Origin of the sequence: Arthrobacter nitrophenolicus (genome assembly GCF_000332815.1) — a bacterium.
GTDB lineage: Bacteria > Actinomycetota > Actinomycetes > Actinomycetales > Micrococcaceae > Arthrobacter > Arthrobacter nitrophenolicus.
On sequence record NZ_AOFD01000042.1, the window covers coordinates 1 to 40,405 of the forward strand.

32 protein-coding genes and 7 pseudogenes are annotated in these 40,405 nt (G+C 67.9%); 11 read left to right on the forward strand and 28 right to left on the reverse strand.

What is annotated here, in order from left to right:
- The first annotated feature begins 241 nt into the window (after window positions 1-241).
- On the forward strand, window positions 242-4,129 hold the full coding sequence (locus G205_RS14445) for a Pls/PosA family non-ribosomal peptide synthetase (RefSeq protein ID WP_035753206.1): 3,888 nt from the start codon (window positions 242-244) through the stop codon (window positions 4,127-4,129).
- A gap of 16 nt (window positions 4,130-4,145) precedes the next feature.
- Window positions 4,146-5,517, forward strand: a pseudogene (locus tag G205_RS21210) (M1 family metallopeptidase).
- Here G205_RS21210 and G205_RS14460 read toward each other — a convergent pair.
- The 3 genes and pseudogenes from G205_RS14460 to pheS all read right to left on the reverse strand — a co-directional run bounded on the left by G205_RS14460 (window position 5,514) and on the right by pheS (window position 9,837).
- Window positions 5,514-6,182 (reverse strand): 4'-phosphopantetheinyl transferase family protein, encoded by a 669-nt coding sequence (locus tag G205_RS14460; protein ID WP_009358626.1) that lies wholly within the window; start codon window positions 6,180-6,182, stop codon window positions 5,514-5,516. The pseudogene G205_RS21210 and the gene G205_RS14460 overlap by 4 nt on opposite strands.
- A 49-nt stretch (window positions 6,183-6,231) precedes the next feature.
- Window positions 6,232-8,773 (reverse strand): annotated as a pseudogene (pheT, locus tag G205_RS14465) (phenylalanine--tRNA ligase subunit beta).
- 2 nt (window positions 8,774-8,775) lie between these two features.
- A complete protein-coding gene (pheS, locus tag G205_RS14470) occupies window positions 8,776-9,837 on the reverse strand; it encodes a phenylalanine--tRNA ligase subunit alpha (protein ID WP_009358627.1) in 1,062 nt (353 codons plus the stop codon).
- Between the two features lie 198 nt (window positions 9,838-10,035).
- Between pheS and G205_RS14475 the strand changes: the two genes are divergently transcribed.
- The 3 genes and pseudogenes from G205_RS14475 (at window position 10,036) to G205_RS14485 (ending at window position 12,343) form a co-directional block, all read left to right on the forward strand.
- Window positions 10,036-10,506, forward strand: a complete 471-nt coding sequence (locus G205_RS14475; protein ID WP_200859169.1) for a hypothetical protein — start codon at window positions 10,036-10,038, stop codon at window positions 10,504-10,506.
- Window positions 10,507-10,568: 62 nt separating this feature from the next.
- Window positions 10,569-11,192 carry an SIMPL domain-containing protein gene (locus G205_RS14480; protein WP_235046927.1) on the forward strand — a complete coding sequence of 208 codons (624 nt, stop codon included), beginning with the start codon at window positions 10,569-10,571 and terminating at the stop codon, window positions 11,190-11,192.
- A 46-nt stretch (window positions 11,193-11,238) separates the two neighbouring features.
- Window positions 11,239-12,343 (forward strand): annotated as a pseudogene (locus tag G205_RS14485) (Rv2578c family radical SAM protein).
- On the opposite strand, the gene G205_RS14490 reads toward G205_RS14485, so the two are convergent.
- Window positions 12,340-12,789, reverse strand: coding sequence for a (deoxy)nucleoside triphosphate pyrophosphohydrolase (locus G205_RS14490; protein WP_009358631.1), 450 nt, complete (start codon window positions 12,787-12,789; stop codon window positions 12,340-12,342). The pseudogene G205_RS14485 and the gene G205_RS14490 overlap by 4 nt on opposite strands.
- A gap of 163 nt (window positions 12,790-12,952) precedes the next feature.
- Here G205_RS14490 and G205_RS14495 point away from each other — a divergent pair, with 163 nt between their 5' ends.
- Together G205_RS14495 and G205_RS14500 are read left to right on the forward strand one after the other, a co-directional pair.
- Window positions 12,953-14,161, forward strand: a complete 1,209-nt coding sequence (locus tag G205_RS14495) for an MFS transporter (protein ID WP_009358632.1) — start codon at window positions 12,953-12,955, stop codon at window positions 14,159-14,161.
- Between the two features lie 226 nt (window positions 14,162-14,387).
- Window positions 14,388-14,663, forward strand: coding sequence for a GlsB/YeaQ/YmgE family stress response membrane protein (locus tag G205_RS14500; protein ID WP_009358633.1), 276 nt, complete (start codon window positions 14,388-14,390; stop codon window positions 14,661-14,663).
- A gap of 80 nt (window positions 14,664-14,743) precedes the next feature.
- On the opposite strand, the pseudogene G205_RS14505 reads toward G205_RS14500, so the two are convergent.
- From G205_RS14505 to infC, 4 genes and pseudogenes are all read right to left on the reverse strand, one after another.
- A pseudogene (locus G205_RS14505) lies at window positions 14,744-15,651 on the reverse strand (TrmH family RNA methyltransferase).
- 61 nt (window positions 15,652-15,712) lie between these two features.
- Window positions 15,713-16,105: a 50S ribosomal protein L20 gene (rplT, locus tag G205_RS14510; protein WP_009358634.1), complete on the reverse strand. Its 393-nt coding sequence runs from the start codon at window positions 16,103-16,105 to the stop codon at window positions 15,713-15,715.
- Between the two features lie 115 nt (window positions 16,106-16,220).
- Entirely contained in the window at window positions 16,221-16,415 is a 195-nt protein-coding gene (gene rpmI, locus G205_RS14515; protein ID WP_009358635.1) for a 50S ribosomal protein L35, read from the reverse strand.
- Between the two features lie 120 nt (window positions 16,416-16,535).
- A complete protein-coding gene (infC, locus tag G205_RS14520) occupies window positions 16,536-17,474 on the reverse strand; it encodes a translation initiation factor IF-3 (RefSeq protein WP_009358636.1) in 939 nt (312 codons plus the stop codon).
- Between the two features lie 386 nt (window positions 17,475-17,860).
- On the opposite strand from infC, the gene G205_RS14530 reads away from it, so the two are divergent.
- On the forward strand, window positions 17,861-18,247 hold the full coding sequence (locus G205_RS14530; protein WP_009358637.1) for a DUF1844 domain-containing protein: 387 nt from the start codon (window positions 17,861-17,863) through the stop codon (window positions 18,245-18,247).
- A gap of 94 nt (window positions 18,248-18,341) precedes the next feature.
- On the opposite strand, the gene G205_RS14535 is transcribed toward G205_RS14530, so the two are convergent.
- The 8 genes and pseudogenes from G205_RS14535 to G205_RS14565 all read right to left on the reverse strand — a co-directional run bounded on the left by G205_RS14535 (window position 18,342) and on the right by G205_RS14565 (window position 24,647).
- On the reverse strand, window positions 18,342-19,643 hold the full coding sequence (locus G205_RS14535) for an MFS transporter (protein ID WP_009358638.1): 1,302 nt from the start codon (window positions 19,641-19,643) through the stop codon (window positions 18,342-18,344).
- 56 nt (window positions 19,644-19,699) lie between these two features.
- A complete protein-coding gene (locus tag G205_RS14540) occupies window positions 19,700-20,578 on the reverse strand; it encodes an SseB family protein (RefSeq protein ID WP_009358639.1) in 879 nt (292 codons plus the stop codon).
- A 26-nt stretch (window positions 20,579-20,604) separates the two neighbouring features.
- A complete protein-coding gene (gene priA, locus G205_RS14545; RefSeq protein WP_009358640.1) occupies window positions 20,605-21,351 on the reverse strand; it encodes a bifunctional 1-(5-phosphoribosyl)-5-((5-phosphoribosylamino)methylideneamino)imidazole-4-carboxamide isomerase/phosphoribosylanthranilate isomerase PriA in 747 nt (248 codons plus the stop codon).
- A 41-nt stretch (window positions 21,352-21,392) separates the two neighbouring features.
- Window positions 21,393-21,551 (reverse strand): hypothetical protein, encoded by a 159-nt coding sequence (locus G205_RS22120; RefSeq protein WP_009358641.1) that lies wholly within the window; start codon window positions 21,549-21,551, stop codon window positions 21,393-21,395.
- The gene (gene hisH, locus G205_RS14550) at window positions 21,552-22,316 is read right to left on the reverse strand and encodes an imidazole glycerol phosphate synthase subunit HisH (RefSeq protein ID WP_009358642.1); all 765 of its coding nucleotides are present in this window, start codon (window positions 22,314-22,316) and stop codon (window positions 21,552-21,554) included.
- Window positions 22,313-22,938 (reverse strand): annotated as a pseudogene (gene hisB / locus G205_RS14555) (imidazoleglycerol-phosphate dehydratase HisB). Before hisB ends, hisH begins: the two are co-directional and overlap by 4 nt.
- A 63-nt stretch (window positions 22,939-23,001) precedes the next feature.
- Window positions 23,002-24,120, reverse strand: coding sequence for a histidinol-phosphate transaminase (locus tag G205_RS14560; RefSeq protein WP_009358643.1), 1,119 nt, complete (start codon window positions 24,118-24,120; stop codon window positions 23,002-23,004).
- Window positions 24,121-24,233: 113 nt separating this feature from the next.
- Entirely contained in the window at window positions 24,234-24,647 is a 414-nt protein-coding gene (locus G205_RS14565) for a LysM peptidoglycan-binding domain-containing protein (protein WP_009358644.1), read from the reverse strand.
- Between the two features lie 400 nt (window positions 24,648-25,047).
- On the opposite strand from G205_RS14565, the gene lexA reads away from it, so the two are divergent.
- Window positions 25,048-25,782: a transcriptional repressor LexA gene (gene lexA, locus G205_RS14570; RefSeq protein WP_009358645.1), complete on the forward strand. Its 735-nt coding sequence runs from the start codon at window positions 25,048-25,050 to the stop codon at window positions 25,780-25,782.
- A gap of 72 nt (window positions 25,783-25,854) precedes the next feature.
- On the opposite strand, the gene G205_RS14575 is transcribed toward lexA, so the two are convergent.
- Window positions 25,855-27,912, reverse strand: a complete 2,058-nt coding sequence (locus tag G205_RS14575; protein WP_009358646.1) for an ATP-dependent DNA helicase — start codon at window positions 27,910-27,912, stop codon at window positions 25,855-25,857.
- Window positions 27,905-29,484: pseudogene (gene hflX, locus G205_RS14580) on the reverse strand (GTPase HflX). The gene G205_RS14575 and the pseudogene hflX overlap by 8 nt, the downstream one beginning before the upstream one ends.
- A gap of 449 nt (window positions 29,485-29,933) precedes the next feature.
- Here hflX and G205_RS14585 point away from each other — a divergent pair.
- Window positions 29,934-30,548 (forward strand): class I SAM-dependent methyltransferase, encoded by a 615-nt coding sequence (locus G205_RS14585; RefSeq protein WP_009358648.1) that lies wholly within the window; start codon window positions 29,934-29,936, stop codon window positions 30,546-30,548.
- Here G205_RS14585 and dapF read toward each other — a convergent pair.
- The 6 genes and pseudogenes from dapF to G205_RS14615 form a co-directional block, all read right to left on the reverse strand.
- The gene (gene dapF / locus G205_RS14590) at window positions 30,529-31,473 is read right to left on the reverse strand and encodes a diaminopimelate epimerase (protein ID WP_009358649.1); all 945 of its coding nucleotides are present in this window, start codon (window positions 31,471-31,473) and stop codon (window positions 30,529-30,531) included. The genes G205_RS14585 and dapF overlap by 20 nt on opposite strands.
- Before the next feature lie 74 nt (window positions 31,474-31,547).
- Window positions 31,548-32,444, reverse strand: a complete 897-nt coding sequence (gene miaA / locus G205_RS14595; RefSeq protein WP_009358650.1) for a tRNA (adenosine(37)-N6)-dimethylallyltransferase MiaA — start codon at window positions 32,442-32,444, stop codon at window positions 31,548-31,550.
- Between the two features lie 3 nt (window positions 32,445-32,447).
- On the reverse strand, window positions 32,448-34,007 hold the full coding sequence (gene miaB, locus G205_RS14600; RefSeq protein WP_235046928.1) for a tRNA (N6-isopentenyl adenosine(37)-C2)-methylthiotransferase MiaB: 1,560 nt from the start codon (window positions 34,005-34,007) through the stop codon (window positions 32,448-32,450).
- A gap of 41 nt (window positions 34,008-34,048) precedes the next feature.
- On the reverse strand, window positions 34,049-34,534 hold the full coding sequence (locus tag G205_RS14605) for a regulatory protein RecX (protein WP_009358652.1): 486 nt from the start codon (window positions 34,532-34,534) through the stop codon (window positions 34,049-34,051).
- Between the two features lie 144 nt (window positions 34,535-34,678).
- A pseudogene (gene recA / locus G205_RS14610) lies at window positions 34,679-35,733 on the reverse strand (recombinase RecA).
- A 211-nt stretch (window positions 35,734-35,944) separates the two neighbouring features.
- Window positions 35,945-36,169: a DUF3046 domain-containing protein gene (locus tag G205_RS14615; protein ID WP_009358653.1), complete on the reverse strand. Its 225-nt coding sequence runs from the start codon at window positions 36,167-36,169 to the stop codon at window positions 35,945-35,947.
- A 41-nt stretch (window positions 36,170-36,210) separates the two neighbouring features.
- Here G205_RS14615 and G205_RS14620 point away from each other — a divergent pair, with 41 nt between their 5' ends.
- Window positions 36,211-36,738: a MarR family winged helix-turn-helix transcriptional regulator gene (locus tag G205_RS14620; protein ID WP_009358654.1), complete on the forward strand. Its 528-nt coding sequence runs from the start codon at window positions 36,211-36,213 to the stop codon at window positions 36,736-36,738.
- Between the two features lie 96 nt (window positions 36,739-36,834).
- Here the strand turns inward: G205_RS14620 and G205_RS14625 are convergent, their stop codons facing one another.
- The 4 genes from G205_RS14625 to G205_RS14640 form a co-directional block, all read right to left on the reverse strand.
- Complete coding sequence (locus G205_RS14625) at window positions 36,835-37,287, reverse strand: helix-turn-helix domain-containing protein (protein WP_035753213.1); 453 nt, start codon at window positions 37,285-37,287, stop codon at window positions 36,835-36,837.
- A gap of 201 nt (window positions 37,288-37,488) precedes the next feature.
- Window positions 37,489-37,968: a CinA family protein gene (locus G205_RS14630; protein ID WP_009358657.1), complete on the reverse strand. Its 480-nt coding sequence runs from the start codon at window positions 37,966-37,968 to the stop codon at window positions 37,489-37,491.
- The gene (gene pgsA / locus G205_RS14635) at window positions 37,965-38,609 is read right to left on the reverse strand and encodes a CDP-diacylglycerol--glycerol-3-phosphate 3-phosphatidyltransferase (protein ID WP_009358658.1); all 645 of its coding nucleotides are present in this window, start codon (window positions 38,607-38,609) and stop codon (window positions 37,965-37,967) included. Before pgsA ends, G205_RS14630 begins: the two co-directional genes overlap by 4 nt.
- A gap of 22 nt (window positions 38,610-38,631) precedes the next feature.
- Window positions 38,632-40,405: DNA translocase FtsK (locus tag G205_RS14640; protein ID WP_009358659.1), on the reverse strand; the 1,774-nt coding region annotated here is incomplete at its 5' end.

Here is a 40,405-nt window from a genome sequence, read left to right on the forward strand (position 1 = left end):
AGCCGCGAACCCGCCATATCTGCCCAAAAACTCGAGCCGGGGGCGGGGGCGGCTCCGCAGCGGCCGGCGGCAGGCCGGAAATGAACAGCACCGGAAATGAACAGCAGGTGAACGGCCGGACCGCGGGAACCCGGCGTTTGGCCGGCCGGTACATCTTCTGTTCATCTGGCACGGGCAGAATGCCCCAGTGACTCAGCAGCAGGTCCCCCTCGAGGATGCCCCTTCCACCCATCAGCCCCAGATGCCGGGATCCCTGGCGGCTCCCCCGGCCCGGACGCTGATCGACATCCTGCAGGACACCGCGGCCCGCTTCCCGGAGGCATCCGCCCTGGATGACGGCCGCCGCCCGCTCAGTTACGCCCAGCTGATGGCCGAAGTCCGGGCGGCGGCACGGCGGCTGCACCAGGCCGGCCTTGGCGCCGGCGACAGGATAGGGGTGCGGATCCCGTCCGGCACCAACGAGCTGTACGTTGCCATCCTCGCTGTGCTCCTCGTGGGCGCGGCCTACGTCCCCGTGGATGCGGACGACCCGGAGGAGCGCGCCCGGCTGGTCTTCGGGGAAGCCAGGGTGGCCGGCGTCCTGGAAGCCGGTGGCGTGCTCCGCGGCGTGGACCTTGCCGCTTCCGGCCGGACGGCACCCTTCACCGGCGCCCGGCCGCCGGTCCCCGGCGACGACGCCTGGGTCATCTTCACCTCCGGATCCACGGGGACGCCGAAGGGCGTTGCCGTCAGCCACCGCTCGGCAGCAGCGTTCGTGGATGCCGAGGCAAGGATCTTCCTCCGGGACGAACCCCTGGGCCCCCAGGACCGGGTCCTGGCCGGACTCTCGGTGGCCTTCGACGCATCCTGCGAGGAGATGTGGCTTGCCTGGCGCCACGGGGCCTGCCTGGTCCCCGCTCCCCGTGCCCTGGTGCGCACCGGCATGGACCTCGGACCGTGGCTGATCAACCACGGGATCACCGCCGTCTCCACCGTGCCCACCCTTGCGGCGCTCTGGCCCGCCGAATCCCTTGAGAACGTCCGCCTGCTGATTTTCGGCGGGGAGGCCTGCCCGCCGGAGCTTGCCGGCCGCCTTGCCGTGGAGGGCCGGGAGGTCTGGAACACGTACGGCCCCACGGAAGCAACGGTGGTAGCCTGCGCGGCTCCGCTGGGCGGTCCGGGACCTGTCCGGATCGGCCTGCCGCTCGACGGCTGGGACCTGGCCGTCGTCGACGCGGATGCAGTACCGGTGGCCGAGGGTGAGGTGGGCGAACTGATCATTGGCGGCGTGGGGCTCGCCCGCTACCTGGACCCTGCCAAGGACGCGGAGAAATATGCGCCGATGCCGGCCCTGGGCTGGGAGCGGGCCTACCGTTCCGGGGACCTGGTCCGGTTTGAACAGGCCGGCCTGGTCTTCCAGGGGCGGGCCGACGAACAGGTGAAGCTGGGCGGCCGCCGGATTGAGCTGGGCGAGGTGGATGCGGCGCTGCAGGCCCTCCCGGACGTTGCCGGCGCCGCCGCCGCCGTCCAGACCACCGCAGCCGGCAACCAGATCCTGGTGGGCTACCTGGCCCCAACCTCCGGGCAGGACCTTGACCTGGCCGCTGCCCGGGAGCAGCTGGCCGCCAGCCTGCCCGCGGCACTGGTGCCGATGCTCACGGTGGTGGACTCGCTGCCCACCAAAACCAGCGGCAAAGTGGACCGCCATGCCCTGCCCTGGCCCCTGCCCGGTGCCGGTGCCGCCGAGGCTGACGCCGCGCCGCTGAACCTTCCCGAAGACGCGGCCTGGATCGTGGACCAGTGGAGCGCCGTCCTGGGCAGTGCAGTAACCTCCCTCGACGCCGACTTCTTCGCCTACGGCGGCGGCTCGCTCTCCGCGGCCCAGCTGGTATCCGCGCTGCGCGTGCGCTACCCCACCATCACTGTGGCGGACATTTACGCCACCCCCCGCGTCGGCGCCCTGGTGGAGGCCGCACGGCTCTCCCTTCCCGACGGCGCCACCGGCCCCGCACCCGACCGCCAGGTCCGGCCGACCACACGGAAGTCCCAGGTTTTCCAGACCCTGATGGGTGTGCCACTGCACGTCCTGGTGGGGATGCGCTGGCTGACGTACCTCATGGCCGGGAACAACATCCTTGCCGCGCTGGCCGGGTTCACCGCGGCACCCACCGTTTCCTGGTGGTGGGTGTCAGCATCCTGGCTGGTCTTCGTCAGCCCTCCCGGCCGGATGCTGATCTCGGTGGCGGCTGCCAGGTTCCTGCTCCGGGGTGTCACACCGGGAACCTATCCGCGCTCCGGTCGCGTCCACCTGCGCCTCTGGCTGGCAGAGCAGATCCAGGACCTGTCCGGTGCCATCAGCCTGGCCAGCGCACCCTGGGTCCCCTCCTACGCCCGGGCACTCGGAGCCCGGATCGGCAAGGACGTCCAGCTCCACTCGCTGCCGCCCGTCACGGGCCTGCTGTCCCTGGGCAGCGGCGCCAACGTGGAACCCGAGGTTGACCTGTCCGGCTGGTGGATCGACGGCGACACAGTGCACATCGGTGCCATCCGGATCGGTGCCGGCGCCACGGTGGGAGCCCGCAGCACCCTGATGCCCGGCGCATCCATTGGAGCGGGCGCCCAGGTGGAGGCCGGTTCCGCTGTGCTCGGCAAGGTGAAGGCGGGCCATCTGGTGGCCGGGTCCCCCGCGCAGCGGCGCGGCAAGGCCAAACGGTCCCTGCCTGACGCCCCTGCCCGGACACCGCTGCAGGCCAGGCTGTGGTTCGCCGGATTTGCCGGCGCCTCCGCCTGCCTGGCGGTCCTTCCGTATCTATCCGCGGCCGCCGCCGCGGGTGTGGCGTACCTGTTCATCCAGGGCAGCACGTCACTCTCGGCGGCGCTGCCCCAGCTGGCCCTGGCGCTGCCGCCGGCCGCCCTGGCCTGGTTCCTCACCAACGCCCTGCTCGTCCTGGCCACCACCCGGCTCCTGAGCATCGGGCTCACCGAGGGCTACCACCGGGTCCGCAGCCGGGTGGGCTGGCAGGTCTGGGCCACGGAACGGGTGCTGGACCTGGCACGGGACCTGCTGTTCCCCCTCTACGCCAGCCTCTTCACCCCTGTATGGCTGCGGCTGCTGGGCGCGAAGATCGGCAGGAACGTGGAAGCGTCCACGGTGCTGCTGATCCCCTCGATGACCACCGTGGGCGAGGGGGCTTTCCTGGCGGATGACACGATGGTGGCCTCGTACGAGCTCGACGGCGGCTGGCTGCGGGTGGCGCCGGCCAAGATCGGCAAGCGCTCCTTCCTCGGCAACTCAGGCATGACCGCGGCCGGGCGGAGCGTGCCCAAGAACTCGCTGGTGGCGGTCCTCTCCGCCACCCCGGCCAAGGCAAAGTCCGGCACGTCATGGCTGGGCAGCCCCCCGGTCCGGCTGCGGCGCACCGCCATCGCCTCGGACGACACCCGCACGTACCAACCGCCGCTCCGGCTGAAGGTGGCCCGCGCCCTGTGGGAGCTCTGCAGGTTTGTCCCGGTGGCGCTCTCGGTGGCCATTGCCGCGGGCATCATGCTGGCTTTTGACCAGCTGGCCACGGCGTTCAACTACGGGGTGGCTGCCCTCCTCAGCGGGGTGGTCATGCTCCTGGCCGGCGCGGTGGCGGCCGGGGCGTCCGTCCTCGCCAAGTGGGTGCTGGTGGGCCGGATCCGGGCGGGCGAACACCCGCTGTGGAGTTCCTTTATCTGGCGCAACGAGGTGGTGGACACCTTCATCGAGATGGTCAGTGCGCCGTGGTTTGCACGCGCGGCCACGGGCACGCCCGCACTGGTCTGGTGGCTGCGTGCCCTTGGCGCCAAAATCGGCGCGGGCACCTGGTGCGAAAGCTACTGGCTGCCGGAGGCCGACCTGGTGTCCCTGGGCCGGAACGCCACCGTCAACCGCGGCTGCGTGGTGCAGACCCACCTCTTCCACGACCGCGTGATGAGCATGGACGCTGTTACGCTCGAGGACGGGGCGACCATGGGCCCGCACGGGGTGATCCTTCCGCAGGCCGCGATTGGGGCCGGCGGCACGGTGGGCCCGGCATCGCTGGTGATGCGCGGCGAAACTGTGCCGGCGGCGACGTACTGGATGGGCAACCCGGTCAGTCCCTGGAGTGGTCCCGCACAGCTTTGATCGACCAAAGGTATTGATGAGTTTTCCAGCAGAGGCCGGCGGAAGCGTCCCGGCAGCAACCCTTCCCGCGGCTCCCGACCCCTACCTGCCCGGGGCGGGAAGCAACGCATATCGGTTGAACGCTACGAACTGGAGCTTGACTACAAAGTCAGCAGCAACCGGCTCAGCGGCAGGGCGGTGCTGTACGGCGTTGCCCAGGTGCCGGCGTCGGCCATTGTCCTGGACCTGGCCGGAAACCTGCGTGCCACCAAGGTGCAGCTGGACGGGCGGAAGGCGGGGCGCTTCAGCCAGCGCGCCGGCCAGCTGGTGGTGGCCGGGCAGGCAGGCTTCCAGCCCGGGCAGCGGTTCACGCTGGACATCCGGTACGAGGGCAACCCGGCACCCCGGCGCGGACTCTGGGGCGAGGTGGGCTGGGAAGAGCTGTCCGACGGCGTCCTGGTGGCGGGCCAGCCCAATGGCGCTCCCTCCTGGTTCCCCTGCAACGACCACCCCCGGAACAAGGCCAGCTACGGGTTCACGGTCACCACGGACGCGAATTACCGGGCGGTCTGCAACGGGGTCTTCCAGTCGCGGACCACCCGCTCCAGCCGCGAGACCTGGGTCTACGAGCAGGCGGAGCCCATGGCCACCTACCTTGCCACCGTGCAGATCGGCCGGTACGGGCTGCTGGAGCTGGACGCGGGCCGGCACGCCCCCGCAGTCCCGCAGCATGTTGCCGTTACCCCGGCCTTGCGGGGCGCGCGCGGACAGGCCTTGCCCTGCAACCGGCCATGATGCGGACGTTCACCAGTTGCTTCGGCCCGTACCCGTTCCCCGGGTACACAGTGGTGGTGACGGAGGACGAGCTGGAAATCCCGCTGGAGGCCCAGGGCCTGTCCATCCTGGGACCGAACCACCTGGACCCGGACTGGGAGTCGCAGCGGCTCATCGCGCACGAACTCTCGCACCAGTGGTTCGGAAACTCGCTGACGGCAGCAACCTGGCAGGACATCTGGCTGCACGAAGGCTTTGCCTGCTACGCCGAGTGGATCTGGTCCGAGGAAGCCGGCGTCATGACGGTGGCCGGCCGCGCCGGGGCCGCCTGGCACCGGCTGGAGGCGGACGCGCAGGACATCCTGGTGGGCGATCCGGGCCCGGAGCACATGTTCGATGACCGGGTGTACAAGCGGGGTGCGCTGGCGCTGCATGCCGTCCGGATGGCATGCGGGGACCTGGCATTCTTTGCCCTGCTGCAGGAATGGACCGCTGCCCACCGGCACGGGTCGGTCGGCACTCATGACTTCATCCTCGCCATCAACCGGGCCACCGCCGTCGACGCCGAGGCCCTGCTGCACCCGTGGCTTTATGAGGAATCACTGCCGCCGCTGCCGCTGGCCAGGGTTTCCTAGCCGGACAGTGCGACGGCGGCCGCCAGGCCGGGAGGCAGGCCCGTTTCCGCGGGCACCAGGTCCCGGATCCCGGCGCGCGCCAGGACATCCACCGCGGACGGCGCGGTACGCAGGCCCTCCCCGGTCATTTTCAGCCAGGCTTCTTTCCGGGCCCACAGCCGGGCCCGCTCCGCCAGCAGGGCAGTCCCCGAAAGGTGGCCCACAGCCCGCTGCTCGGCGGGTGTGAGTGCCAGCGCCGTAAACCCGGCAAAGCCCGTCCGGGCGGGATCCTCAAGGTCCACCCCCAGCCGGAATCCAGGCGCCGCCCCGACCATGGCGGCGAGCAGGGTCCAGCCGGCTGCCCGGGAAGCGCTGAACGCCACCGGCGCCGGCACGCCGTCGAGCAGGTAGCGCGGCCGTCCGTGGCTGACAGCCGGTCCGCTGCCGCAGGAAGGGCAGCTGTAACTGGCGGCCAGGCGTCCGGGGTGCACCGCGAGGAGGCCAGCCACGAACAGCCGCTGCCCAAGCCGCCCGGCCAGGAACCGGTCCCGCGCTTCCGGTTCCATGGCCCGGGCCCGGGCCAGTTCAGGCCCGTCAAGAACCGTTTCGGCGTCCCGCCGGACCCGTTCGGCTTCCCCGGGCACAGCAAAGGGCGGGACGGCATGCACCACTAGCTCCGGTGCCATGCCGCCCCGCCCCTTGGATGCCTCATGGGCAAATGTTCCGTGGCCGCGGCTAGCGCTGGACTGCCCCGAACCGTTCTGCGGCGAGGGCCACTGCACTTTCGCGTGCGGCCGATGCTTCGTCAGCCGTCAGCGTCCGGTCCGCGGCGCGGAAGCGCAGCCCGAAAGCCAGCGATTTCTTCCCGTCCTCGATCCCCTTGCCGGCATAGACGTCGAACAATGCAACGTCCTCCAGCAGTTCGCCGGCGCCCTCGCGGAGCGCGGCCAGCACATCGTCCGCAGGGACATCAGCGGGCACCACGAGCGCCACGTCCTGGGTGGCTACCGGGAACGGGGAGATGTGGCGGGCGACGATGACATCCGGCGCGGCCTCGAACAGAGCGTCGGCGTTGAGTTCCAGGGCCACGGACCGCGCGGGCATGTCCGCGGCGGCAAGCAGCTTGGGGTGCAGCTCGCCCGCGTAGCCCACCACTTCACCGCTGCGCAGCGACAGCCGGGCAGCACGGCCCGGGTGGAAGGCCTGGTGGCTGCCCTGCGTCACCACCAGCTCGACGCCGAGCACGTCACCGGCCAGACGGGCGACGTCCAGCGCGTCCGCCCAGTCCCAGACCCGGGGGGTGTGGGCCGCTGCCGCCGGCGAGTCGTGTCCGGTGAGAACGGCGGCGACGTGGAAAGGCTGGGCCGGAACGCCGTCGTACAGCGCGTCCAGAACATCGTCGGCGGGTTTGGCGCCAAGCGGCGGGATGGAGGCGGTACCCACCGTCCCGCCCGGCAGGAAGACCAGGCCGGACTCGAACAGCGCCAGGTCCCGGAAGCCGCGCGAATGGTTGCGCTTGGCCACCTCGATCAGTCCCGGCAGGATGGAGGTGCGCAGGTAGCCCTGCTCCTCGCTGATCGGGTTGGCCAGCTTCACGGCGCTGCGGGCAGCACCCTCCTCGGCCACACCGAATGTGTCGTTGGCTGCCTTGGAGACGAACGGGTAGGACAGCACCTCGGTGAGCCCGGCGTCCGCCAGCGCCTGGATCAGGCGGCGGCGCTGCTGCTGCACGCGGGTCAGGCCGCGGCCGGGAGGTGCCACGGGCAGGGTGGCGGGGATCTTGTCGTAGCCCACCAGCCGGGCGATCTCCTCGGAAAGGTCTTCCTTGGTCTCCAGGTCGTGGCGCCAGCTCGGGGCAGTCACCGTCCAGCCGCCGTCGTTCTTCACGACGGCCGCGCCCAGGTCCTCCAGGGACGTGACGATCTGTTCCTCGGTGAAGTCGATGCCGATCCGGGCCGCGGCAAACCCTGCAGGCAGCTCGATGGTCACAGTGTCCGGGGCGGTGCCCACATCTGTGCCGGTCGTGTCCGCCGTGCCGCCGGCGAGCTCCACCAGCAGGTCCACCACACGCTGGGCGGCCACGCCGGCCACCTGCCAGTCGACGCCGCGTTCGAACCGCTTGGACGCTTCGGAGGGCAGCTTGTGCCGGCGCCGGGACCGGGAAATGGACACCTCGTCGAAGTGCGCTGCCTCCACCAGGATGTTCGACGTCGAATCGCCCACCTCGGTTGCCGCCCCGCCCATCACGCCGGCGATGCCAATGGCACCGGAATCGTCGGTGATGAGCAGGTCCTCGGCGTCGAGGGTGCGTTCCTTGTCATCGAGGGTGGTGATCTTCTCGCCCGCGGCAGCGCGCCGCACCACGATGTCCCCGGAAAGCTTGTCCAGGTCGTAGCAGTGCGTGGGCTGGCCCAGCTCGAGCATAACGTAGTTGGAGATGTCCACCGGGAGCGAGATGGAGCGGATGCCGGCCAGCCGCAGCCGGGACACCATCCACGGCGGGGTGGGGCGGGTGGCGTCCACGCCGCGGACGGTGCGTGCCACGAAGCGGTCGCAGCCGGGCTTGCCGTAGATGGGCGCGTCGTCGTTCAGCTTGACGCCGTAGCCGCCGGACAGCTCCGCCGGGACCTGGACCTTTGCCGCGGGATCGGTGAAGGTGGTGCCGGTGGCGTGTGCGTACTCGCGGGCGACGCCCCGGATGGAGAAGGCGTAGCCGCGGTCCGGGGTGACGTTGATTTCGGCGGCCTGGTCATAGAGGCCCAAGAGCTCCATGCGTCGGTGCCGACCTCGGGATCCAGGCCCATGCGGGACAGCACCAGGATGCCGTCGTGGTCCTCGCCGATGCCCAGTTCCCGCACCGAGGCGATCATGCCCGCGGACAGGTGGCCGTACGTCTTCCGGGCGGAGATCTGGAAGTTGCCAGGCAGCACGGCACCGGGCAGGGTGACCACCACCTTGTCGCCTTCAACGAAGTTGTGGGCGCCGCAAATGATGCCCTGCACGCCGGACGGTCGATGCCCTTGCCGGTGAGCTTCTGCTCCTGCCCTTCGGGGACAACCCGGACCTGGCACCAGTTGATGGTCTTGCCGTTGCTCTGCGGTTCCTTGACCAGGCTGAGGACCTGGCCCACCACGATGGGGCCCTGCAGGGCATCGGTGGGACGGTGCACGTCCTCTTCTTCGAACCCGACCTTGACCAGTTCGGCCATGACGTCTTCGGCCGTTGCTCCGGCCGGTACCTCTGCGAATTCACGCAGCCAGGAAAGTGGGATACGCACTGTTAGATCTCCATCCCGAAGTGCTCGCTGAAACGTACATCGCCTTCGATCATGTCGCGCATGTCCCCCACCTCGTTGCGGAACATGAGGGTGCGTTCGATGCCCATGCCGAAGGCAAAACCTGAATAGACGTCCGGGTCGATGCCCGCGGCGCGGAGCACGTTGGGGTTGACCATGCCGCAGCCGCCCCATTCGATCCAGCGCGGACCGCCCTTGGCGCCGGGGTGGAAGATGTCCAGCTCGGCGGACGGCTCGGTGAAGGGGAAGTAGTTGGGACGCAGCCGGATCTGGGCCTCGTCACCGAACATCTGCCGGGCGAAGTGCTCCAGCGTGCCGCGGAGGTCGGCCATGCTGAGGTTCCTGTCGATCGCCAGGCCCTCGAACTGGTGGAACACCGGGGTGTGGGTGGCATCCAGTTCATCGGTCCGGAACACCTTGCCCGGGCAGAGCACATAGATGGGCACCTCTCGCTCCAGCATGGAGCGCACCTGTACCGGAGAGGTGTGCGTGCGCATGAGGAGGTGCGCTTCGGGGGGTTCCACGAAGAAGGTGTCCTGCATTTCGCGCGCCGGGTGGTCCGGCTTGAAGTTCAGGGCATCGAAGTTGAACCATTCGGACTCGACTTCCGGGCCCTCGGCGATTTCCCAGCCCATGCCCACGAAGATGTCCGCCACGCGGTCCTGGAGCGTGGACAGCGGGTGCCGGGCACCAGCGCGACGGCGGCGCGGGGCCGCCGTGACGTCCACCGTCTCCTCGAGGAGGATCCGCGCGTCGTTTTCCGCTTCCAGCACGGCCGTGCGGTCGGCGAGCGCCTTGTTGACCCGTCCGCGGGACGCACCCATCAATTTACCGGCGAGCGCCTTCTGGTCTTTCGGCAGCTTGCCGATCTCACGGTTTGCGAGGCTGAGCGGGGACTTCTCCCCCGTGTGCGCGAGCCTCACCGCCTTCAGCTCGTCAAGGGTGGCCGCACCGGCAATGGCGGTGATGGCCTGGTCTACAGCGGCATTGATGGCGGCTTCATCCGTGGGGTTCGGTGCAGCGGCGCCCGGCAAAGTTTCAGTCATCTACTGTTCTTAGCTACGAGTCGTGGCTGCCGGCGAGCAGAGCATCCTGCACGGTTTCCCGGCGGCGCGTCCGTCACTGGCAGGTCATGGATGAATGTCCTCAAATTCAGGGCATTCAATGACCAGGTCAGGGCCCGCCGGCAAAACCTGCGGGCACTGCCCTCCAGTCTAGTTGAACCCTCCGGCTACCATGGCCTCATGACACTGCGGCGGCGCCCGGGATCCCTACCGCCGCTGACCGCTGCCCAGCGGCTGCGGCGGGCAGTCAACCTGGCCAACGGCAGCACGGTGCTGGGACTCGCGGTAGCCGCGGCTGCGCGCACACAGCCTGCCCCCGGGCCCCGCGGACTGGTACTGGCCGGCGGATACCGCTGGCGCCTGCCCTTCGCCCGGGCCTTCACCCTTGGAAACGTGGTCCTGTGCCGCGGCCCGGCAGAGGACCTCCTGTCCGTACCCGGGTTGCTTGGCCATGAGGAGCGGCACTGCACGCAGTACGCCTGGTGCGGTGGCATTCCTTTCCTTCCCTTGTACCTCCTGGCCGCGGGCTGGTCCGTCCTGCGGACCGGGAATCCGGGGACCGCGAATCCTTTCGAGCGGCACGCGGGGCTCGCCGCCGGCGGTTACCCGTCGCGCGGCCAGTCGCGCCGGCTGCCGGAAGCACGGGCGTGAGCACCATGGGCACAATCACGGAGGGCAGCGCTCAACCGAACGGGCCTGCCGGAACTGTGACGGTGACGGGAACCGGGGGCGCGGAAGCGGCCCCTGACCTGACGCTCGTCACCCTGGGGGTGGAGACCCGGGCCGCTTCCGTCGATGCCGCTTATTCCGCTGCCGGCGCAGCCCTGGCGTCGGTTACGGAGGCCCTGCGCGCCGGGGGCGTGGCCGCCGCCGATGTCCAGTCGACGGGCCTGAACGTGCGGGCGGACTACGTGTGGCGCGAGGGCGAAGGACAGCAGGTGGCAGGCTATGTTGCCTCCAGCTCGCTTGGCGTCCGGCTGCGGGATGCCGCCGCCGTGTCCGGCCTGATCGGGGAAGCTGTCCGGGCAGGCGGCAACGCCGTTCGCCTCAACAGTCTTCACCTCACCCTTGCCGATGACTCGGCGGTTAGGGAGCGCGCCCGGGCGGCCGCCTGGGAAGACGCCCTGCAGGCCGCACGCCAGTTCGCCGCCCTGGCCTCGGCCGGGCTGGGACGTGTGCTGTCCGTGACCGAGCACGTCCCCGGACAAGTGCCTGTTCCCCTGGCTGGGTTCCAGCGCGCCAGCGCGGCCGAGTCCATCGCGGTGGAGCCCGGGACAAGCCGGGTGGAAACGGCGGTAACAGTGATGTGGGAACTGGCCAGCCTGGCGCCCGCCTGAGCCTGCCGGCTTTGACATTCATTCGAACATGTTTTCGAATAGGGGCATGAGATGGGACGCCCAAGCACTGGTTCCGGCTCCGGCCGCGGAGGCCGCGGGGCCCGGTCCCGCCCTCCTCCCGCTGGCGGGGCTGGTCCGCTCGGTGACCACTCCGGAATTCGCCGGCATCACCTTCCATGAGGTCACCGCAAAATCGGTGCTCAACAAGGTTCCGGCAGGTTCGCGCATGCCCTTTGAATGGACGGTGAACCCTTACCGCGGCTGCAGCCATGCGTGCGTCTACTGCTTCGCCCGCAAGAGCCACACGTACCTGGATTTCGACGCCGGCCTGGACTTTGACAGCCAGGTGGTAGTCAAGGTGAATGCGGCTGAAGTCCTCCGCAAGGAACTGGCCAAACCCTCGTGGACACGGCAACAGGTGGCGCTCGGCACCAACACGGACCCCTACCAGCGGGCCGAGGGACGCTACAGGCTCCTGCCCGGCATTATCTCGGCACTTGCCGATTCAGGCACTCCCCTGTCCATCCTTACCAAAGGCACGCTACTGGCGCGGGATATCCCGCTGCTGAAGAGTGCTGCCACCCAGGTTCCGGTGGGCCTCGGAATATCGCTGGCCATGACCACCGAGGCGTTGTCCGAAGCAATCGAGCCGGGGACGCCGGGCCCGCGGGCTCGGCTCAAGCTGGTGAGCCGGCTTCGTGAGGCGGGGCTCCCCTGCGGAGTGATGGCCATGCCCATCCTTCCCTGGCTTTCGGACAGCGATGAGGCGCTGGACGCGCTCTTCGCCTCGCTGGCTGCAGCGGGCGCCACGGGCGTGACCGCCGGCGCCCTGTACCTGAAGCCGGGCACCCGCGAATGGTTCCTGAAATGGCTGGCCGCAAATCACCCCGCTGGTGGGCCGCTACCGGCAGTTGTACGGCACCGGATCCTACGCGTCCAAGGAGTACCGGGGCTGGCTTGCCGGGAAGGTCCGCTACTTCAAGGCCAGGCACGGCTTCACGCATTCCTCGGGATTCAGCCACCGGGACCTCGACGATCCCCGCGGCGAAGAAGCCGAGTATCCGGCAGGGATCATTCCGGAAGCGCCAGGAAGCCAGGCGCCGGGACCGGTCCGGTCCGGCGGACAGGCCGGGCAGCCAACCCTTTTCTAGGTCCGGCCGCCGCCGGCAGGCACTGACACCGTATCGAGCAGCGCGCGGACAATCGGGAAGTCCGCGGGGATCCAAGGCAGGCCAAGCACCGCCGCCGGATCGGCAAGCGGCAGCCACCGAAGTTGATCGTGGTCTTCCAGGGGCCGCGGCTCTCCACGGGTAACCTCGGCGAACCACACCCGCATGGCGGCGCGCTCGTTCAGTGGCCAGCCGTTGGCATCCGGGGCGGGCAACTCGTTACCCAGCCGGACCTCCACGCCCAGCTCCTCGAGCAGTTCCCGCACGAGTGCCGTCTCGGCGTCCTCGCCCGGCTCCACCTTGCCGCCCGGGAATTCCCACATGCCTGCAAGGCTTTCCGGCGCGCTGCGCCGGGCCACCAGCAGCATGGCCGGTTCAGCCAGGCTGTCCACGATGGCTCCGCCCACCACCCGTATCAGTTCAGTCACCGCCCCATTCTATGGGGGACAATGGAAGCACCCGGAGTTCCTCCCGCCGGGCCGGGGAATACAGTCATCCCCTCCGGGGTTTCCGCCTCCGGACCCCGTCCTTCCCGCCCCATCGCCGTGGCAGCACCAGTTCCGTCAGCAACCCCTTTTGAAAAGCAGGCACATGAGCAGCGCCCTTTCCACGTCCACGGCAGCCCCCGCCACCTCCCACAACCTGGCCATGGCCATCATTGCCCTTGCCATGGGCGGCGTGGGCATCGGCGTCACCGAATTCACCATGATGGGCCTGCTGAAGGAGGTGGAACAGGGCCTGGGCATCAGCACCCCCGAAGCCGGGCACCTCATCTCCGCCTATGCCCTGGGCGTGGTGGTGGGGGCGCCACTGCTCGCCGCCGTGGGCGCCAGGCTTCCGCGCAAGCATCTTGCCCTCGGCCTGATGCTGTTCTTTACTGTGGCGAACCTGACGTCCTTCCTGGCGCCGGACTACGGGACCATGCTGGTGTCCCGCTTCGCTGCCGGCCTGCCCCACGGCGCCTTTTTCGGCGTCGCTGCGGTGATCGCCGCTTCCCTGGTTCCGCCCACCAGGCGCGGCTGGGCCATCTCCATGGTGATGGCGGGGCTCAGCATCTCCAACGTGGTTGGGGTACCGTTCGCCACCTGGCTGGGCCAGACCTACGGCTGGCGGCTGCTCTTTGTCCTGGTCGGTCTCATCGGCCTGCTGACCCTGGCCCTGGTATGGCGGTTCGTCCCGTTCCAGGCAGCCCACCCCGACGCGAGCATCATCCGGGAACTCGGTGCGCTCAAGCGGCTCCAGGTGTGGCTGGCAATCCTGATCGGCGTGGTGGGATTCGGCGGTTTCTTCGCCACCTACACCTACATCGCGCACACCATGACCCTGGTGGCCGGAATCCCGTCCTCCTTGATTCCCGTGGTGGTGGCGCTCTACGGGCTTGGCATGGTGGCCGGAAACATCGTGGGCGGGCGGATCGCTGACAAGTCGGTCATGGGCACCCTCTACAAGGTGCTGCCGGCCATCTCAGTGGCCCTGGTGGTCTACGCCGTCGCCGCACACTGGCCATGGTCGGCTTTTGCCATGGTGTTCGTGGTGGGCGCGTCCGGGTCCATGCTGATCCCCGCCCTGCAGACCCGGCTGCTGGACGCCTCCCCGGATGCCCCCTCGCTGGCGTCGTCGCTGAACCACGCCGCCCTGAACGTCGCCAATGCCCTGGGCGCCTTCCTGGGCGGCCTGGTCATCGCGCTGGGTTGGGGCTACGTGGCCCCTGCCCTGGTTGGCGCCGTCCTCGCGATCCTGGGACTCGGCGTCGCCCTTCTCAGCGGCATGCTGGAACGCCGGAAGCCCCTGGCTGCCTAAGCCGTGCCGTAACCCGAAGGAAATCCCACCGGCCTGCCCCGCATCGAGGGTCACGGAACAGCCTCCGCCCCGGCACCCCCTACGGGCTCCGGGGCCCTCCAACGCCCGCCGCCCGGGCTAAGGCGTTCCCCGGAAGCGGGTCAAAAGCCTGCTGACATCAAGGGGCCGTTATGTTAGCTTGAGGCTCATCGGGGCTATTAAATCCCGATAAACATAAGGAGGAGACATGGGTTTTCTTGCTTGGATTATTCTCGGCCTCATCGTGGGGGCCATCGTCAAGGCGGTCATGCCCGGACGGGTCGGCGGCGGTTGGGTCACCAGCCTGGTACTGGGCGTGGTGGGAGCCATCGTTGGCGGCTGGATCGGCAGCCTCCTGTTCAACCGGGGCGATCTGGCCTTCTTTGACCTCGGCACCTGGATTCTCGCAATCGTTGGCGGCCTTGTTGTTGCCGGCATCTACGGAGCCATCACCGGACGCGGAAAGGCCACCCGCGCACCCTGATGCTCCCAGCTGGGATTCATTCACCAAGGCCCCGGACAACCCGGGGCCTTTATTTGTGCCCGTTATCCCCCAACAGCGGATCAGGTAGCGACTGAGGCCGGCTGCTGCGAACGCGCACTGGCATAGAGGCAGACCGTGGCGGCGGTGCCAAGGTTGAGGCTCTCGGCGGCACCGTAGACGGGAACGGCAACGCGGTGGTCGGCGAGTTCCAGCTCGTCCGGGGAGAGCCCCTGTGCTTCGTTGCCGAACAACCAGGCTGTGGGCGCGGCAAGGTCGTACGCGGATTCCGGACCGGCACCCGTCAGCCTCCGCCTGGCGTTCTCGTCCTGCAGCGCGTCCAGGTTCAGGGTGCCGTAGCCGTCCGCAGCCAGGATCCCGATTCCCCTGGCCTTGCAGGCGGCAGCAACTGCTGCAGCATCAGCCCCCAGCACCACCGGCAGGTGGAACAGGGAACCGGCCGTCGAGCGGACGGCCTTGGGGTTGTAGATGTCCACGCTGGACGCGGTGAGGACAACCGCGTCGGCACCGGCCGAGTCGGCCGCCCGCAGGACTGTTCCGGCGTTCCCCGGGTCCCGGACCTGGCAGAGCACCGCGATCAGGCGGGGGCCGGCGTCGAGCACTTCTTCCAGCGCCACGTCCAGGAAGCGGCACACGGCGATGATGCCTGCGGGTTGACCGTGTCCGCCATCGCGGCAAGGACCTCGTCCGTGGCGAGCCGGGCGTTGGTTCCCGCGGCCAGCTCCTCGAATTCCGGAAAGCGGTCCAGGCATGCCTCGCTGGCGAACACCTCGGAGACCACGCCCGGGGCTCCTGCGGCCAGGCGTTCCTGGTGCAGTTTCAATGCCTCGCGCACCGCCTGCGGTCCCTCGGCCAGGAAGTGCCCGCGCTTTAAACGTGCCGGGCGCCCTGCAAGCTTTGCCACGTCCCTGACCCGATCAGCTCGGGGGTTGGACAGTGGAAAGTCTTGCGGGCGCCCGGTTTTGTTCATAGAAGAACTCTAGTGGCTGCTGCCACCGGTTCCTGAACTGCCCCTGGGAAGGGGCCAGGTGCTACTTGGCAGCAACAACCTTCTTGGCGGAGGTGTCGGCCGGCAGCGAGTCCTTGGCAACCTGGACCAGCGCAGCGAAAGCGTTGGCGTCGGAGACGGCCAGCTCTGCAAGCATGCGGCGGTCAACCTCAACTTCAGCAGCCTTCAGGCCCTGGATGAGGCGGTTGTAGGTCAGGCCGTTCGCGCGGGAAGCAGCGTTGATGCGCTGGATCCAGAGGCGGCGGAAGTCGCCCTTCTTCTTCTTGCGGTCGCCGTAGCTGTACACAAACGAGTGCAGCAGCTGCTCTTTTGCCTTGCGGTAGAGGCGCGACCGCTGTCCGCGGTAGCCCTTCGCCCGTTCAAGGACAACCCGGCGCTTCTTGTGGGCGTTGACCGCCCTCTTCACACGTGCCACGTGCGTACTCCTTCAAAATCTGATCCCAAGCATCTACTGCCGGAGTCCCGGCGGCCTGAGAAGGCTTTTTTACAGGTGGCAGGCACCAGTCAGTGCCAGCCAAAGAACTTGGAAATTAGATGCCGAGCATCTTCCGGATGACCTTGGCGTCACCCTTGAAGACGATCTTGTCGCCGGCAAGGCGGCGGGTCAGACGGCTGGACTTGTGCTCCAGGTAGTGGCGGCGGTTGGCCTGCTGGCGGCGCAGCTTGCCGCTGCCGGTCAGCTTGAAGCGCTTCTTAGCACCACTGTGGGTCTTCATCTTCGGCATGGGAACCGATCTCCTTACGTTTCCGCAGGCTATGCCTGCAGCTCTATCACGCAGCCGCCCCGTGAAGGGCGGCATGCTGGTTGCTGTCTGCCGTCGGGCGAAACCTACGGCAGCTGTGAACTAAGTGGTCTTCTTGCCAGCCGGCTTCGGCACTGCCTTGGGGGCAGGGCGTGCAGCAGGCTTCGGCGCGGCAGGCCTGGCCACCGGCTTCGGCGGCGCAGGAACAGCTGCCGGCTTGGGAGCCGCAGCCGCCGGGGCGGCCTCGGGCTTTTCCGTTGCTGCCGGCTTGGGAGCCGGCGCGGCAGCCTTGGGGGCTTCCTGCTTCGGAGCCTCCTCCTGGGGTGCTTCCGCGGGTGCTTCGGCTGCGGCTGCAGGCTCGACGGCGGGAGCCGGCGTCTGCTCCGGAGCTTCGGCGGGTGCTTCCGCTTCAGTCGACGTCGTGAAACCTTCAGGCAGCAGGTCGGCCAGTGACTGCGTCATGGGTGCCTGGTCCTTGCCGGAAACGTCAATCCGGCCGGCTGCCTTGGCTTCGTTCTGCGCCTTTGCTTCAGCACGCTGCGTTGCGCGGCGGGCCTCGGCCTTGGCTTCAGCCTTGTTCTTCAGCGGGCCGACCACCATGACCATGTTCCGGCCGTCGATGCGGGGGCTGGACTCGACCACGCCCACCTCGGCGACGTCGTCGGCGAAGCGCTGGAGCAGGCGGATGCCCATTTCCGGGCGCTGCTGCTCACGGCCACGGAACTGGATCATGGCCTTGACCTTGTCCCCGGCACCGAGGAAGCGCAGTGCGTGTCCGCGCTTGGTCTCGTAGTCGTGGGTGTCGATCTTCAGGCGGAAACGGATTTCCTTCAGAACGGTGTTCGTCTGGTTCTTCCGGGCTTCACGTGCCTTGACCGCGGCCTCGTACTTGTACTTGCCGAAGTCCATCAGCTTGCACACCGGAGGCTTCGCCTGAGGTGCAACTTCAACGAGATCAAGGTCGGACTCGGCAGCCAGACGCAGGGCATCCTCGATACGGACGATGCCTACCTGTTCACCTGCAGGGCCGACCAGCCGCACCTCGGGGACGCGGATACGCTCATTGATTCTTGGCTCGCTAATGTTAAAGCTCCTGTTTTTGTTGTGGAATCCGGCAAATAGAGAAGGCCCCCAATTGCCGGAGCAATCGAAGGCCTCTTGGCGGCTGGTACATGCGGGCCCGCAACGGGACCACATGCATGGTTCCGGCGTACACCGGGGCCATGCCCAACCAGTACCCGGCAACCTTGAGTTCCGACAATGTTCGAGCGAACATTCGGAACAGCGGCTGACGCGGGTGGGAGAGAACTCCGCTTGCAAACTGCATGCCATTCTACAGAAAAAATTCCCGTCAGCGCGGAAAGCGCCGGTGGGAACCTGGTCTCTGAAATAACGACATCCAGTTGGTCTGTGTCAAGCTTACCAGTATGAGCACGCCAGACAGTAATTCATACGTTTTCGACTCCGCCGGCTCCGGCGCCGATGTCTCCCAACAGATCCGGGATATTTCCGAGGTGCCGGCCATCGAGGTCATCACTACCGCCGCTGTCCACCTGATGAGCGCGGCCGCGGTCAAGCTTGGCCTTGCCGCCGAGGAAAACGCCGCGGAGCTGAAGGACCTGGACGAGGCGCGCAAGCTGATCACTGCCCTGGCGGGCCTGGTGACTGCCGCTGCACCTGAAATCGGTTCACAGCACGCAGGACCGTTGCGCGACGGGCTGCGCTCGCTTCAGCTTGCGTTCCGCGAAGAGTCCCTGATCCCGGACGCCCCGGGCAAGGGCCCGGGCGAGAAGTACACCGGGGCCGTCAACTAAGGCTGCATCCCCTCCGCACACCGCGACGGCGGGCCGACCCTCCCGGGGCCGGCCCGCCGTCGGGCTTTAACGGAATGACGCTGATTGGGTTGGGTCAGGCCGAAATTGTCCGGCGGCGCAGCTGGAGGACCAGGCCCACCAGGCAGAGGAGCACGCCGGCGACTCCCACGGACACGAAGCCGCCGGAGGAACCCATGACGTCGATGAATACCCCGGCGAGCGGCGAGCCGAGCGCGACGCCCGCGGTGAGGGCCGAGCCGTACCAGCCCATGGCCTCGCCGCGGCGTTCCTCGGAGACGAGGTCCGCCACCTTCTCCGAGGCCGCGGACAGCACCGGAGCGCACAGCAGCCCGGGCAGGACGGACAGCAGCGCCAGCGTCCAGGTGTCCGAGGCGAACCCCATGGGGATGGTGAGGGCGGCCATGCCGAGCAGCAGGAGGATCGGAGGCACCGGCCGGTGCATGGCACCGTAGAGCAGCCCTCCCACCACCGAGGCCGCGCACCAGAACAGGAAGACGATGCCGATTTCGCTCTGGCGGCCGCCTGTTTCCAGGGCTGCCACGATGCCGACGTCGGTGCCGCTGAGGACCATTCCGGCGCCTGCCGCAACAGCGAAAAGGGCAGCCACGGTGGCCGTGAACCAGGCGAAGTTGCGGCTGACCTTGCCGCGCAGGCCCGACGGCGGCCGGGAGGCGGCGGGACCAAGTTCGGCGGCCGCTTCCTGCAGGTGGGCCGGGGCGGCTGCCACCATGGCAGCCTCCGCTGCATGGCGCTGGTCAGCCTCGCTCTCCACTTCCTGTCCGGGTGCCTGTTCCGGGCTTCGGGTGGGCGGGTTGAACCAGATCAGGAAAAGCCCTGCCAGCGACGTGGCCAGGCCCACAACCGTCAGGCCCTCCGTCGTAAAGCCGCTGGTAGCGACCACCGCACCGGCGGCCGGTCCGATCATGAACACCATTTCGGTGGTGATCGCGTCGAGGGCGTAGGCGGTCCGCCGCTGGTCGCCGTCGGCCAGCACGCCGAGGGACTGGCGCACCACGCTGAAGATGGGAAGGGTCAGCAGGCCGCCGACAAAGACCAGCGGGAGGAGCCACTGGTAGGACACGTGCGGGACGATGGACCAGATCAGCGCCTCGGAAATGACGGAAGGGATCAAAGCCTTGCGCAGCCCGGCGGTATCCACCCGGCGGCCGCGCCACGGGGCGCCCAGGGCGATACCGATGGTCATGACGGCCGCCGCGGCACCGGCGGCGGCATAGCCCTGCCCGAGCGTGAGGACGATATGGAGGGTCAGCAGCACGCCGGCGGCCGAGTGGGGTATCCGGGCGATCATGCCCACGAGGAGCAGCCTCCGGATGGGCCGGACGGCCAGCAGCTCCCGGTAGAGGGCGAAATTCACGAGGTGGTCCTTACGTCTGCCGCAGCGGACCGGGGATCATCCCGACGGGCTGCCGGCTACTCTGCCGCGCGCCGCAGCTTGATCTCGATTGAATCGACGCGCTCCCCAAACAATACATTCCGCGACCACTCCGCCTGGAGTCCGGCCACCAGCTGCTGGACGCCGGCAGCGTCCAGGCCGTCTTCGAGGTAGAGGACCACCTGCAGTTCGGGTCCGGCTCCGCCGCCCGGAATGGCTGTCCCGTCCGCGGCCCGTGACGCCACTCCCCTGCCCGGCAGCAGTTCGATCCGGCGGACCGCGGGGAAGCTGCCTGCCGCCCGCCCCATTTCCGCCGCAAGGTCTGCGTCCAGGTACGAGGGAACCCAGTCCTGCTGCTGCGCAAGGGCCCAGACTGCGGGCCGGCGGACCACGAACGTCACGTCGGCGCCGGGGTCCAGGACCAGGAGTTCCGCGCCCTCGGCCACTGCGGACAGGGCCGCGCGGGCGGCGTAGACGGCAACCGGGCGGGCCTCGGGATGCCAGGCGGGCAGCGCCGCGGCCGACGTGAAGGCCGGCATGGCGGTCCTGCCGTCCGCGGCTTTCAGCGTGACCAGGGCCATGTCCGCCTGTTTGTCGGCCTGCAAGCCATGGGCCGACTCTTCCTCTTCGGCCAGCTGGGCCACGATGGGAATGAAGACGCGTGCCGTGGCGAGGGAGGCGACGACGGACGATTCGCTGCCCGTGCCTGCCCGGAGGCCGGCCACCGCGGCGAGGTAGCCGGCGTCGGCCGTTCCGTCGTCGTCGTCGAAGTTGTGGATTTTGGCGTCGTCACCGGCGAGGCTCCGGCCGGCCCACGGCCTGCCGGCCGAATCCGTTGCTCCCCCGGCGCCGGCCAGCGCAGCCGCAATGTGCCCCGGCAGTTGCCGTGATGGGGGTGTGCCTGGTTCGCTGGCCATGCGTCTGCTCCCGTGCCGTCCGCGGCCTAGCGGCGGCCGGCGACGTCGAGGGCTTCGGGCAGCGTGAACGCGCCCGCGTAAAGTGCCTTGCCCACAATGGCCCCTTCGACGCCGAGGGGAACCAGGGAGCGCAGTACCTTCAGGTCGTCCAGGCTGGAGATGCCGCCGGAGGCCACCACCGGCTTGCCCGTCTTCTCCACCATCTGGCGCAGCAGTTCCACGTTGGGGCCCTGCAGCGTTCCGTCCTTGGTGACGTCCGTGACGACGTACCGCGCGCAGCCGGCCTCCTCGAGCCGGTCCAGGACCTCCCAGAGGTCCCCGCCTTCCTTGGTCCAGCCACGCCCTGCGAGGGTGGTTCCGCGGACGTCAAGGCCGACGGCGATCTTGTCGCCGAAGCGCTCGATGACCCGCCGGGTCCAGTCAGGATTTTCCAGCGCAGCGGTGCCGAGGTTGACACGGGCCACGCCGAGGCCAAGGGCGGCCTCGAGGGTTTCGTCGTCGCGCAGACCGCCGGAGAGCTCCACCTTGATGTCCAGCCGGCCAACCACTTCCCGCAGCAGCTCGGCGTTGGACCCGCGGCCGAAGGCAGCGTCCAGGTCCACCAGGTGCACCCATTCGGCACCCTGCTGCTGCCAGTTGGTGGCGGCCTCCAGCGGTGTGCCGTAACTCGTCTCGCTGCCCGCTTCCCCCTGGACCAGCCGGACGGCCTGCCCGTTCACGACGTCGACGGCGGGCAGCAGTTCAAGGACCGGCAGATCAGTTGCGGTGGTCATGTTCTTCCTCAGGGTTGGGTGCAGGGGGTGGCTGGCAGCGGTCAGTTGGCCGGGAGCGTCAGCAGGTAGGCGGCCAACAGGGACATGCCCGCCAGGACGTAGAACGAAATCTGTGTCCAGAGCGGCTTGTGCTGCTGCCGGAAGGACAGGGCTCCGCCCACCAGCAGGCCGGCCAGCCCCATCAGGACAATGGACCACATCTAGGCGGGACCGCCGGCTGCGTCCGCCCGGCTGCCGTCGGCAGGCTGGGCTGCGGGCCGGTGCAGGGCTTCGACCCAGTTCCGCAGCAGGCGCGCGCCTGCGTCGCCGGACTTTTCGGGGTGGAACTGCGTGGCGCAGAGCGGGCCGTTTTCGACGGCGGCGATGAAGGGGGCGCCGTGCTCGGACCAGGTGACCAGGGGCGGGGCCATGCGGGGCTGGATGACGTCGAAGTTCCATTCCTGCACGCCGTAGGAATGCACGAAGTAGAAGCGTTCGTTCTCGACGCCGGCGAAAAGCTTCGAGCCTTCGGGGACCTTGACCGTGTTCCAGCCCATGTGCGGCACCACGTCGGCGGGAAGGAGTTCCACCTTGCCGGGCCATTCGCCGATGCCTTCCGCCTCCGTGCCGTGTTCCACGCCTGCCTCGAAGAGCACCTGGAGGCCGACGCAGATCCCGAGGACTGGCCTGCCCCCGGCAACCCGCCGTCCGATGAGGCGGATGCCGTCGACGGCCTTCAGTTCGCGCATGACGGTTTCGAAGGCGCCGACTCCCGGGACCACCAGGCCGTCGGCGTTCAGGACGTCCTCGGGCTTGGCGCTGAGCACTACCTCGGCGCCGGCCCGTTCCAAAGCACGCACGGCTGAGCGGACGTTCCCCGAACCGTAGTCCAGCACCGTGACGGTGGGCTTACCTTCGGGGGAAGGCAGTTTCCGGCTGGCGGACGGATCGATGATTGCGCCGTCTTTCAGGACCTGGCCGCTCACAGGGCACCCTTGGTGGAGGGGATGCCTTCCACCCGGGGGTCCGGCTCCACGGCTGCGCGCAGGGCGCGCGCGAACGCCTTGAACTGGGCCTCCACGATGTGGTGGGGGTCGCGGCCGGCGATGACGTTCATGTGCAGGCAGATGCCGGCGTGCAGGGTGATGGCCTCGAAGACGTGGCGGGTCAGGGAGCCGGTGAAGTGGCCACCGATCAGGTGGTACTCCTGGCCCGCAGGCTCGCCGCCGTGCACAAGGTAGGGCCGGCCTGACACGTCCACGACGGCGTGGGCCAGTGCCTCGTCCAGGGGAACGGTGCTTCGCCGAACCGGCGGATGCCCGCCTTGTTCCCCAGAGCGGTGCGCAGCACCTCACCGAACGTGATGGCGACGTCCTCCACGGTGTGGTGGACGTCGATGTGGATATCGCCGGTGGCCTTGACCGTCATGTCGATGAGCGAATGCTTGCAGAGCGCCGTCAGCATGTGGTCATAGAAGGGCACGGACGTGTCGATGTCCGAGACGCCGGTACCGTCGAGATTGATCTCCACGAGCACGGACGACTCACTGGTGGCGCGCTCCATGCGCGCGGTCCGGGCCGCGGCCGTGTTCGATCCGGTGGAACTCATGGTCAGGTGTCCTTTTTGCGGGAGAAGGAGTGTGGCACGGCGTCCAGCGCCGGTACTTCAAGTCTAGGCGGGAAGCGCGGCCTGGCTGGCAAGGATGCTTTCCAGGGCGGTGAGGAATGCTGTGGTTTCGGTCTCAGTTCCTGCCGTGACGCGGAGATGGCCGGGGATTCCGACGTCGCGGATCAGCACGCCGGCATCCAGCAGTTCCTTCCAGACCTCGCGGGGGTTCTCCAGGCCGCCGAAGAAGACGAAGTTGGAGTCCGAGGCTGCGGGCTTGAGGCCCATCCGCGTCAGTTCGGTGACGATGCGGTCGCGCTGCTTTTTGATGTCCTCGACGTCGGCCATCAGGGCTTCGCGGTGCTGGAGGGCCGCCAGGGCTGTTGCCTGCGTGACGGCGGACAGGTGGTAGGGCAGGCGGACCAGGCGCAGGGCGTCCGTGACTTCGGGGGCCGCCGCCATGTAGCCAAGGCGTGCCCCCGCGAGGGCAAAAGCCTTGCTCATGGTGCGGGAAACAATGAGCCGCTCCCGCCCGGGCAGGAGGGTCAGTGCGCTGGGGGTGCCGTCGTGCGCGAACTCGTGGTAAGCCTCGTCAACAATGACGATGGTCTGGCTTTCTGCTCCGGCCTCGTAAACGGCCTCCACGACATCGAGCCCCAGGCCGGTGCCGGTGGGGTTGTTGGGTGAGCAAAGGAAGACGATGTTGGGCCGGAGTTCCTTCACCTGGCGGGCCGCGGATTCCGCGCTGAGTCCATAATCAGCGGCGCGTTCACCCTTGATGTATTCGGTGTCCGTTCCGCTGGCCAGCAGCGGATACATGGAATACGTGGGCGGGAAGCCAAGGGCTGTACGGCCGGGACCACCGAACGCCTGGAGGATCTGCTGAAGCACTTCATTGGAGCCGTTGGCGGCCCACAGGTTGGACTCGTCCAGTCCGTGGCCAAGGTACTCCGCCAACGCCCGGCGGAGGTCGGTGAACTCCCGGTCCGGATAGCGGTTGAGGCTGGTGGCGGCCTCTGCCACGGCTTCGGTGATGGCGGCCCTCACGTCGGCCGGAACGCCGTGCGAGTTTTCGTTCACGTTCAAGAGGATGGGAACATCCAGCTGGGGCGCCCCATAGGGGGTCAGCCCGCGAAGGTTGCTGCGGAGGGGAAGCCGGTTCAGACGTTCTAGCTGGTCATTCACCTGAACAGTTTAGTGGCCGTCCCGGCGACCGGAAAATGTGACAGCCCGTGTTCGCGCTGGGCGTGCGGCCAGCGGCAACCCTCGCCCGGCAGCACACTCGCGCGGCCGATGCCTCAGCTGGTGGGGACGTACAACTGCTGGCCGGGCAGGACCGCCCCTGCAGGGAGGTTGTTCAGCTGGACGATGTCAGCAACCACATCGCGGGCGTCACGGCCAGGGGCGACACTTCCGGCGATGGACCACAACGACTGTCCGGACTGGACTGTCACGGTCACCGTGGGGGTCACCGTGAGGTCTTCAGCAGTATCGGAGGCCTTGGCCGGCGAGTTGAAGAACCCTGCCAGGGACAGCAGCAGGGCCGCCAGCAGCACGAGCGGGATACCGATCAGGACGATTTTTCCCCGCCGGGTCAGCCGAAGGGGAGGCAGGGGCGCCGGGCCATCCGGGGTTCCGGGCCGGGCGTGCTGCAAAGCCTGCCGGGCAGGGACCCGCGGAGCGTTGGCCTGCGAAGCGGATATAGCTGACATGTCTGAGCCCTCCTGGACCATACTGTGCTGACTGGGAACAACCGTGCTGTTTTGCCTGTACTGCATGTGCTGTGTTGCCTGTAGTGCCGGTACTGCGTTGCCATGCGGGTACAGCCTGCCCGGCACCACTGACATTCCGGCTTCCGCGTTCGAACGGCTTTCGAACACTGGCAACTCGACTAGAACACATATTCGAACTTTGCCTCTCCAGTTTTAGCACCTATTAACGAATAATGTCGAGACTCGCTAGAACAAATGTTTGAAAAAGCCATGTGGCTGGCCTAGCTTTGAAGCAGGAAATAACCACCCTTGAAGTTGATCAGCAGGGTCTGACAAAAGGGCAAGTCACCCAGTCCGGAGCGTTGGAAAGCCCGGTGGCAACCGAAAGGCATTGGCGAATATGGCAGCAGCAGCCACCGGGGGCAGGGCAGCCTCGCAGCCGAAAAGGGCCGCAAAGGGGCTCACGCCGCGGCAGAAGAAAATCCTGGAAACCATCCAGCGCTCGGTCAACGAGAACGGCTACCCGCCCTCGATGCGCGAAATTGGCGACACCGTGGGTCTGGCCAGCCTGTCCAGCGTCACCCACCAGCTCTCCCAGCTGGAGAAGCTGGGCTATCTCCGGCGGGATCCGAAGCGGCCCCGGGCCATGGAGGTGCTCACGCCCCTCACGCTTGATGGCGGACCGGCAAAGGCTGCCGGCCCTTCGGCTTCACTGCCCCAGGACGCGGGTGCCAGAGTGACGGAGCTTCCCACCGCCGTGGACACCGCCATGGTTCCCCTGGTGGGCCGGATTGCCGCCGGCGGGCCCATCCTGGCCGACCAGCTGGTGGAGGATGTCATGCCGCTCCCCCGCCAACTGGTGGGACAGGGTGAACTGTTCATGCTGCGGGTGGCGGGCGATTCCATGGTGGACGCCGCCATCTGCGACGGTGACTGGGTGGTGGTGCGGCGCCAGGCGGATGCCGCCAACGGCGATATAGTCGCAGCCCTCCTGGACGACGAAGCCACGGTAAAGACGTTCCGCCAGCGCGACGGCCACACCTGGCTGCTCCCCCAGAACACCCAGTACGAACCGATTCTGGGCGACCACGCCACCATCATGGGCAAAGTGGTCTCGGTCCTGCGCTCCCTCTAGGGAGAGCGGAACGAACAACTCCAGAGTTCGAAAAGGACGGCACCTTCCCGGTTCACGGGAGGGTGCCGTCTTTCAGTGGGCCTCCGAGGCCAGCCGTTCAAGGGCTGCTATCGCTGTCTTCCGGTCCGTCGTGGCCCAGAACGGGGGCAGTGCCCCCCGCAGGAACCCGGCGTAGCGTTCGGTGGCCAGGCGCGAGTCCAGCACGGCCACCACTCCCCTGTCGCCGGTGGACCGGATCAGCCGGCCTGCCCCCTGGGCCAACCGAATGGCGGCATGGGTAGCGGACACCGACATGAACCCGTTGCCGCCTGCCTGCGCCACCGCCCGGGACCGCGCCGTCATCAGGGGATCATCAGGCCGCGGGAACGGGATGCGGTCGATGACCACCAGCCGGCACGATCCGCCCGGGACGTCTACTCCCTGCCACAGGGACATGGTGCCGAACAGGCAGGTGTCCGGTTCGTCGGCAAACTGCTTGACCAGGGCCGTCATGGTGGAATCGCCCTGGCAGAGGACCGTCACACCGAGCTTGGGACGGAGCGCCTCAGCCGCTTCCTCGGCGGCACGCCGCGAGGAGAACAGGCAGAGCGCCCCGCCGCCGGATGCGCGGATGAGTGCCTCCAGCTCGGCCAGCGACTCGGGCGATGCGCCCCGGCCCGGCTTGGGCAGGTGGCCCGCAACGTACAGGATGCCCTGCTTCGGGTAGTCGAAGGGCGAGCCCACGTCCACGCCGGTCCAGGAGGGGGCGCCCTCACCTACCAGCCCAAGGCCGCCGGCGGCGGGCTCGAAGGCCGATCCGATGGCCAGGGTGGCGGATGTCAGGATCACGGTGTGATCGGCAAAGAGGCCCTCCCGCAGCCGGCCTGCCACGGACAGCGGCGCAATGTTGACCAAGACGGGCGCGGACTCGTCAGGCTGCGAATACCCCTGGCCGGGATCGAAGGAGCTGGCGCGGGAAAACCACACCACCTCCCGATTGTCCCGGGCCGCGATCAGCCGCTCGCACAATTCCAGGATCAACATCAGGCGGGACCGCGCAAGCTGCCTCCCGCCGTCGGGCGTTGTATTGCTGTCGCCCTTGGAATCGGACAGCGCCGCGCGGCACGCCTCACGCAACTGGTCGATGCAGTCCAGCTGTTCGTCGTTGAGGCCGCTGGGCAGCAACCCGTTCGGCGCGCCCGCCAGTGCCAGTTCGAGGTTGGCGGCAGCGGCGTTGAGGGCATCAACGGTGATGGCCGTGTGCTTGCGCGCGCTGGAGGCGGCGGCATGGACCATGGCCACGGAGAGCTGGCCGGTGACGGCTCCCGTGACCCGGTCCTGCAGCTCGTGGGCCTCGTCCACCACCACAACGTCATACTCGGGCAGGACGGCCAGCCCTTCGAAGGCGCTGACGGCCAGCATGGCATGGTTGGTGACCACGACGTCGGCCTCCGCCGCGTCCTGGCGTGCCAGCTCACTGAAGCATTCGGCGGCCATGGGGCACTTCTGTGAACCCAGGCATTCCATCGAGGTCACCGAGACCTGCCGCCAGGCGCGGTCGGTCACACCGGGAAGGAGTTCGTCGCGGTCGCCGGTGGCGGTCTTCTCTGCCCACTCACGCAGCCGCACCACCTCCTTGCCAAGCTGCGACGATGGCCCGCCGACCGTGGCGGCGAAGTGGGGAACGCTGGTGTCCTCCCCCAGCGAAAACAGCTGCCCCTCGGCGGGCTCCTCAGACGGGAACCCGCCTTCGAGCTTGTGCCGGCAGACGTAGTTGGAACGGCCCTTGACCAGCGCCACCTTCACCGGCCGGTCCAGGGCAGGAGTGATGGCCTTGAGGAGGCGGGGCAGGTCCCTGCCCACAATCTGCGTCTGCAGCGCCAGGGTGGCGGTGGAAACCAGGGCAGGCTTGTTGCTTTCGAGGGCGTGGGCGATGAGCGGCACCAGGTAGGCGAGGGACTTGCCGGTTCCGGTTCCGGCCTGGACCAGCAGGTGGTTGCCTGTTTCGATGGCGCGCGCCACCTGCCTGGCCATTTCGTGCTGCCCGGTGCGGCTCTGCCCGCCCATCGCGGCGACGGCCCGGTCGAGCAGCTCGATGACGAACTGCCCGCCGGCCTCGTCCGTGGCTTCGCCGGCCACGAGGTCAGTCATTCGCGGCGAAGGGTTCCAGTTCGGCCGCGAGGCCTTCCCGCACCATCACGACGGCCCGGGTCCCTGCCTCGACGTGGTCAAGGCTGATGATTTCGGCGTCGGAGTCGTGCAGCTTGCTGATCAGGTCGCCGCGGTTGTACGGGATAAGCAGTTCCATCTTGACGCTGGGCCGCGGAATGGATTCGCTGATCACCCTGAGCAGCTCTGCAATCCCCTGACCGGTACGCGCCGAGACCACCACGTGCCGCGGCTCGCGCTGCTTGAGCCGTTCCACCACGAAGGGGTCCGCGGCATCGGCCTTGTTCAGCACGATGATCTCCGGGATCTTGCGCGCGTCCACCTCGCTGAAGACCTTGCGGACGGCAGCGATCTGGCCTTCGGGATCCGGGTGCGAGGCGTCCACCACGTGCAGGATCAGGTCGGCGTCAGCCACTTCCTCCAGCGTGGAGCGGAAGGCCTCCACCAGCTGGGTGGGCAGGGACCGGACAAAACCGACCGTATCGGCCAGGGTGTACCCCAGCCCGTCCGCCGTTTCGGCCTTGCGCACCGTGGGATCCAGCGTGGCGAACAGGGCGTTTTCGACCAGCACGCCCGCATCCGTCAGGCGGTTCAGCAGGGAGGACTTCCCGGCGTTGGTGTACCCGGCGATAGCCACGGAGGGAACGGCATTACGACGGCGGTTGGCGCGCTTGGTTTCGCGGGCCGGCTTCATCGCGGCGATTTCGCGCCGCAGCTTGGCCATGCGGGTACGGATGCGCCGGCGGTCCAGTTCGATCTTCGTCTCACCGGGTCCGCGGGAGCCCATGCCGGCGGCCGCGCCGCCCACCTGGCCACCGGCCTGGCGGGACATCGACTCGCCCCAGCCGCGGAGGCGGGGAAGAAGGTATTCGAGCTGCGCGAGCTCAACCTGCGCCTTGCCTTCCCGGCTCTTGGCGTGCTGGGCGAAGATGTCCAGGATCAGGGCAGTGCGGTCGATGACCTTGACCTTGACGATGTCTTCAAGCCCGCGCCGCTGGGACGGGGCAAGTTCGGCGTCGACAATCACGGTATCCGCGCCGGTGGACATCACGATGTCCTTGAGTTCCTGGGCCTTTCCGGAGCCCAGGAAGGTGCCGGGGTCCGGCTTGTCCCGGCGCTGCACCAGACCGTCGAGCACCTCTGATCCGGCGGTTTCGGCAAGTGCCGCGAGCTCGCGGAGCGAGTTTTCGGCGTCGGCAAGGGTTCCCTCGGACCACAGCCCGGCCAGGACCACGCGCTCCAGGCGCAGCTGGCGGTACTCGACCTCGGTGACGTCTTCCAGTTCGGTGGAAAGGCCCGCGGTGCGCCGCAGGGCGCGGCGTTCCTCGAGGTCCTGCTGGTCGCCGTCGTACGTGGTGTGCTCTTCGTCCACGCGGGAGATGGCCTGGGCCGTGCCGAGCACGGGCTTGCCGTTGCCGCGTTCTTCTCCGCGGGGCGTGCTGAGATTCCTGGCCGGTACGTCCTTGGAGAGAATCCGGTCGATCACAGCCTGGATTTCCGCAGGCTCATGTCCTGGGCGGCTGGTTCGGATCCGGTGTTGGGCTGGCTGGTCATGGTCTCCTTTGAAGTTTCGGCAGTTCCAGAATAGTGCCGATTGCTGGTCTGTGGGGAAGTATTCGCGCTGGGCTGACGGCCTGCGGTCATGCAGTTCTCCTGGGATGTTGGGCGCGGGCGGGCCCGAAGGCGGGCGCGGGCGCAAATGCCGCGTCACGGGAAGCGGCGGAACGGGAACGTGCCGGAGAATCGGCGAAAAGACCAGCGGGATGCTGACTTTCGAGTATTGTCCGGCTGCCGAAACAGACAGGATGGGTCTGGTCCGGTGCACAGGCGGAAGGTGTTGGATACCTGCGTCGCCGTGGGACTGGCCGCCACTGGAAGACGGCTGCGGGACGGGCGTTGCCCGTGCCGGCTACTCGAAGATCAGGAACATGCCCTCCACCCTAGCAGAGGCCGCGGGGCCGCAGTTTCCCTTTACGCTGCAAGGGGAACTACTCTGGCCAGTTATGGAGTCCGCACACTATTTCAGCGCATCCCCCGCCGGCCCCTTCACCAGAAAGCCCCTCACAGTAGAACTTGCCGGCGAAACACGCAGACTGCAGACTTCCAGCGGCATCTTCAGCCCCGACGGCATCGACAAGGGGACGGCGGTCCTCCTGGCTGAAGTTCCGGCACCCGCGCCCACCGGCAATCTGCTGGACATCGGCTGCGGCTGGGGACCCATCGCGCTCACCATGGCGCTGCGCGCCCCGCACGCCCAGGTGTACGCCGTGGACGTGAACGAGCGCTGCATCACGCTGACCAATGAAAATGCTGCCGCCCTGGGGCTGGCCAACGTTGTGGCCAGCACACCCGAGGCGGTGGACCCGGGCCTGAGGTTCGACACGATCTGGTCGAATCCGCCCATCAGGATCGGCAAGGACGAGCTCCACTCGCTGCTGAAACTGTGGCTGCCCCGGCTCGCGCCCGGCGGATCGGCGTGGCTGGTGGTTCAGAAGAACCTGGGCTCGGATTCCCTGCAGCGCTGGCTGGCCGGGGAGCTGGACGATTCCTTCAGCGTGACCCGCGAGTCCACGTCCAAGTCCTTCCGCATCCTGAAGATCAGGAAAGCGTCCCGGTAGCCACGATGACGGCCGGACCGCTCAGTTCCACATGCTCGTGGCCGGCCGGTCCGGCGAAGAATTTCACGCCCACCACTCCGCCGGGAACGTGGACCCGCCAGCTGTCCGGAGCTTCTGCGCCCGCCCAGTGGCGGATGGCGACGGCGGCCGCGCAGGCTCCCGTTCCGCAGGACTGGGTCTCGCCGACGCCCCGCTCGTGGACGCGCATGGTGACTGAACCCACGCCGTCGTGGACGAGCGGTTCAGCCGGGACGACGAACTCCACGTTGGTGCCGTTGGCGGGAACGGGTTCCACCGTGGGTGCCGTGAAGAGCCTGGTCCCGGCCAGTTCGGAGAGTTCAGCGAGGGCCACGACGGTGTGCGGGTTGCCCATGCTGACGGACAGCGCGGGCCGCGGGACCTCCAGACCGTCCGCGGTGACCAGCGAATCCATGGCTTTGGCCGTGGCTTCGCCGGGGAAGATGAATTCCCAGGGACCCATGTCCACCGCATACTCATCGCCCGTCCGGACCACGGTCTTGGCCCCGCCGCGGGTCCCGATGATCAGCGCACCGCCGTCGGGAAGATCGATCAGGCCTTCGGCCCGGAGGAAATGCACGAAGACGCGGACACCGTTGCCGCACATCTCGGACAGGGAGCCGTCCGCGTTCCGGTAGTCCATGAACCATTCAGCCTCGGGAACCGTGGCCAGCAGGTCGCGGCCTTCGGGGAGAAGGCGGGAAGGAACCGCACGGATCAGGCCGTCTCCCCCGATGCCGCGGTGCCGGTCGCATAGGCCTGCCACCTGCTCTGCGGTGATGGTGTGCTCACCCCCGGGATCGGCCACCAGGACAAAATCGTTGCCCGTGCCGTGCCCCTTCGAAAAGCGCAGCCCGCCCAGCGTGCGGAAGGCGGGGCCGGTGGTCTCTGCGAGGGTTGCGTCCATGCGTCCTAGGTTACCGGCCGGGTGCGGCAGGCCCGAAACCGGCTGCTCCGCACTGACGCACGGGCCGGAACCCGTCATCGGCAGAGGTCCACGGCACGGTCCACCAGTTGCGGATCCTGCCAGTCCAGCCAGCTGATCCGGGGGTCCGCCCGGAACCAGGTGAGCTGGCGGCGGGCGAACTGGCGGGTGGCCACGATGGTGCTTTCCGCCGCCTCCGCAACGGTGGATTCACCGTCGAGAACCTGCAGGAACTGGGAGTAGCCGAGGGCGCGGGACGCTGTCTTGCCGCGGCGCAGGCCCTGCTCATCAAGGCGCGCGACTTCGGCCAGCAGCCCCTTGTCCACCATGGCGTGCACCCGTTGGGCCAGCCGTTCACGGAGGACGTCCCGGTCCACGGCGAGGCCTACCTGCACGGCGGGCTGTACGTACTCGCGCCGGGGCATGAAGGAACTGAAGGGGCGGCCGGTGAGCTGGTGGACTTCCAGTGCCCGGATGATGCGCCGGTCATCGGAGAGCCGGGCTGCCGAGGCGGGGTCCACGGCCAGCAGCCTGGCCAGCATGGCCGCGGTGCCCGAGGCGGCAAGGTCCGCTTCGAGCTGCTGCCTCAGCTGGGGGTCGGTGCCCGGGAAGTCGAGGACGTCCAGCGCGGCGCGCACGTAGAGCCCCGAGCCGCCGGCAAGGATGGCCCGTTTCCCGCGGGCGTGGATTTCGTCGATGAGCTGCCGGGCCTGCTGCTGGAAGTCGGAGACGCTGGCTTCCTGCGTGACGTCCAGGATGTCCAGGAGATGGTGCGGTACTCCCCGGCGCTCCGGCATGGTGATTTTTGCCGTTCCGATGTCCATGCCGCGGTAGAACTGCATGGCGTCAGCGTTGATGACCTCGCCGTCCAGCTCCAGGGCAAGGTTGACGGCGAGGTCAGACTTGCCGGAACCGGTGGGACCGACGACGGCGATGACTGGCGGGGTGCCCACCTGTCAGGGAGTGCGCAGGGGCAGTGAGGGCATGCCCAGGGAAACGCCCTTGCGGCCGGCGCCTGCACCGGGTGCCGGGGCGCCGCAGGAGTCTGCCTGCGACCTGTCCCAGGCGTCACCCGCCCGTGAGCGCCGCAGGCTGTAATCCCCCGGTGTGGGGTCGGCCACCAGGTGGAAGGCGGCGGCCTCGGTGATGGTGACCGTGACGAGGTCTCCCGGGCGCGGTGCGGGCGCACCCTCCGGAACTGAGAAATGCACCAGGCGCTGGTCCTGGGACCGGCCGGACAGCCGGTGGGTTTCCTCCGCCTTGCGGCCGGACTGGGCGGTGACCATGACTTCCACCCGGCGGCCCAGCTGCTTGCGGTTCTCCTCGGCGGCGATCCGGTCCTGAAGTGCGGTGAGCCGTTCGAACCGCTCCTGCACAACGGCCTTCGGCAGCTGGTCGGGCAGGTCGGCGGCCGGTGTCCCCGGGCGTTTGGAGTACTGGAAGGTGAAGGCCGTGGCGAACCTTGATTGCTCTACGACGTCCAGGGTGGCCTGGAAGTCCTCCTCAGTCTCTCCGGGGAATCCGACGATGATGTCGGTCGAGATGGCCGCATGCGGGATCTTCTCCCGGACCTTGTCCAGGATGCCCAGGAACTTCGTGGACCGGTACGAGCGCTTCATGGCCCGGAGGATGCTGTCCGAGCCGGACTGCAGCGGCATGTGCAGCTGCGGCATGACGTTCGGTGTTTCCGCCATCGCGTCGATCACGTCGTCGGTGAAGGCTGCGGGGTGCGGGCTGGTGAAGCGGACGCGTTCCAGGCCCTCGATGTCGCCGCAGGCGCGCAGGAGCTTGGAGAATGCCTGCCGGTCGCCGAACTCCACGCCGTAGGAATTGACGTTCTGGCCCAGCAGTGTCACCTCGATGGCACCGTCGTCCACAAGGGCCTGGATCTCCGCGAGGATGTCCCCCGGGCGCCGGTCTTTTTCCTTGCCGCGTAGGGCCGGGACGATGCAGAAGGTGCACGTGTTGTTGCAGCCCACGGAGATGGAGACCCACCCGGAGTAGACCGAGTCGCGCTTGGTGGGCAGGGTGGACGGGAAGACGTCCAGGGATTCCAGGATCTCCAGCTGCGCCTCGTTGTTGTGCCGGGCGCGGTCCAGCAGCGCGGGCAGGGCGCCGACGTTGTGGGTGCCGAAGACGGCGTCCACCCAGGGCGCCTTCTTCAGGATGGTTTCCCGGTCCTTCTGGGCCAGGCATCCCCCCACGGCGATCTGCATGCCGGGATTCGCCGCCTTGACCGGCGCGAGGATCCCGAGGTTGCCGTAGAGCTTGTTGTCGGCATTCTCCCGGACCGCACAGGTATTGAAAACCACCACGTCCGCCTGCTCGCCGTCAGCAGCAACGTAGCCCGCATCCTCGAGCATGCCGGCCATGCGTTCGGAGTCGTGCACGTTCATCTGGCAGCCAAAAGTGCGCACCTGGTAGGTGCGTGGCCTGGGCGCGGCCTCGTGCGGCAGGGACCCGGCCTCTTCGGAGGGCTGGGCACCGGAAAAGGAGGAAGGAATGGTCAAACTCACCTGTTAAGGGTACCGGCTGTTACAAGTAGGGATTTGTGGGCCTAGTCGGGGTCCGGGGCTCCGCGGGCTTCGAGGACCTCGTTGACGATCCGGAATGCCTGGGAGGGCTGGTAGCCCTTGCGGGCAAGCATGGACGCCAGGCGCCGGACCGCCTTGTCGCGTTCCGCGCGGTCCGCAAGGTCCGTTCCCGGCCGGATCTTCCGCTCCACCAGGGAGCGTGCGGCGGCCTCCTCGTCAGCGTCCGACAGCTGCTCCAGGGCGGCGGTGGCCGTGTCCTGGTCGATGCCCTTCTCGGCGAGCTCGCGGCGGAGTGCGCCTTTGGCCAGCTTCCGGGACTGGGACCGGCTGCGGACCCACATGTCGGCGAATTCGGCGTCGTCGATCAGCCGGACTTCCTGGAACCGGTCCAGGACTGCCTCTGCGACGTCTTCGGGGATGTTCCGTTCGGCCAGTTTCCGCGCCAGTTGGAGCCTGCTCTTGGCCGAGGCCGTCAGCTGGCGGTAGACGATGGCCTGTGCGACGGACACGGGATCGGGTTCGGGATCGCCAAAATTCGGGGCGTTCGGGTCGCCGGGCCCGCCCTGCTCCCCTGCTGAAGGGGGTGCCTGGCGGGCCCGCCGTGTGCGGCCACCGCTGCTGCGGGGCCGCTCCTGGTCAGATCCAGCCAACTGCTAGAACCCGTCGACTGCCTTCAGCTTCGGGGAGTCCTTGGACTCCTCCTCCGCCGGCTTCACGCCAACGCCGAGCTTTTCCTTGATGAGCCGCTCGAGCTCGGCTGCCAGCTCCGGGTTGTCCCGGAGGAACCGGCGGGAGTTCTCCATACCCTGGCCGAGCTGGTCGCCGTCGTAGGTGAACCAGGAGCCGGACTTCTTGATGATGCCGTGCTCCACGCCCATGTCGATGATGCCGCCCTCGCGGGAGATGCCCTGGCCGTAGATGATGTCGAACTCGGCAACCTTGAAGGGCGGGGCCATCTTGTTCTTGACGATCTTGGCCTTGGTCCGGTTGCCCACCGAATCGGCGCCTTCCTTGAGGGTCTGGATCCGGCGGACGTCGATGCGGACGGACGCATAGAACTTCAGGGCCTTACCACCGGTGGTGGTTTCCGGCGAACCGAAGAAGACACCAATCTTTTCGCGCAGCTGGTTGATGAAGATTGCGGTGGTCTTGGTCTGGCTCAACCGGCCGGTGATCTTACGCAGGGCCTGGCTCATGAGCCGGGCCTGCAGGCCGACGTGGCTGTCGCCCATGTCGCCTTCAATTTCAGCGCGCGGCACCAGGGCGGCCACGGAGTCGATGACGATGACGTCCAGCGAGCCGGATCCGACCAGCATGTCCATGATCTCCAGGGCCTGCTCACCGGTGTCCGGCTGGGAGACCAGGAGGCATCGGTGTCCACGCCGAGCTTGGCGGCGTAGTCGGGGTCGAGTGCGTGCTCGGCGTCGATGAAGGCTGCGATGCCGCCGGCGCGCTGGGCGTTGGCCACGGCGTGCAGCGCCACGGTGGTCTTACCCGAGGATTCCGGCCCGTAAATCTCGATCACGCGGCCGCGCGGCAGGCCACCGATTCCCAGTGCTACGTCCAGGGCGATGGAGCCGGTGGGGATCACTTCAATGGGCGCACGGACTTCATCGCCCAGGCGCATGACCGAGCCCTTGCCGAACTGCTTGTCAATCTGGGCAAGCGCTGCTTCCAGCGCTTTTGCACGATCCGGGGCTGCCGCCATGGTTGACACCTCTAATGCTTTCTCGATGGTGGCCTTCGCGGCCGTTTATTGGTCATCTCTGACGCTAAGGGGACCCACTGACATTCCGGCCGGGTAATGGCGGCTATGTGGATAACCCGTTACGAAAAAGCATAGCTTTATCCGAACAGGTATTCGAACAGCTGGGCGGCGTGTCAGGGGAAAATACCGGCAGTTACCGGGGCCGGGACAGTCAGTCCCGCAGCGGCTTGATGTCGCGGCCCAACCGTCGTTCGGCGGGAACGTCCTGGACGTCGCAGACGGCCAGCCATACCTTGCGCGGTTCGATGCCGGCGGCGAGTGCCTGGTCCGCGGTCCTGCCGCCGACGCCCGCCAGGACCAGGGTGCTGCTCAGCACGCGGGAGTATCCCGCGCCGAACTCGTCGTCCATGAGCCGCCAGTAGTCACTGAGTCGCATCAGAAAATTCTCTCACGCCTGCGGACCCTAGAATTGTTGCCATGAGCAACTCCCCCGACGCCCTGCCGGACCACGGCGCCGACGCCACCACAGATGCCGCGCTGAAGAAGGTTGAACACCAGCTCACGCTCTTTTGGCGGCGGGGCCGGGCCATCACCAACCAGTTGTCCCGGCAGGTGCACCCGGACATGGAGCCGGCCGCCTACGGCCTGCTGGCCGTGATCCGCCGGGAGGGGCCTATCCGCCTGACTGACCTGGCCATGAGTATCGGAGTGGGAAAGCCGTCGGTGAGCCGGCAGATCGCGTTCCTGGAGAGCATCGGCCTGGTGTGCAAGGAGGCCGATCCGCTGGACGGGCGCGCCCAGTCGATCCGGCTGACGCCAAAGGGCGAGGAAAAGATGCACCAGGTGCAGGATGCCCGGCGGCAGGTCTTCCGCGAGCGGCTCGGCGAGTGGCCGGTCCATGACCTGGAGGAACTGGCCCGGTACATGGCCAAGCTGAACGCATCGTACGAGCGGGACGGATTCCCCAAGGACTCTCCCGGCGCGGCAGCAGGCCGGGAAGACTGACCGCTGCGGGTAATCCGGGTTGAACGACGGAAGCCCCCGGCCAGTGGCCGGGGGCTTCGCAACGTTCCAGGGCCCGCCAGCGGGTGGGGGCTGCCCTTAGCGGGCGCCGGAGAGCAGGCCGTCGGAAAGTTCGCCGTTGAGTTCAGTGTCGAGGTCGCGCTCAAGGTCGCGGCCGTAACGCTGCGAGAATTCCTGCGGAACGGTGTCCGGAACGGTGACGCCCTCGGCCACTGCAACGCGGTCACTGACCTCCCGGAGCATGCTGGACAACGGAACATCCAGTGCCGAGCAGATCGAGGACAACAGTTCCGATGACGCTTCCTTCTGGCCGCGCTCCACTTCGCTGAGGTACCCAAGGGAGACACGGGCGCTGTGCGAAACTTCACGGAGCGTACGCCCCTGACGCTGGCGGACATCGCGCAGGACATCACCGATTTCGTGACGAAGTACAACCATCTTGCGCTCCTTCTGTTCGCTCTTAGCCTGATCGGCGAGGCCCACATCCTTCCAGCGGACAACGCCGTTTACGGATACGGGCTGCTTTACCATCTGTATCGCCTTGCTCCCTCATTGGTCCGGTCCGCCCTGAAGCGAACCGTTGTGGTCATTTCATCCTAGGCGCCTCCGCTCTTCGGAAGCGACACAATGTAATAACTAATCGGTACCGGCTTTTGTTCCCCGTAACTTTACGTCCGGTAACTTGCCCCGTTCCGGGGCGGGGGAAGGGGCCGGAAGGGCATGGCTGGCGGCTCAGCCGGACAGGGCTTCCAGGAGCCGTTCGAGGGCCGCCCCGCACGCCAGTCCGCGGATTTCCGCGCGGTTCCCCTCGAACGAATATTCAAAGGCGGATGTTCCGGCGGCAGTGGCCACGCCCACGTACACGGTGCCCACCGGCTTGCCGTCATGTCCTTCCGGCCCGGCAACGCCGGTGGTGGCAAGGCCCACATGGGCGTCCAGTACGGTGCGAGCACCTTCTGCCATGGCGCGGGCCACGTCCCCGTCCACTGATCCGGCGCGGGCCAGCAGGTCGGACGGGACCTTGAGAACGGACTCCTTGACCGAATTCTGGTAGGCGACCACTCCGCCCTGAAGCATGCCGGAGGCGCCCGGCGTGTCCGCCAGGACAGCGGTAACCATGCCAGCGGTCAGTGATTCCGCGGTGGCTACCGTCCGCCCCGCTTCGAGCGCCTGCCGGACTGCCTGCGCGGCAAGGTGGTGGAGATTGGTCATGGCTGCTCCTGTCCAAGGTTGGCGCGGGCCTGCTTCTTGCCCCGGGCCCGGAGGCGGAGGGCTTGAACGACATACTCGACGCCGGTCCAGACCGTGATGGCCACGGCCGCCATCATCACGGCGAACGCCACCCAGGCCAGCCAGGGCGCGAAGGCCCCCAGCGGCAGGAGGTAGAGGAAGATGGCGGCGGTCTGCACCACGGTCTTCAGCTTGCCGCCGCGCGAGGCCGGGATCACGCCGTAGCGGATCACGAAGAACCGCAGCCCGGTGATTCCCCACTCCCGGACCAGGATCACGATGGTTGCCCACCAGGGCAGCTCTCCGAGGAGGGACAGCATGACCAGCGCCGAGCCGGTGAGGAGTTTGTCGGCGATGGGATCGGCTATCTTGCCGAAATCGGTGACGAGGTTCCGGCTCCTGGCGATGTCGCCATCGAGCTTGTCTGTGTAGATCGCGACGGCGAACGCCAGCACTGCAGCCCAGCGCCAAAGCCCGGACTCGCTGCGGAGTCCCGGGGCGTCGGCAACCAGGAACCAGACGAAGAACGGCACCAGCGCGATGCGGATCATGGTCAGGACGTTGGGAAGGTTCCAGACCCCGGCACGGCCAGGGCCGGCGGCGGTTGCATCGGTGCTAGTCACCTGTCTAGGCTACAGTCCCCGGCTATCGCCCGGTGAGGGACCAGGCGTCTTCGGACCCGTCCTCGTCATCGCCGTAGCTGCCCGGCGCGCTATCTGAGCCGTCGTAATATTCAACGTTCTGCTTCCGCTGGTCCAGGTCCGCGGCCACAAGATCCTCGGCGTAGCCGCCCTGCGCGATGTTCGCGTTGGCGTTGTCACTGAGGGCGGCCGTCTGGGAGTCTGCCGCGGCGGGGGTCTCCTGGCCCTTCAGGGCAGCGAGGACTGTAGCGAGGTCGTCCGGCTTCACCAGGACGTCTCGGGCCTTGGAGCCTTCGGACGGGCCCACCACTCCCCTGGATTCCAGCAGGTCCATGAGCCGGCCCGCCTTCGCGAACCCGACGCGCAGCTTGCGCTGCAGCATGGACGTGGAGCCGAACTGCGTGGTGACCACGAGTTCGGTAGCCTGCAGCAGGACCTCGAGGTCGTCCCCGATGTCGTCGTCGATCTGCTTCTTTTCCGCTTCGGGGGCAACGTCGTCGCGGTACACGGCCTGGAGCTGTGTCTTGACGTGCTCCACCACCTTGTGGATCTCGGACTCGGTGACCCAGGCGCCCTGGACGCGCATGGCCTTGGAGGCGCCCATGGGCAGGAAGAGCGCGTCCCCCTGGCCGATGAGCTTCTCCGCGCCGGGCTGGTCCAGGACCACGCGGGAGTCCGTGACGGACGAGGTTGCGAAGGCCATGCGGGATGGCACGTTGGCCTTGATCAGGCCGGTCACCACGTCCACCGACGGGCGCTGGGTGGCCAGCACCAGGTGGATGCCGGCGGCGCGGGCCAGCTGGGTGATGCGGACGATCGAGTCTTCCACGTCCCGCGGTGCCACCATCATGAGGTCCGCGAGTTCGTCGACGATCACCAGCAGGTAGGGGTAGGGCCGGATGACGCGCTTGGAGTCAGGCGGCGGCTGGACTTTGCCCGCCCGGACGGCCTTGTTGAAGTCGTCAATGTGCTTGAACCCGTAGTTGGCGAGGTCGTCGTAGCGGGCGTCCATTTCACGTACCACCCACTGGAGCGCCTCGGCGGCCTTCTTCGGGTTGGTGATGATGGGGGTGATGAGGTGGGGTACGCCTTCGTAGGCGGTCAGCTCCACACGCTTGGGGTCCACCATCACCATGCGGACCTCGTCCGGGGTGGCCCGCATGAGGATGGACGTGATCATGGAGTTCACGAAGGACGACTTACCGGCACCGGTGGCGCCTGCCACCAGCAGGTGGGGCATTTTCGCAAGGTTGGCCACCACGTAGCCGCCTTCAACGTCCTTGCCCACGCCCATCACCATGGGGTGGTCGGTGCGCCGGGCGTTCTGGCTGCGGAGGACGTCGCCGAGGGACACGGTTTCACGGTCCGTGTTGGGAATCTCGATGCCGATGGCGGACTTGCCTGGAATGGGGCTCAGGATCCGCACGTCGCTGGAGGCGACTGCGTAGGAGATGTTCTTGGACAGGGCGGTGACCCGCTCCACCTTGGTGCCGGGCGCCAGCTCGATCTCGTAGCGGGTGACGGTGGGGCCGCGGCTGAAGCCGGTGACGGTGGCGTCCACGTTGAACTGCTGGAGGGTGTCGGTGAGGGCTGCGACGACGGCGTCATTGGCTTCCGTGCGCTCCTTGGGAATGGAGCCGGGCGTGAGGAAGTCCGACGCCGGCAGCGTGTACGTCACGTCGCCGGCCAGGGACAGCTGTTCCGTGCGCTGCGGGATCGGGGTGGGTGGCGGTGCAGGTGCCACGGGGGTGGAGGGAACCTGGGGCGGGTTCGCCGGC

What these genes read in the sequence shown, in the direction of transcription:
- G205_RS14445 (WP_035753206.1), top strand. Translation starts at nt 242, where the DNA reads ATGCCGGGATCCCTGGCGGCTCCCCCGGCCCGGACGCTGATCGACATC.
- G205_RS14460 (WP_009358626.1), bottom strand. Translation starts at nt 6,182, where the DNA reads ATGGCACCGGAGCTAGTGGTGCATGCCGTCCCGCCCTTTGCTGTGCCC.
- pheS (WP_009358627.1), bottom strand. Translation starts at nt 9,837, where the DNA reads ATGACTGAAACTTTGCCGGGCGCCGCTGCACCGAACCCCACGGATGAA.
- G205_RS14475 (WP_200859169.1), top strand. Translation starts at nt 10,036, where the DNA reads ATGACACTGCGGCGGCGCCCGGGATCCCTACCGCCGCTGACCGCTGCC.
- G205_RS14495 (WP_009358632.1), top strand. Translation starts at nt 12,953, where the DNA reads ATGAGCAGCGCCCTTTCCACGTCCACGGCAGCCCCCGCCACCTCCCAC.
- G205_RS14500 (WP_009358633.1), top strand. Translation starts at nt 14,388, where the DNA reads ATGGGTTTTCTTGCTTGGATTATTCTCGGCCTCATCGTGGGGGCCATC.
- rpmI (WP_009358635.1), bottom strand. Translation starts at nt 16,415, where the DNA reads ATGCCGAAGATGAAGACCCACAGTGGTGCTAAGAAGCGCTTCAAGCTG.
- G205_RS14530 (WP_009358637.1), top strand. Translation starts at nt 17,861, where the DNA reads ATGAGCACGCCAGACAGTAATTCATACGTTTTCGACTCCGCCGGCTCC.
- G205_RS14540 (WP_009358639.1), bottom strand. Translation starts at nt 20,578, where the DNA reads ATGGCCAGCGAACCAGGCACACCCCCATCACGGCAACTGCCGGGGCAC.
- priA (WP_009358640.1), bottom strand. Translation starts at nt 21,351, where the DNA reads ATGACCACCGCAACTGATCTGCCGGTCCTTGAACTGCTGCCCGCCGTC.
- G205_RS22120 (WP_009358641.1), bottom strand. Translation starts at nt 21,551, where the DNA reads ATGTGGTCCATTGTCCTGATGGGGCTGGCCGGCCTGCTGGTGGGCGGA.
- G205_RS14565 (WP_009358644.1), bottom strand. Translation starts at nt 24,647, where the DNA reads ATGTCAGCTATATCCGCTTCGCAGGCCAACGCTCCGCGGGTCCCTGCC.
- lexA (WP_009358645.1), top strand. Translation starts at nt 25,048, where the DNA reads ATGGCAGCAGCAGCCACCGGGGGCAGGGCAGCCTCGCAGCCGAAAAGG.
- G205_RS14575 (WP_009358646.1), bottom strand. Translation starts at nt 27,912, where the DNA reads ATGACTGACCTCGTGGCCGGCGAAGCCACGGACGAGGCCGGCGGGCAG.
- G205_RS14585 (WP_009358648.1), top strand. Translation starts at nt 29,934, where the DNA reads ATGGAGTCCGCACACTATTTCAGCGCATCCCCCGCCGGCCCCTTCACC.
- dapF (WP_009358649.1), bottom strand. Translation starts at nt 31,473, where the DNA reads ATGGACGCAACCCTCGCAGAGACCACCGGCCCCGCCTTCCGCACGCTG.
- G205_RS14615 (WP_009358653.1), bottom strand. Translation starts at nt 36,169, where the DNA reads ATGCGACTCAGTGACTACTGGCGGCTCATGGACGACGAGTTCGGCGCG.
- G205_RS14620 (WP_009358654.1), top strand. Translation starts at nt 36,211, where the DNA reads ATGAGCAACTCCCCCGACGCCCTGCCGGACCACGGCGCCGACGCCACC.
- G205_RS14625 (WP_035753213.1), bottom strand. Translation starts at nt 37,287, where the DNA reads ATGGTAAAGCAGCCCGTATCCGTAAACGGCGTTGTCCGCTGGAAGGAT.
- G205_RS14630 (WP_009358657.1), bottom strand. Translation starts at nt 37,968, where the DNA reads ATGACCAATCTCCACCACCTTGCCGCGCAGGCAGTCCGGCAGGCGCTC.